Annotated in this window: 51 protein-coding genes and 2 pseudogenes (2 of these 53 cut by a window edge); 22 read left to right on the top strand and 31 right to left on the bottom strand. The window is 68.7% G+C overall.

Annotation, left to right across the window (positions count from 1 at the left end):
- Nucleotides 1–363, bottom strand: the beginning of a protein-coding gene (locus ABFO07_RS18630; RefSeq protein ID WP_059562509.1) for a rod shape-determining protein. 672 nt of this gene lie to the left of the window's left edge; the window shows 363 of its 1,035 coding nt (coding positions 1–363); it begins with the start codon at nt 361–363; its stop codon lies off the left edge, out of view.
- Nucleotides 364–609: 246 nt separating this feature from the next.
- On the opposite strand from ABFO07_RS18630, the gene ABFO07_RS18625 reads away from it, so the two are divergent.
- The gene (locus ABFO07_RS18625) at nt 610–3,000 is read left to right on the top strand and encodes a patatin-like phospholipase family protein (protein ID WP_059562506.1); all 2,391 of its coding nucleotides are present in this window, start codon (nt 610–612) and stop codon (nt 2,998–3,000) included.
- A gap of 21 nt (nt 3,001–3,021) precedes the next feature.
- On the opposite strand, the gene ABFO07_RS18620 is transcribed toward ABFO07_RS18625, so the two are convergent.
- Nucleotides 3,022–4,152, bottom strand: a complete 1,131-nt coding sequence (locus ABFO07_RS18620) for an ATP-binding protein (RefSeq protein WP_059884727.1) — start codon at nt 4,150–4,152, stop codon at nt 3,022–3,024.
- Between the two features lie 57 nt (nt 4,153–4,209).
- Nucleotides 4,210–4,920: a response regulator gene (locus ABFO07_RS18615; RefSeq protein WP_059562499.1), complete on the bottom strand. Its 711-nt coding sequence runs from the start codon at nt 4,918–4,920 to the stop codon at nt 4,210–4,212.
- A gap of 248 nt (nt 4,921–5,168) precedes the next feature.
- Between ABFO07_RS18615 and ABFO07_RS18610 the strand changes: the two genes are divergently transcribed.
- Entirely contained in the window at nt 5,169–6,083 is a 915-nt protein-coding gene (locus tag ABFO07_RS18610; protein WP_059562496.1) for a glutaminase, read from the top strand.
- Nucleotides 6,084–6,256: 173 nt separating this feature from the next.
- Here ABFO07_RS18610 and ABFO07_RS18605 read toward each other — a convergent pair whose 3' ends face one another.
- Together ABFO07_RS18605 and ABFO07_RS18600 are read right to left on the bottom strand one after the other, a co-directional pair.
- Entirely contained in the window at nt 6,257–6,412 is a 156-nt protein-coding gene (locus ABFO07_RS18605; protein WP_069236638.1) for a DUF3309 family protein, read from the bottom strand.
- 180 nt (nt 6,413–6,592) lie between these two features.
- The gene (locus ABFO07_RS18600) at nt 6,593–7,324 is read right to left on the bottom strand and encodes a ribonuclease T2 (protein WP_059562493.1); all 732 of its coding nucleotides are present in this window, start codon (nt 7,322–7,324) and stop codon (nt 6,593–6,595) included.
- Nucleotides 7,325–7,554: 230 nt separating this feature from the next.
- Between ABFO07_RS18600 and ABFO07_RS18595 the strand changes: the two genes are divergently transcribed.
- The 6 genes and pseudogenes from ABFO07_RS18595 (at nt 7,555) to ABFO07_RS18565 (ending at nt 14,641) form a co-directional block, all read left to right on the top strand.
- Entirely contained in the window at nt 7,555–8,196 is a 642-nt protein-coding gene (locus tag ABFO07_RS18595; protein ID WP_060351798.1) for a hypothetical protein, read from the top strand.
- A gap of 36 nt (nt 8,197–8,232) precedes the next feature.
- Nucleotides 8,233–8,790: a helix-turn-helix domain-containing protein gene (locus ABFO07_RS18590; RefSeq protein ID WP_347469390.1), complete on the top strand. Its 558-nt coding sequence runs from the start codon at nt 8,233–8,235 to the stop codon at nt 8,788–8,790.
- Between the two features lie 91 nt (nt 8,791–8,881).
- A complete protein-coding gene (locus tag ABFO07_RS18585; protein WP_124484325.1) occupies nt 8,882–9,487 on the top strand; it encodes an HD domain-containing protein in 606 nt (201 codons plus the stop codon).
- Between the two features lie 299 nt (nt 9,488–9,786).
- Nucleotides 9,787–10,980 (top strand): macrolide transporter subunit MacA, encoded by a 1,194-nt coding sequence (macA, locus tag ABFO07_RS18580; protein WP_060271025.1) that lies wholly within the window; start codon nt 9,787–9,789, stop codon nt 10,978–10,980.
- 2 nt (nt 10,981–10,982) lie between these two features.
- Nucleotides 10,983–13,210, top strand: a pseudogene (locus tag ABFO07_RS34745) (ABC transporter permease); the annotation flags it as partial.
- Nucleotides 13,211–13,222: 12 nt separating this feature from the next.
- Nucleotides 13,223–14,641, top strand: a complete 1,419-nt coding sequence (locus ABFO07_RS18565; RefSeq protein WP_347469389.1) for an efflux transporter outer membrane subunit — start codon at nt 13,223–13,225, stop codon at nt 14,639–14,641.
- Nucleotides 14,642–14,924: 283 nt separating this feature from the next.
- Here ABFO07_RS18565 and ABFO07_RS18560 read toward each other — a convergent pair whose 3' ends face one another.
- Nucleotides 14,925–16,463 carry an MFS transporter gene (locus ABFO07_RS18560; RefSeq protein ID WP_059801790.1) on the bottom strand — a complete coding sequence of 513 codons (1,539 nt, stop codon included), beginning with the start codon at nt 16,461–16,463 and terminating at the stop codon, nt 14,925–14,927.
- Between the two features lie 191 nt (nt 16,464–16,654).
- Between ABFO07_RS18560 and ABFO07_RS18555 the strand changes: the two genes are divergently transcribed.
- Nucleotides 16,655–17,575 carry a LysR family transcriptional regulator gene (locus ABFO07_RS18555; protein WP_347469388.1) on the top strand — a complete coding sequence of 307 codons (921 nt, stop codon included), beginning with the start codon at nt 16,655–16,657 and terminating at the stop codon, nt 17,573–17,575.
- 43 nt (nt 17,576–17,618) lie between these two features.
- On the opposite strand, the gene ABFO07_RS18550 is transcribed toward ABFO07_RS18555, so the two are convergent.
- The 6 genes from ABFO07_RS18550 to ABFO07_RS18525 all read right to left on the bottom strand — a co-directional run bounded on the left by ABFO07_RS18550 (nt 17,619) and on the right by ABFO07_RS18525 (nt 24,991).
- On the bottom strand, nt 17,619–18,758 hold the full coding sequence (locus tag ABFO07_RS18550) for an enoyl-CoA hydratase/isomerase family protein (RefSeq protein WP_059907557.1): 1,140 nt from the start codon (nt 18,756–18,758) through the stop codon (nt 17,619–17,621).
- The gene (locus tag ABFO07_RS18545) at nt 18,755–19,546 is read right to left on the bottom strand and encodes an enoyl-CoA hydratase (protein WP_347469387.1); all 792 of its coding nucleotides are present in this window, start codon (nt 19,544–19,546) and stop codon (nt 18,755–18,757) included. Before ABFO07_RS18545 ends, ABFO07_RS18550 begins: the two co-directional genes overlap by 4 nt.
- Nucleotides 19,543–20,445: a 3-hydroxyisobutyrate dehydrogenase gene (gene mmsB / locus ABFO07_RS18540; RefSeq protein ID WP_347469386.1), complete on the bottom strand. Its 903-nt coding sequence runs from the start codon at nt 20,443–20,445 to the stop codon at nt 19,543–19,545. The genes ABFO07_RS18545 and mmsB overlap by 4 nt, the downstream gene beginning before the upstream one ends.
- A 19-nt stretch (nt 20,446–20,464) precedes the next feature.
- Nucleotides 20,465–21,994, bottom strand: coding sequence for a CoA-acylating methylmalonate-semialdehyde dehydrogenase (locus ABFO07_RS18535; RefSeq protein ID WP_059801792.1), 1,530 nt, complete (start codon nt 21,992–21,994; stop codon nt 20,465–20,467).
- Between the two features lie 85 nt (nt 21,995–22,079).
- Nucleotides 22,080–23,786 (bottom strand): AMP-binding protein, encoded by a 1,707-nt coding sequence (locus tag ABFO07_RS18530; protein ID WP_059801646.1) that lies wholly within the window; start codon nt 23,784–23,786, stop codon nt 22,080–22,082.
- A gap of 65 nt (nt 23,787–23,851) precedes the next feature.
- Nucleotides 23,852–24,991: an acyl-CoA dehydrogenase family protein gene (locus ABFO07_RS18525; protein WP_059884712.1), complete on the bottom strand. Its 1,140-nt coding sequence runs from the start codon at nt 24,989–24,991 to the stop codon at nt 23,852–23,854.
- A 139-nt stretch (nt 24,992–25,130) separates the two neighbouring features.
- Here ABFO07_RS18525 and ABFO07_RS18520 point away from each other — a divergent pair, with 139 nt between their 5' ends.
- From ABFO07_RS18520 to ABFO07_RS18510, 3 genes are all read left to right on the top strand, one after another.
- A complete protein-coding gene (locus ABFO07_RS18520; RefSeq protein WP_059907556.1) occupies nt 25,131–26,165 on the top strand; it encodes an AraC family transcriptional regulator in 1,035 nt (344 codons plus the stop codon).
- Nucleotides 26,166–26,294: 129 nt separating this feature from the next.
- Entirely contained in the window at nt 26,295–27,938 is a 1,644-nt protein-coding gene (locus tag ABFO07_RS18515) for an NfeD family protein (protein WP_322234261.1), read from the top strand.
- Nucleotides 27,935–28,708 carry a slipin family protein gene (locus ABFO07_RS18510; protein WP_059562449.1) on the top strand — a complete coding sequence of 258 codons (774 nt, stop codon included), beginning with the start codon at nt 27,935–27,937 and terminating at the stop codon, nt 28,706–28,708. The genes ABFO07_RS18515 and ABFO07_RS18510 overlap by 4 nt, the downstream gene beginning before the upstream one ends.
- A 10-nt stretch (nt 28,709–28,718) precedes the next feature.
- On the opposite strand, the gene ABFO07_RS18505 is transcribed toward ABFO07_RS18510, so the two are convergent.
- The gene (locus ABFO07_RS18505; protein ID WP_059958937.1) at nt 28,719–29,996 is read right to left on the bottom strand and encodes an HAD family hydrolase; all 1,278 of its coding nucleotides are present in this window, start codon (nt 29,994–29,996) and stop codon (nt 28,719–28,721) included.
- A 538-nt stretch (nt 29,997–30,534) separates the two neighbouring features.
- Here ABFO07_RS18505 and ABFO07_RS18500 point away from each other — a divergent pair.
- The 4 genes from ABFO07_RS18500 to ABFO07_RS18485 all read left to right on the top strand — a co-directional run bounded on the left by ABFO07_RS18500 (nt 30,535) and on the right by ABFO07_RS18485 (nt 34,600).
- Nucleotides 30,535–31,440: a M24 family metallopeptidase gene (locus tag ABFO07_RS18500; protein WP_060014014.1), complete on the top strand. Its 906-nt coding sequence runs from the start codon at nt 30,535–30,537 to the stop codon at nt 31,438–31,440.
- A gap of 49 nt (nt 31,441–31,489) precedes the next feature.
- Nucleotides 31,490–33,277: an SDR family oxidoreductase gene (locus tag ABFO07_RS18495; protein ID WP_060014012.1), complete on the top strand. Its 1,788-nt coding sequence runs from the start codon at nt 31,490–31,492 to the stop codon at nt 33,275–33,277.
- A 42-nt stretch (nt 33,278–33,319) separates the two neighbouring features.
- Nucleotides 33,320–34,225, top strand: a complete 906-nt coding sequence (locus ABFO07_RS18490) for a metal-dependent hydrolase (protein WP_059801653.1) — start codon at nt 33,320–33,322, stop codon at nt 34,223–34,225.
- A gap of 87 nt (nt 34,226–34,312) precedes the next feature.
- Nucleotides 34,313–34,600, top strand: coding sequence for a hypothetical protein (locus tag ABFO07_RS18485; protein ID WP_059907552.1), 288 nt, complete (start codon nt 34,313–34,315; stop codon nt 34,598–34,600).
- A 42-nt stretch (nt 34,601–34,642) separates the two neighbouring features.
- Here ABFO07_RS18485 and ABFO07_RS18480 read toward each other — a convergent pair whose 3' ends face one another.
- Together ABFO07_RS18480 and ABFO07_RS18475 are read right to left on the bottom strand one after the other, a co-directional pair.
- Entirely contained in the window at nt 34,643–34,816 is a 174-nt protein-coding gene (locus ABFO07_RS18480; RefSeq protein ID WP_155634347.1) for a hypothetical protein, read from the bottom strand.
- 122 nt (nt 34,817–34,938) lie between these two features.
- Nucleotides 34,939–35,217 carry a hypothetical protein gene (locus tag ABFO07_RS18475; RefSeq protein WP_059562423.1) on the bottom strand — a complete coding sequence of 93 codons (279 nt, stop codon included), beginning with the start codon at nt 35,215–35,217 and terminating at the stop codon, nt 34,939–34,941.
- Nucleotides 35,218–35,902: 685 nt separating this feature from the next.
- Between ABFO07_RS18475 and ABFO07_RS18470 the strand changes: the two genes are divergently transcribed.
- Nucleotides 35,903–37,204 (top strand): NCS2 family permease, encoded by a 1,302-nt coding sequence (locus ABFO07_RS18470; RefSeq protein WP_059562421.1) that lies wholly within the window; start codon nt 35,903–35,905, stop codon nt 37,202–37,204.
- A 250-nt stretch (nt 37,205–37,454) separates the two neighbouring features.
- On the opposite strand, the gene ABFO07_RS18465 is transcribed toward ABFO07_RS18470, so the two are convergent.
- Together ABFO07_RS18465 and ABFO07_RS18460 are read right to left on the bottom strand one after the other, a co-directional pair.
- The gene (locus ABFO07_RS18465; protein WP_059562417.1) at nt 37,455–37,742 is read right to left on the bottom strand and encodes a DUF1488 domain-containing protein; all 288 of its coding nucleotides are present in this window, start codon (nt 37,740–37,742) and stop codon (nt 37,455–37,457) included.
- 239 nt (nt 37,743–37,981) lie between these two features.
- Nucleotides 37,982–38,258 (bottom strand): annotated as a pseudogene (locus tag ABFO07_RS18460) (DUF2964 domain-containing protein).
- Between the two features lie 157 nt (nt 38,259–38,415).
- Here ABFO07_RS18460 and ABFO07_RS18455 point away from each other — a divergent pair.
- The 3 genes from ABFO07_RS18455 (at nt 38,416) to ABFO07_RS18445 (ending at nt 41,257) form a co-directional block, all read left to right on the top strand.
- A complete protein-coding gene (locus ABFO07_RS18455) occupies nt 38,416–40,326 on the top strand; it encodes a sigma-54-dependent Fis family transcriptional regulator (RefSeq protein WP_059801659.1) in 1,911 nt (636 codons plus the stop codon).
- A gap of 80 nt (nt 40,327–40,406) precedes the next feature.
- Nucleotides 40,407–40,706, top strand: coding sequence for a 2Fe-2S iron-sulfur cluster-binding protein (locus ABFO07_RS18450; RefSeq protein ID WP_059801661.1), 300 nt, complete (start codon nt 40,407–40,409; stop codon nt 40,704–40,706).
- A gap of 56 nt (nt 40,707–40,762) precedes the next feature.
- Complete coding sequence (locus ABFO07_RS18445; protein WP_059801663.1) at nt 40,763–41,257, top strand: SRPBCC family protein; 495 nt, start codon at nt 40,763–40,765, stop codon at nt 41,255–41,257.
- 9 nt (nt 41,258–41,266) lie between these two features.
- On the opposite strand, the gene ABFO07_RS18440 is transcribed toward ABFO07_RS18445, so the two are convergent.
- The 7 genes from ABFO07_RS18440 to ABFO07_RS18410 all read right to left on the bottom strand — a co-directional run bounded on the left by ABFO07_RS18440 (nt 41,267) and on the right by ABFO07_RS18410 (nt 48,208).
- Nucleotides 41,267–42,061: an HAD-IIB family hydrolase gene (locus tag ABFO07_RS18440; protein ID WP_059992731.1), complete on the bottom strand. Its 795-nt coding sequence runs from the start codon at nt 42,059–42,061 to the stop codon at nt 41,267–41,269.
- A gap of 414 nt (nt 42,062–42,475) precedes the next feature.
- Entirely contained in the window at nt 42,476–43,177 is a 702-nt protein-coding gene (locus ABFO07_RS18435; RefSeq protein ID WP_059562405.1) for an ABC transporter ATP-binding protein, read from the bottom strand.
- Nucleotides 43,177–43,950: a high-affinity branched-chain amino acid ABC transporter ATP-binding protein LivG gene (livG, locus tag ABFO07_RS18430; protein ID WP_347469385.1), complete on the bottom strand. Its 774-nt coding sequence runs from the start codon at nt 43,948–43,950 to the stop codon at nt 43,177–43,179. Before livG ends, ABFO07_RS18435 begins: the two co-directional genes overlap by 1 nt.
- On the bottom strand, nt 43,947–45,218 hold the full coding sequence (locus ABFO07_RS18425) for a high-affinity branched-chain amino acid ABC transporter permease LivM (protein WP_059892296.1): 1,272 nt from the start codon (nt 45,216–45,218) through the stop codon (nt 43,947–43,949). The genes livG and ABFO07_RS18425 overlap by 4 nt, the downstream gene beginning before the upstream one ends.
- Nucleotides 45,219–45,229: 11 nt before the next feature.
- The gene (gene livH, locus ABFO07_RS18420) at nt 45,230–46,156 is read right to left on the bottom strand and encodes a high-affinity branched-chain amino acid ABC transporter permease LivH (protein WP_017328684.1); all 927 of its coding nucleotides are present in this window, start codon (nt 46,154–46,156) and stop codon (nt 45,230–45,232) included.
- Nucleotides 46,157–46,327: 171 nt separating this feature from the next.
- A complete protein-coding gene (locus ABFO07_RS18415) occupies nt 46,328–47,449 on the bottom strand; it encodes a branched-chain amino acid ABC transporter substrate-binding protein (RefSeq protein ID WP_347469384.1) in 1,122 nt (373 codons plus the stop codon).
- A gap of 606 nt (nt 47,450–48,055) precedes the next feature.
- Complete coding sequence (locus ABFO07_RS18410; RefSeq protein ID WP_155628641.1) at nt 48,056–48,208, bottom strand: hypothetical protein; 153 nt, start codon at nt 48,206–48,208, stop codon at nt 48,056–48,058.
- A 55-nt stretch (nt 48,209–48,263) separates the two neighbouring features.
- On the opposite strand from ABFO07_RS18410, the gene ABFO07_RS18405 reads away from it, so the two are divergent.
- Entirely contained in the window at nt 48,264–48,836 is a 573-nt protein-coding gene (locus ABFO07_RS18405) for a hypothetical protein (protein ID WP_347469383.1), read from the top strand.
- Nucleotides 48,837–49,019: 183 nt separating this feature from the next.
- Here the strand turns inward: ABFO07_RS18405 and ABFO07_RS18400 are convergent, their stop codons facing one another.
- From ABFO07_RS18400 to ABFO07_RS18385, 4 genes are all read right to left on the bottom strand, one after another.
- Nucleotides 49,020–49,529 carry an OmpA family protein gene (locus ABFO07_RS18400; RefSeq protein WP_059801797.1) on the bottom strand — a complete coding sequence of 170 codons (510 nt, stop codon included), beginning with the start codon at nt 49,527–49,529 and terminating at the stop codon, nt 49,020–49,022.
- Between the two features lie 90 nt (nt 49,530–49,619).
- Nucleotides 49,620–50,888 (bottom strand): diguanylate cyclase domain-containing protein, encoded by a 1,269-nt coding sequence (locus ABFO07_RS18395; protein ID WP_059884694.1) that lies wholly within the window; start codon nt 50,886–50,888, stop codon nt 49,620–49,622.
- Complete coding sequence (locus ABFO07_RS18390) at nt 50,885–51,583, bottom strand: YfiR family protein (protein ID WP_060014000.1); 699 nt, start codon at nt 51,581–51,583, stop codon at nt 50,885–50,887. The genes ABFO07_RS18395 and ABFO07_RS18390 overlap by 4 nt, the downstream gene beginning before the upstream one ends.
- 304 nt (nt 51,584–51,887) lie before the next feature.
- A complete protein-coding gene (locus ABFO07_RS18385) occupies nt 51,888–52,109 on the bottom strand; it encodes a hypothetical protein (protein ID WP_347469382.1) in 222 nt (73 codons plus the stop codon).
- 185 nt (nt 52,110–52,294) lie between these two features.
- On the opposite strand from ABFO07_RS18385, the gene ampC reads away from it, so the two are divergent.
- Entirely contained in the window at nt 52,295–53,470 is a 1,176-nt protein-coding gene (gene ampC, locus ABFO07_RS18380; protein ID WP_347469662.1) for a class C beta-lactamase, read from the top strand.
- 54 nt (nt 53,471–53,524) lie between these two features.
- Here ampC and ABFO07_RS18375 read toward each other — a convergent pair whose 3' ends face one another.
- The 3 genes from ABFO07_RS18375 to ABFO07_RS18365 form a co-directional block, all read right to left on the bottom strand.
- Complete coding sequence (locus tag ABFO07_RS18375; RefSeq protein WP_059801675.1) at nt 53,525–54,286, bottom strand: FadR/GntR family transcriptional regulator; 762 nt, start codon at nt 54,284–54,286, stop codon at nt 53,525–53,527.
- A gap of 133 nt (nt 54,287–54,419) precedes the next feature.
- Entirely contained in the window at nt 54,420–55,292 is an 873-nt protein-coding gene (locus tag ABFO07_RS18370) for an amidohydrolase family protein (protein WP_059801677.1), read from the bottom strand.
- A 22-nt stretch (nt 55,293–55,314) separates the two neighbouring features.
- Nucleotides 55,315–55,868, bottom strand: the 3' portion of a protein-coding gene (locus ABFO07_RS18365) for an ABC transporter substrate-binding protein (RefSeq protein ID WP_059801679.1). It continues 376 nt past the right edge of the window; only the last 554 of its 930 coding nucleotides appear in the window; the start codon falls outside the window, past its right edge; the stop codon is at nt 55,315–55,317.

Raw genomic sequence — 55,868 nt, 5'->3', positions numbered from 1 at the left:
CGTCGCGCCGGACGGCACGCACAACGTGACCTCGACGCGCCGGCCGAAGCGCGAGCGCGTGCGCGACATGTCGATGAAGTGACGGATCATCTGCTCGGCCGCGTGCGCGTCGGCGATCACGCCGTGCTGCAGCGGCCGCACCGCTTCGAGATGCACCGGCTCGCGGCCGAGCAGCGCCTTCGCGCGCTCGCCGACCGCCTCCAGCATCGGCCGGGCAACCGCGCCGTCCGGCTTGCGGAAACAGATGACCGACGGCTGGTTCAGCACCACGCCCCGCTCGTGCGTGTAGATCCGCGTGGTCGCGGTACCCGTATCGATCGCAACGGGTTGCGCAAACAGCTTTCCGAACAGCGGTGTCGGCATGATCAGGCCCTTTACAGACGGGTGAAACGTTTTCGGCGACGCACGGCGTGTGCCCGCCCATCTCCGGCTTAGCGGCAAATTGTGCCGATACTTTAATCAAATCTCGTGATTTTTTCGCGACTAAATGACCGGTGTCCGCCCCGCCGGCGCATCCGTGCCTCGCTCCGTACCCCTAAAACACGTTAATCTCTCGGTTTTGCCTGCTCCCGCCAGGCACCCGCTGCCCGATCACGCCAGGTAAACACGATGTCAGCGCCTGATTCCTACCGCTGGCGGGGGCTGTACCGCCTCTGTCCGATATTCGTTGCCGTCTGGTGCTGCGCCGCCGCCGCGCAATCCGGCCCCACCGCCGACGCGGCCGCCGCCACCGGCGCCGCCGTTCCGCCCCCGAATGTTTCGCATGCCTGCACACCCGACGGCGGCCCCGCCGGCCGGCCGTCGGTCGGCCTCGTGCTGTCCGGCGGCGGCGCGCGCGGCTATGCGCATCTCGGCGTGCTGAAGGTGCTGGAGGAGAACCGCATTCCCGTGGACTGCATCGCGGCCACCAGCATGGGCGCCGTGGTCGGCGGCCTGTACGCGAGCGGCATGGCCGCCGCCGACATGCAGAAGCGCCTGTCGGAAGTGAACCTCGCCGACATCGCGTTCGACGTGACGGAGCGCGCGGACCTGCCGCAAAGCCGCCGCGAGGACGAGCGCCTGTACGTGAACGGCCTGGCGATCGGCTTCGGCGCGAAGGGCGTGAAGGCGCCCGCCGGGCTCGTGCAGGGCAACCGCCTGCAGGCGCTGCTCGCCGACTGGACGGCAGCGGTGCCGACCAACCAGCAGTTCGACCGGCTGCCGATCCCGTACCGTGCGATCGCAACGGACCTGCAGACCGGGCAGATGGTCGTGCTCGACCATGGCTCGCTGCCGCTCGCGATTCGCGCGAGCATGGCGATGCCGGGCCTGTTCGCGCCCGCCGAGATCAACGACCGCGCGCTGGTGGACGGCGGCCTCGTCAGCAACCTGCCCGTCGACACCGCGCGGCAGATGGGCGCGGACGTCGTGATCGCGGTCGACATCGGCTCGCAGCTGCGCCCGCTCGACGCGCTCGCGTCGCCCGCCGACGTGATGCAGCAGATGGTCGGCATCCTGATCCGCCAGAACGTGTCGTCGCAGCGCGAGCACATGACCGCGCGCGACGTGCTGCTCACGCCCGCGCTCGGCTCGCTCGCATTCACCGATTTCCAGAACGCGAGCCAGGCGATCGCCGCCGGCGAGGCCGCCGCGATCGCGGCGCTGCCGAAGCTGAAGCGCTACGCGCTGACGCCGGAGCAGTACGCCGAATATCACGCGGCGCACGCGCAGCCGCTGCCGCCGCCGGTGCGCATCACCCGTATCGAGATCCGGACCAGCGGCGGCGTGCCGAAGCGGGTCGTCAGCAATGCGCTGCACGTGAAGCCGGGCGACATCTACGATCCGAAGGCGGTCAGCCAGGACCTGCTGTCGCTCACGACGAGCGGCAACTTCGAGAGCGTCACGCAGCAGGTCGTCAGCGAGGGCGACGAGAACCGGCTCGTGATCGACGCGCGCGAGAAATACTGGGGGCCGAACTTCCTGCTGTTCGGCCTCGGCATGTCGAGCAGCTCGACCGACGAAGGCGGCTTCCGGCTGCACGCCGGCTACCGCCGCCCGTGGCTCACCGAATCCGGCCTCGAATTCCGCGCGGACGCGACGGTCGGCAGCGACCTCGATGCCGTGCACGTCGAGCTGCGCCAGCCGCTGTCGGTGAAGTACGGCGACTACATCGCGCCATACGCCGAGTACCAGCGCCGCTATGCGAGCCTGTACGACGAAACCGGCGACGTGAAGGTGACGCGGTACCTGGTCCAGACGTCGCGCGCCGGCATCGATTTCGGCGTGCCGATCGGCCGCCTCGGCGACTTCCGGATCGGCGTCGCGTACACGCACACCCACGGCTCGCCGACCTACAACGTGCCGCTGCAGTTCGACGACGACGTGAGCACCGAGTCGATCCTGCTGTTCCCCAGCTATTCGGCGGACGCCCTGTCGGCCCGCGCGCGGCTCGTGATCGACCAGCTCGACGATCCGCGATTCCCGCGCAAGGGCTATTACACGGAGTTCCGCGTCGAGCGCTCGCTGATCTCGCGCAACGGCGCGTCGACGGCCACATTCGACTCCAGGATCAACAACGCGCCGTACACCGAGCTGTACGGCAAGGCGATGGTCGCGCAGTCGTTCGGCCGGCACAGCATCAGCGCGACGATCGAGGGCGGCAAGAGTATCGGCGGCACGAACCTCGTCAACGCATTCAATTTCACGCTCGGCGGGTTCCAGCATCTGTCCGCCTATGCGGCCGACCAGTTGAACGGCGATTCGCTCGCCTACGGGCAGGTGACCTACATGAACCAGCTCGCGACGTTCAACACGTCGCTGGTCAAGGCGCTCTATGTCGGCGCGAGCGCGGAAGTCGGCAACGTGTGGCTGGGCGGCTCGCGGATCGGCGGTGGCTCGATGAAGCAGAGCTATACGTTCTTCACCAGCATGACGACCGCGGCCGGCCCCGTGTACATCGGCGTCGCGCTCGCGCCGGGCGGCCGGCGCAACTTCTACGTCCAGCTCGGCCGCACCTACTGACGACGCAGCCGGCGCCGCCGCTCAGGTCGGCCAGCTGATCTCGAAGCGCGCGCCGCCGAGCTCGGTCGGATCGACGATCGCGATCCGGCCGTTGTGCGCGTGCAGCACCTGCCGCGTGATCGCGAGGCCCAGGCCGTAGCCGCCGGTGCGGCGGTCGAGCCGCACGAACGCGTCGAAGATCCGCTCGCGCTCGTCCACCGGCACGCCGGGGCCGTCGTCCTCGACGTAGATGCGGATGTTGCCGTGCACGACCGCGATGCCGACCGCGATGCGCGACTGCGCATACTTGCTCGCATTGCGCAGCAGGTTGCGCATCGCGTACGCCATCAGCCGCCGGTCCATCGCCACGCGCAGGTCGGCCGCGATCGCGATGCGCGTCTCGATCGCCTTCTCCGGATACAGCAGCGCCGCATCGTTGACCTGATGCTCGAACCACGCGGCGAGCGCCGTCGGCTCGAGGCTCGACTGCAGCGAGCTGTATTCGAGCCGCGCGTACGTGAGGCTCATGTCGATCAGTTCGTCGAGCTCGGTGACGTCCTGCGCGATGCTGTCGAGCGCGCCCTGGTACTCGGCGGCGGAGCCGGGCTCGCGCAGCATCTCGAGCGCGAAGCGCACGCGCGCGAGCGGCGTGCGCAATTCGTGCGAGATGCCGTTGGTGAGATCGCGCTGCGCGGCGATCAGCCGCTCCATGCGGATCGCGAGCGCGTTCAGCGTGCGTGCGAGCGGGCCGATGATCACGCTGTGCGATTCGCGCGCGCGCGTGTTGAAGCGCCCGCCGGTGAAGTCGATCGCGCGCTCGCGCACCATCACGAGATCCGACCATACCGGCCGCATCCAGCGGTAGGCGGCGAGCGCCGGCAAGGCCAGGATGAACGCGAGCACGATCCAGATGTCGCCCGGCAGCGCATCGAACGCATGCCACACCACCTGCGGCGACAGCGCGACGCCGAGCGCCAGCGCCGGCACGAGCGCCGTCAGCAGCACGAGCCCGAGCAGGTGCATGTAGGTGCGCACGTAGAGGCGCGACCAGCTCGGGATGCGATCGGCGCGCGTGTCCGTCCACGCGCGGCGGAAATGCAGCCAGCGCCACTTCACGTAGCGCAGCGGCGACAGCGGGGGCGCGTCAGCGCGCGCGCGGAATCGGTGGATCATCGCGGCTCCCGGCGGCCGGGCCGGCCGTGCGCGGGGGTCGCGCGACCTTGCGCGGCGTCATTCCCACGCATGCTTGCTGAACTGATAACCCTTGCTGCGGATCGTCTTGATCCGCTGCGGGTTGCTCGCGTCGTCGCGCAGCTTGCGGCGCAGCTTCGAGATGCGCCCGTCGATCGTGCGGTCGAGCCCGTCGAATTCGACGCCGCGCAATTGCAGCATCAGGTCGTCGCGGCTGACGACTTCGCCCGCGTGGCAGACGAGCGCCCACAGCAGGTCGAACTCGGCCGACGTCAGGTCCGGCACGCTGCCGTCCGGCAGCATGACGGTGCGGTCGGTGCGGTCGATCGAGAACTTGCCGAACGTGTGGCGCTCCGGCTGCGCGGCCGTGCTTTCGATACCGCGCGCCGGCGCGCGGCGCAGTTGCGCCTTGATCCGCGCGAGCAGGATGCGCGGCTCGACCGGCTTGTGCACGTAGTCGTCCGCGCCGAATTCGAGGCCGAGCAGTTCGTCGAACGGCTCGTCGCGCGCGGTCACCATGATGATCACGCCGTCGTACTGCTTGCGTGCCTCGCGGCAGATCTCGAAACCGTCCTTGCCCGGCAGGTTCACGTCGAGAATGACGAGGTCCGGGCGCAGGGACAGGATCGCCGGCACGGCGGCGTCGCCGTGCAGCACCGTCTCGACTTCATAGTCGTTCTTGCGCAGATAGCCGGCGATCAGCGTGGATAAGCGGGTGTCGTCCTCGACGAGCAGGATCCGGAAAGACATGGGTCGGCAGTTGAATCACAGGGGGAAACAGCGGCGGCCGCGCCGGCGGATGCCGGGCGTTTCGCGCCGCGAAACGTACCGCATGATACTGCGCCTGCCGTTTGCTTTCTTGCTTGTCTTGAAAATCGGGGCGCGAATGCCGCCGTGCGGCGCATGCCGCGCGTGCGGAAAGCTTGACGAATCCGCGCCGAAACGGTTCCATACGGGCTCGCCGCAATCCGGGCGCCGCGCCGCCCTCGTCTGACTTCATGAATTACCAACCGATCCTCGAACGCATCCACACCGAACTCGCCCCCTGGATCGGCCAGGGCCGCGTGGCCGACTACATCCCCGAGCTCGCGAAAGTGCCCGCCGACAAGTTCGGGATGGCGATCGTCACGCTCGACGGCAACGTTTACACGGTCGGCGATGCACGCGAACGCTTCTCGATCCAGAGCATTTCGAAGCTGTTCGCATGTACGCTCGCCTTCCAGTTGCTTGGCGACGCCCTGTGGGAGCGAGTCGGCCGCGAGCCGTCCGGCACCGCATTCAATTCGCTCGTCCAGCTTGAAAGCGAACGCGGCAAGCCGCGCAATCCGTTTATCAATGCTGGCGCACTGGTCGTCACTGACGTGCTGTCCCGCCGCTTCGTGCGCGCTGAGACTGCGCTCGTCGAATTCGTGCGACGGCTGATCGGCACCAACGATATCGACTACGATTCGCGCGTCGCGCTGTCGGAACTGCAGCACGCGGAACGTAACCGCGCGATGGCGCACTTCATGGCGAGCTTCGGCAACATGCAGATGCCGCCGGACGTCGTCGTCGACGCGTACTGCCGCCAATGCGCGATCACGATGAACTGCGTCGAGCTCGCACGCGCCGCGCTGTTCCTCGCGAACGGCGGCGTCGCGCCGGTCACGGGTGAGCGGATCGTCGATTCGAGTTCCGCGAAACGGCTGTCGGCGCTGATGCTGACCTGCGGCACCTACGATGCAGCGGGCGACTTCGTGTACCGGGTCGGGCTGCCCGCGAAAAGCGGGGTCGGCGGCGGCATCGTCGCGGTGCTGCCGGGAGAGATGGCCGTGTGCGTGTGGGCGCCGGGGCTCGACGCGAACGGGAACTCGCTCGCCGGCACATTGGCGCTGGAGTGGCTGACGACTTATTCGGGGCGGTCGATTTTTTGACGTGCCGAGGTCGATCCGGCGGCATGAGGGCCGGTCGACCCGCTCGGCTACGGTCGTTCAAGCACCTTTACCTTTATGCAAAGAATCCACGCGCAACCCCGGCGGGCCGGGTCCGTCCCGCGCACGAGCGTGCCGCCCGGCTTCGGCGGCCGCTGATTCATGATCGGCCGTGGTCATATATGACCCAGCAGGACGAGCACGACGACCACGACGACGACGAGCCCGATGGCGCCTGACGGCCCATAGCCCCAGCTTCGGCTATAGGGCCATGAAGGGATCGCGCCGAGGAGCAGGAGAATCAGTAAAACGATAAGAATCGTACCTAACATGGCAGCGCCTCCTGGAACGAATTCAACGCTGTGGCAAATACCACCGTTCCTGGTGCCGCAATTTCCGTTCCGTTACGGACGAGCGGTGCCACTTGCGCGTCGGCAATCGCTCGGAAGGTCGATTTTTTGAGCAGCTCGGGGGCGCGACCCAATCGCGCGGGATGTACGCCCCCTCCCGCGTTACCGCGCGATGAACACGCCCGTCGTCGGGCACGTGCCCTGCGTATTGCCGTCGGTCACGAGCGACGCGGCACTCGGGAACTGCGCGGCCGCGTTCGTCTTCACCGCGATCCACGCCTCGGTGAAGTAGCTGACGCCGTTCGCCTTCGTGCATTTCAGCGACACCGCGCCGCGCGTGTTGCTGCCGAATGCGCCTTCGAACGCGGACAGCAGCTGGTTGCGGGTCACCGTCCGGCCCGCGTTCGCCTGCAGGAACGCGTTGAACGACGTGTTCCCGAGTCGGCTGATCATGCCGCTCGCCTGGTTCCAGTACGCATCCGGCGACGCCGCGTTCGCGCAGGTGCCGTGCTTGAACCACTCATGCTTGTCGAGACACGACGCGACGCCCGGCATGTAGGTCGACAGCGTATTGCGCGTCGCGCTGCTGATCGGGTACGCATCCATGCTGCACCACGCGTGGCTGTTGTCGAGATCGATGTCGCGCTGCGGCACGCCGCAGAAGAACGGCTGGTTGCCGTCGTAGTTGTTCGGCCACAGGCCGTGCAGCGACAGGCTGGTCGCCGCGTAGGTGCCCGCGAGGTTGTCGCACTCCGGCGTCGAGTGGGTCGCGCAGAAGCCCGGCTCCCATGAGGAAGCCAGCAGCAGGTAGTCGTAGCTGGTCTGGGCGGCGGCGTGCAGCGAGGCGGCGGTGACGGCGAGCGCGAGCGCGGCGCGGAGAAGCGTCTTGAGCATGTCTTTCCCTCGGATAAGGCGCGGTCGCGGGATGCGCCGCGAGATCGTCTGCGTCTGCCCGCGATTGTCGCCGCGGCACCGTGGCACGAATATGAACGCAACGCGACGCGCGACGCAACAATCTGGTCGATTGCCGAATGCGCCGTTCGACAAAGCCGGGCCGATCCGCCAGAATCGTCGCCTCCGAGGGCGCAAGCCCGCCCAGGCCGCACCAGACGAAACCCCGACCGATGACGACAACGATCACGCGCCGGCGACTGCTCGGCGCCGGCGCGCTGGCGGGCCGCCTCGCGCTGTCCGGCTGCTTCACGCCGAAGCTCTTCGACGACAAGCAATACACCGAAGGCGTCTCCCGCTTCATGATCACCGAGGACGGCAGGAAGCTCGTGGTGCTCGGCGAGCGGTACCACTCCATCTTCGACATGCCGGACAAGCTTCGGCCGGTACTGATGTCCCATTACCGGAAATCGCTGCGCTCGTCGCTCTACGGCTTTCATGTCGACGGCGACGCGGTGACGGGCGCCTATCACACGACCCTGCCGAAGGACGCATCCGCCGACGACCGCCAGGCCGCCATCGCCGACAGGTTCAAGGAACGGACGGACAGCCTGTCGCTCGGCGGGCAGATCGGCGGCAAGCGCTATTCGGCCGACGGCTTCGAACAGAAACCGGACGCGGCCGCGCAGCCGTTCAACCGGCATTACACCGTCACCCTCCGCGAATCGCTGTCGCCGGTCGACAAGGGCATCCGGTTGCTGGCGACGCCCGTCACCGTCGCGGCCGACGGCGTGCTCGTGCTGGGCGGCATCCTGCTCGTGCCGGTGGTGGCCATTGCGATCCAGGCGAACGGCGGCCTGCGGATCATCCAGTAGAGACGCCCGCACGGCCGCCGCAACCGGAGCACCGACATGTCAGACTCGCCGCTTCAAACGCCGCCGCTCGGCCCGCTGCTCAAACGCTGGCGGCTCCTGCACCGCGTGAAACAGCACCACGCCGCCGAGCTGTTCGGCGTCGCGCAATCGACGATCTCCCGCTGGGAGGCCGGCGTGCAGCAGATGTCGCCGGACGAGCGCGCGCTCGCCGAGCGGCTGCTCGCGGCCCGCCTCGATTCCGCGGGCGACCGCGCGCTCGCGCGGCTCGTCGATGCGCATCCGGGGCAGGTCCACCTCGTGTGCGATCTCACGCATCGCCTGCTCGCGAGTTCGCGCCTGCGCGCCGCCGAATTCGGCATGCCGCTGTCGGCACTGCTCGGCACGTCGCTGTGGCGTTATGCGACGCCGGAAATCGCGCGCGTCGAAGCGTCGCTCGACGCGCTCGGCTGGCGCGACCGCGCGGGCCCGCCGAGCGTCGAGTTCGGCAGCGGCGCGAACGCGTCGCGCGTCGTGCCGATCCGCCGCGGCACCTGCCGCTGGACGCGGATGACCCTGTCCGACGGCTCCGCCGCGCGGCTCGTCGAGACGCTGTGACGCCCCGCGCATATTTCATGCGTGGACGGCGGGCCGCTGCGCGGCGTACGCTTGGCGGCTTCCTGCAAGGAGCCTGACGATGAGCGTCTCGATCAACCCCGACACGATCCGCGCGCGGCTCGATTTCCTGCGCGAAGCGGAACGCCTGAAGGACGTGCTGCGCAGCGGCCGCACGTCGCAGGGCCGCCCGGAAAGCACCGCCGAGCATAGCTGGCGGCTGTGCCTGATGGCGCTCGCGTTCGCGGACGCGCTGCCCGGCACCGACCCGCTGAAGGTGCTGAGGATGTGCGTCGTGCACGATCTGGGCGAAGCGCTGCACGGCGACATTCCCGCGATCGAGCAGGCCGCGCATCCGGACCGGCACGCGCACGAGCGCCGCGACCTGCTGGCGCTGACCGCCGGCCTCGACGCCGCGCTGCGCGACGAGATCGTGGCGCTGTGGGACGAATACGAGCAGGCCGCGTCGCCGGAAGCGCAGGCGGTGAAGGCGCTCGACAAGCTGGAAACGATCCTTCAGCACAACCAGGGCGACAATCCGCCCGATTTCGACTACGCGTTCAATCTCGGCTACGGGCGGCGCTATACGAGTGCGGGCCCGCTGTTCAGCACGATCCGCGCGATCGTCGATGCGGACACGCAAAGCCGGATCGACGGCGACGCGCCGCATGTGCCCGCCCCGGCGGCACCCCAACCCTGACGACGAAAAAGGACGCGACGCCCCCGCGTTCGTTCGTCACACGTGCCGGTTTTCACGGTTCGACACCCTGCCGGCCGCCCGACGCGCCACGTTGCACATCTGCGCACAATTGGTGACATAAATCGGCTCGATATCGTCCGATGAATTCGCTTACCATGAGCGGCCGCGACGAAACCTGACAGTTGCCTTGCCGCGCTTGCAGCCAGCGCGTGACGCCCGTCACCTCCGTCGCGGCCATTCGAACGACTGATCGACCACTCGCTTAGCCGACGCGCGACCCATCGTCGCCGTGCACTCTCATGAAACAGAACCGCCGCCGCTGGCGCATCGCGCTCGCAAGTCTCGCCGCCGTCGCGCTCGTCGCCGGCCTCGCCCTGCACTTCCTCGCGCCGGACAAGCACCCGGAATACCTGAGCGCGCCGGTCACGCGCGGCGACCTCGAAAACACCGTGCTGGCAACCGGCGCGCTGCAGGCGTTCCGGCAGGTCGACGTGGGCGCGCAGGTGTCGGGGCAGCTCAAGACGCTGAAGGTGAAGCTCGGCGACAAGGTCACGAAGGGGCAATGGCTCGCGGAAATCGACCCGGTGATCTCGCGCAACGCGCTGCGCCAGGCGCGCACCAGCGAGGAGAGCCTGCTCGCGCAGCAGCGCGCGACCGCCGCGCAGCTGAAGCAGACCGAACTCGCGTTCCGGCGCCAGCAGGCGATGCTGCCCGACGACGCCACCTCCCGCGAAGCGTTCGAAAGCGCGCGCGCGGCGCTCGACGTGCAGCGCGCGACCCTCGCGTCGCTCGACGCGCAGATCCGCGCGGCCCGCATCCAGATCGAGACGGCGGAGGCCAATCTCGGCTACACGCGCATCGTCGCGCCGATCGACGGCCAGGTGGTCGCGATCGTCACGCAGGAAGGCCAGACCGTGATCGCGCAGCAGCAGGCCCCGGTGATCCTGAAGCTGGCCGACCTCGACACGATGACGGTGAAGGCGCAGGTGTCCGAGGCGGACGTGATCCGCGTGCATCCCGAGCAGAACGCGTACTTCACGATCCTCGGCGATCCCGACAAGCGCCATTACGGCAAGCTGCGCGCGATCGAGCCCGCGCCGCAGAATTTCCTCGAATCGCAGAGCACCCTCGGCGGCATGTCGAGCGGCGGCGCCAAATCGAACGCCGCCGTGTTCTACAACGCGCTGTTCGAGGTGCCGAACCCCGGCCACCGGCTGCGCATCTCGATGACCGCGCAGGTCAACATCCTGCTCGGCAGCGCGCGCAACGCGCTCAGCATTCCGGCCGCCGCGCTCGGCGCGAAGGACAAGGACGGCCGCTACGCGGTGCGCGTGCTGCGCGCCGACGGCACGCTCGACACGCGCGCGGTGCGCACCGGCATCAACACCAACGTCAAGGTCGAGGTGCTCGCGGGCCTGAAGGAAGGCGAGCGCGTCGTGATCGGCGACCCCGCCGACGCCGCCGCGGGCGGCGCGTCCGCGCCGGGAGCGTGACGATGGCCCGGCCGCTGCTGCAGCTGACGAACGTCACGCGGCGCTTCGCCACCGGCGACAAGGACGTCGTGGTGCTGAAGAACGTCAGCCTGTCGATCGATGCCGGCGAGATCGTCGCGATCGTCGGCGCGTCGGGGTCCGGCAAGTCGACGCTGATGAACATCCTCGGCTGCCTCGACCACCCGAGCGAAGGCCGCTACACGGTCGGCGGGCGCGAAACCGGGACGCTCGACGGCGACGAGCTCGCGCGCCTGCGCCGCGAGCATTTCGGCTTCATCTTCCAGCGCTATCACCTGCTGCCGCACCTGAGCGCGGTGGGCAACCTCGAGATGCCGGCCGTCTACGCCGGCAGCCCGCACGCCGAGCGGCGCGCGCGCGCGTCCAGCCTGCTCGCGCGCCTCGGGCTCGCGGATCGCGAGGACCATCGGCCGAGCCAGCTGTCGGGCGGCCAGCAGCAGCGCGTGAGCATCGCGCGCGCGCTGATGAACGGCGGCGAAGTGATCCTCGCCGACGAGCCGACCGGCGCGCTCGACTCGAAAAGCGGTCGCGACGTGATGCGGATCCTGCTCGAGCTGAATGCGCTCGGCCACACGGTGATCCTCGTCACGCACGACGAGCACGTCGCTCGCCACGCGCGGCGCATCGTCGAGATCAGCGACGGCGAGATCGTCGCCGACCGGCCGAACCTGCATCCTGTGATCGACGCGATGGATGCGGGTGCGGGTGCGGGTGCGGGTGCGGGTGCGGGTGCGGGTGCGGGTGCGAGTGCGAGTGCGAGTGCGATGCGGATGCGGATGCGGATGCGGATGCGGATGCGGATGCGGATGCGGATGCGGATGCGGATGCGGATGCGGATGCGAGTGTGAGTTCGGATGCCGAAGCAGAAGCCGACGCCGGCGATGTCGCGACATCGGTCCGGCCCGCACACGACGCCGCACACGCACACGCACACGCGCCCGCACCCGCTCGCACGCACGGCGACGACGCGCTGTCGGTCGTCGCGCCGCCGCGCGCGCGGCGCCTGTCGGCCGGCACCGGCCGCTTCGCCGAAGCATTCCGGATGGCGTGGATCGCGCTCGTATCGCACCGGCTGCGCACGCTGCTGACGATGCTCGGCATCATCATCGGCATCATGTCGGTGGTATCGATCGTCGCGATCGGCGAAGGCGCCAAGCGCTACATGCTCGACGAAATCGGCAGCATCGGCACCAACACGATCAACCTCTACCCGGGCCTCGACTGGGGCGACAGCCGCGCGGACGCGATCCAGACGCTCGTGCCGGCCGACGTCGCCGCGCTCGCCGAGCAGCCGTACGTCGACAGCGTGACGCCCGAGACGTCGCGCTCGCAGCTGCTGCGCTACCGCAACGTCGACGTCAACGCGCTCATCAGCGGCGTCGGCGATCGCTTCTTCCAGGTGCGCGGCATGCGGATGGCGCAGGGCGTCGCGTTCGGCGCGGACGAAGTGCGCCGCCAGGCGCAGGTCGCGGTGATCGACCAGAACGCGCGGCGCAAGCTGTTCGGCGCGAACCGCAACCCGCTCGGCGAAGTGATCCTGATCGGCAACCTGCCGTGCGTCGTGATCGGCGTCACGGCCGACAAGAAGAGCGCGTTCGGCGACGTGAAAAGCCTCAATGCGTGGGTGCCGTACACCACCGCGAGCGGCCGCCTGTTCGGCCAGCAGTATCTCGACAGCATCACGGTGCGCGTGCGCGACGGCCAGCCGAGCCAGGCCGCCGAGCAGAGCGTGACGAAGCTGATCACCCAGCGGCACGGCCGCAAGGATTTCTTTACGTACAACATGGACAGTGTCGTCAAGACGGTCGCGAAGACCGGGCAGTCGCTCACGCTGCTGCTGTCGCTGATCGCAGTGATCTCGCTCGTGGTCGGCGGCATCGGCGTAATGAACATCATGCTCGTGTCGGTCACCGAGCGCACCCGCGAGATCGGCATCCGGATGGCCGTCGGCGCGCGCCAGGCCGACATCCTGCAGCAGTTCCTCGTCGAGGCCGTGCTGGTGTGCCTGCTGGGCGGCGCGATCGGCATCGTGCTGTCGTTCGGCGTGAGCATCCTGTTCTCGCTGTTCGTCGAACAATGGAAGATGGTGTTCTCCGCCGGCGCAATCGTGACGGCGTTCCTGTGCTCGACGCTGACGGGCGTCGTATTCGGCTACATGCCGGCACGCAACGCATCGCGGCTCGATCCGATCGATGCGCTCGCGCGAGACTGACGGAGCCCGCCCATGACGACACCCGCCTCCCTGCCTGGCCGCGCCGCCGCGCTCGCCGCCGCGCTCGCGCTGGCGGCCGGCTGCACGGCGACGCGCAACGGGCCGCTGCCCGCCGTCGCGATGCCCGCGAACTGGGCCTCGCCCGTGGCGCCCGCCGCACCCGCACCTGCCGCACCCGCCGCACCCGCCGCGCCCGCTGCCTCGCCCATGGCGGCCGACTGGTGGCGCAGCTTCGGCGATCCGGTGCTCGACGGCCTGATCGACGACGCGCTGCGCACCAACGGCGACCTCGCGATCGCGGCGATCCGCGTGTACCGCGCACGGCTGCAGGCCGGCCTCGTCGACACGAACCTCACGCCGACCGTGACGCTCGGCGCGTCGGGTTCGGTCACACGCACGCTCGACACGCACCAGACGTCCCGCGCGAGCGGCGTCACCGGCACGCTGAGCTACGAGCTCGACCTGTGGGGCCGGCTCGCGGCGCAGCGCGACGCCGCGCGTTGGGAAGCCGACGCGACCGAGGCCGACCGCGAAGCGGCGCGGCTGTCGCTGATCGGGACGACGGCCTCGCTGTACTGGCGGCTCGGCTACCTGAACCGGCTGATCGCGCTCGGCGACGCGAACATCGCGTATGCGCAGCGCACGCTCGCGCTCGTGCAATCGCGCCATGCGGCGGGCGCGGTGTCGGGGCTCGACGTCGCGCAGGCCGAACAGAACCTGTCCGCGCAGCGCGCCGCGCAGACGCAGTTGATCCAGCAGCGCACCGAAAGCCGCCACGCGCTCGCGATCCTGTTCGACCGGCCGCCGCAGCAGCTTGCCGCCGAGCCGCAGGCGCTGCCCGGCGGGCCGCTGCCCGAGGTCGCGGCCGGCCTGCCCGCGAACCTGCTCGGCCGCCGCCCGGACCTGCGCGCCGCGGAATTCCGCCTGCGCGAATCGCTCGCGAACGTCGACGCGACCCGCACGAGCTTCTACCCGGCCTTCACGCTGACCGGCAACGTCGGCACGTCGAGCACGAGCCTCGAACGCGTGCTGACGAACCCGGTCGGCACGCTCGGGCTCGGGCTCGCGCTGCCGTTCATCCAGTGGAACACGATGCAGCTGCAGATCAAGGTGTCGAAGACGCAATACGAGGAAGCGGTGGTCACGTTCCGCCAGCGCCTGTACGGCGCGCTCGCCGAGGTCGAGAACGCGCTCGCCGCGCGCGTGCAGCTCGAACGCGAAGCCGAGCAGCGTGCGCTGTCGCTCGCGCAGGCGCAGCGCGCGGAAACGCTTGCCGGCACGCAGTTCCGCGCCGGCGCGACCGGCGTGCAGCCGTGGCTCGACCAGCAGCAGCGGCTGCGGGACGCCGAGAGCACGGAGGCGCAGAACCGCCTGAACCGGCTCAACAACCAGATGACGCTGTACCGCGCGCTCGGCGGCGGCATGCGCTGAACGGCGCGCGGCGCGGCGGCGGCCACACGAACGCGCGGCCCCGCCGGCTGTACGTCATTCCGCCAGCGCCGCCCCGCGCCGCGCGGGCGCGAACGCCAGCGCGCTTGCCGTCGCCAGCACGGCGCGCGGCGGCGGCGGCCACGCAAACGCGCGGGCCCGCCGGCTGTACGTCATTCCGCCAGCGCCGCCCCGCGCCGCACGGGCGCGAATGCCAGCGCGCTTGCCGTCGCCAGCACCGCGCGCGGCGGCGGCCACGCAAACGCGCGGGCCCGCCGGCTGTACGTCATTCCGCCAGCGCCGTCCCGCGCCGCGCGGGCGCGAATGCCAATGCGCTCGCCGTCGCCAGCACCGCCACGCCCAGCGCGCCATACGTCATCACCCAGCCGAACCCATGCACGAGCGCCGCGTGCAGCGCCGCGCCCGTCGGGTCGGCGCGCGCGAGTTCCGGCGCGAACGTGCGCAGCCCGTCGGTGCGGCCGGCCGCGATTTCCTGCGCGAGCGCGCGCAGCGCCGCGTCACCGATACCGCCCGCCGCGCCCGCCTTCAGGCTCGACACGATCCCCGCGACCAGCACGAAGCCCATCACCGCGATGTTCAGTGCGAGCGAGATCATCCGCGCACTCATGTCGATGCCCGACGCCATCCCCGCGCGCGCGCTCGGCACCGCGCCCGTCGTCGTGTTGGTCACCGGCGTGTTGGTCAGGCCGAGCCCGATGCCCGCGATCACGCAGCCGGGCAGCATCGTCAGCCAGCTCGCCGGCGCGGCCGCGCTGCCGATCCGCATCAGCGCGAAGCCGGCCGCGATCGTGAAGAGCCCGGCCGGAATCACGACGCCCGGCCCGACGCGCAGCGCGAGACGCTCGCCGAACGGCGGCGCGATCAACGTCGGCAGCGTGTATGCGAGCAGCGCGAGGCCGGCCGTCACGCTGTCGTAGCCGAGCGCGACCTGGAAGTAGATCGGCAGATAAATCATGAACGGCCAGAAGCTGAAGTTCATCCCCATCGAGCCGAAGATCGCGCCGGTGAACGCGCGGATCCGGAATACCGAGAAATCGAACATCGGGCGCGCGCTGCTGCGCTCGGCCACGACGAATCCGGCCAGCGCCAGCACGGTCGCGCCGAGCACGCCGAGCCCCGCCGCGCTCGTCAGGCCGAGCGCGTCGCCCTGCGTGATATAGAACGCGAGGCCAAACACCGCGAGCGACAGCGTGACGATGCCCGCGACGTCGAGCGTGCCCGCGTGCGGATCCCGCGACTCCCGCACCGCGCCGGCGATCAGCGCGAGCGCGACGGCCGCGAGCGGCGCATGCACGAGAAACACCCACGGCCAGCTCGCGAGCGCGACGATCGCACCGCCGACGATCGGCCCGAAGCCGAGCCCGATGCCGAACACGATCCCCCAGATGCCGAACGCGCGGCCGCGCTCGCGCCCCTCGCGGAACTGGTGCGACAGCACCGCGATCTGGCAGATCAGCATCGCGCCGCCGCTCGCGCCCTGCAGCAGCCGGCCCGCGACGAGCACCGGCACGTTCGGTGCGAGCCCGCACAGCAGCGACGTCGCGCCGAACAGCACGGTGCCCGCGACGTAGACGCGCTTGCGGCCGAAGCGGTCCGCGAGGGTGCCGGCCGCCATCAGCACCGTCGTGCAGGCGATCGTGTACGCGTTCATGATCCATTGCATGCCGTTGAAGTCGCCGTGCAGCACGTGTTCGAGCGTCGGCAGGATCACCGGCACGCTCGAAATCTCGAGACCGAACATCAACGAAGTGAGACAGACGGCCGCGAGCGCGACCGCATTGCGGCGGGAAGCAGAAAACGTCATCGATTTCGCGGCGTCGCCCGGCAGCCGGGCGACCCGCACCTCCAGAGTCGAACAGGGCGTTCGCTGCGCACGGGCCGCGGCGTCGCACGCGATGAACGGGAGTCGGTACTATAGTGAGAATCTTGCTCCCCATTGAGTCATCTGCTTCGCATGACTGGGGACTCTCAGGAACCAATAGGCACTCACCAACGATGACCGACAAACTCGACGGCGTGACGACCTTCGTGCAGGTGGTGGAATCCGGCAGCTTCGCGCTCGCGGCGGAGCGTCTCGACATGACGCGCTCGGCGGTCGGCAAGGCGATCGCGCGGCTCGAGAAGCGGCTCGGCGCGCGGCTCCTGCAGCGCACGACGCGCAGCCAGAGCCTGACCGACGACGGCCAGGCGTACTACGACCGCTGCGTGCGCGCGCTCGCGGAGCTGGAGGCGGCGGAGGCCGATCTCGACTGCGGCCGCCACGAGGCGCGCGGCAAGCTGCGGCTGAGCGTGCCGCTCGCGTTCGGGCATCACTGCGTGACGCCCATCGTGCTCGACCTCGCGCGCACCTATCCGCACCTGCGGATCGACGTGTCGATCACCGACCGCTTCGTCGATCTCGTCGAGGAAGGCATCGACCTCGCGGTGCGGATCGGCACGCTCGCGGACAGCACGAGCCTCGCGGTGCGACGGCTCGGCACGCAATACGGCAGCCTCGGCGCGGCGCCGTCGTATCTCGCGCGCCACGGGATGCCGAAGTCGCTCGACGACCTGAAGCATCACCGGACGATCGCCTATTCACGTTCGGGGGTGCCGCAGCCGTGGGAATTGCGCGCGCCGGACGGCTCGACGGTACGCGTCGACATGCAGCACCAGCTCAGTTTCGACGACGTGCAGGCGATCGCGGCGGCCGGCGCGTCGGGGTTCGGAGTCGCGTGGCTGCCGAGCTGGCTGCTCGACCATTACGTGAAGCGCGGCGAGATGGTGGTCGTGCTCGACCGCTGCTTCGTCTGCGAAGGCGACATCCATGCGATCTGGCCGAAAACCCGCTACCTGCCGCGCAAGACGCGCTGCGTGATCGACGCGCTCGTGCAGGCGATTCCGCCGATGATCGCGCGCGAGGACGAAACGAAATGATGCAATGAGATGGACCCGACGCGCCGCACGGCGCGTCCGGTCGTTACGCGCCGCCGAGATCGACGAGCGGATGCGCGAACAGCTTCCACGGCGACGTGAGGAAGTGCCGCACGCGCTCGGCGCGCAGCTCGACGAGCGACGCGGGCGCCCAGCGCGGCTTGCGATCCTTGTCGATCAGGTGCGCGCGCACGCCTTCGCGGAAGTCGCCCTCCTCGATCGACCGTGCGACGATCCCGAGCTCCATCCGGAACGATTCGGCCAGCGTCATCTGCCGGCCGCGCAGCAGCGCCTCGCGCGTCACCGCGAGCATCGTCGGCGAATGGCCGAGCAGCGCGTCGAGCGTCGCCTGCAGCCACTGGCGATGCTCGCGCGTCAGCTCGTCGCGCACGAGTTCCTGCCGCAGCGTCGCGACGATCCGCTCGACCGTGGAACGCTTGTCGAAATGGCGGACGATCCACGGCAGCTGGCTCGCCAGCGTCGCGTGCGGCACGATGTTGCACGGCGGCTCGAACACCCTGCGCAGCGCGGCGAGCACGTTGCCGTCCCATTTCACGTTGCCGATGCGCGTCTCGAACGTGTCGAGCCATGCCGACGGCACGCACAGATCCGCGAGCTTCGCGGTCAGCGCGTCAGCGCCCGACAGCATCGCGCCGGTCAGCCCGACGTACAGCGACAGCTCGACCGGCATGCGTGCGAGGAAATGCGTCGCACCGACGTCCGGCACGAGGCCGATGCGCGTCTCCGGCATCGCGATCTTGCTGCGCTCGGTTGCCACGCGCAGCGCGGCGCCCTGCGCGAGCCCCATCCCGCCGCCCATCGTGATGCCGTCCATCAGCGCGACGACCGGCTTCGGGAACGTATGGATCGCGTAGTCGAGCCGGTATTCGTCGACGAAGAACGGCAGCCATGCATCGCGCCGCGCCGCCATCTGGTGCAGCGCGCGCACGTCGCCGCCCGCGCAGAAGCCCTTCTCGCCCGCGCCGCGCAGCACCACGGCGACGATCTGGTCGTCGTCGCGGCAGCGCGCGAGCAGCGCCGCCAGCTCGCGCACCATCTCGTGCGACAGCGCATTCAGCGCGGCCGGCCGGTTCAGCGTGATCAGCGCCACGCGGTTCAGCACGCGGAACAGCACGTCCGGCGCCGCTTGCGCGAGCGCGTCGTGCGTCGTGATCGGGGTGCTCATCGGCCTTGCTCTCCGTCGGGTTGCCAGTTCGGCGCACGCTTGCCGAGAAACGCGGCCACGCCTTCGCGCGGATCGTTCGTGTCGAACAGGTCGACGAAGCGCTCGCGCTCCACCGCGAGCGCCGCGCTGCGCGGCACGCCGCGGCGCGCGAGGCCGATCAGTTCCTTGCTGTAGGTCACCGCGTGCGGGCTCTGCCGCGCGACGTTGCGCGCGAGCGCGAGCGCCGCGTCGCGGGCCGCGCCGCTGTCGACCACGTCCTCGACGAGGCCGATCCGCAGCGCGGTGGCCGCATCGACGCGCACGCCGGCGAGGATGATCTTCTTCGCCCAGCCTTCGCCGACGAGCCAGGGCAGCGTCTGCGTGCCGAGCCCGCACGGCAGCAGCCCGACCGACGGCTCGGGCAGCGCCATCTGCGCATGCGTCTCCGCGATCCGCAGGTCGCATGCGAGCGCGCATTCGAGCCCGCCGCCCATCGCATAGCCGTTGATCGCCGCGATCGTCACGAAGCGCGCTTCGGCGAGCGTCTCGAACGCGGTGCCGAAGCGGATCGCCATCGCGCGCGCGACCGCCGGATCGCCGTCGGCGAACGTGTTCAGGTCGGCGCCCGCGCTGAAGAACTTCGGGCCGTCGCCGGTGATCACGAGCGCGCGCACGCACGGGTTCGCGTTGAGCTCGGCGACGATCTGCTGCATCTGCAGCAGCCCGTCGGCGGTGAAGGCGTTCGCGGGCGGACGCTTGAGCGTCGCCAACGCGATCGCGCCGTCGTCGACGTAGTCCAGTTCGATCATTGCGCGTCCTTCTTCGGGGCCGGTTGATAGAGGCGGATCACCGCCGAGAAATCGAGCTGCCCGTCGCCGCGGCTGCTCATCGCCTGATAGAGCTGCTGCGCGAGCGCGCCGAGATAGACGGGCTGGCGCGCATGCTTCGCCGCGTCGTTCGCGAGGCCGAGATCCTTCAGCATCAGGTCGGTGCCGAAGCCGCCCGTGTAGCCGCGCGACGACGGCGCGGTGTCGATCACGCCCGGATACGGGTTGTACGTGTCCGAGCTCCAGCAGCGGCCCGTCGACGTGTTGACGATGCCCGCGAGCACCTTCGGGTCGATGCCGAGCGCGACGCCGAGCGACATCGCTTCCGACACGGCCGCCATCGAGATGCCGAGCACGAGGTTGTTGCAGACCTTCGCAACCTGCCCCATCCCGGTCGCGCCGCAATGGACGATGTTCTTGCCCATTCCCGCGAGCACCGGCTTCACGCGCTCGAAATCCGCGTCGCTGCCGCCGACCATGAAGGTCAGCGTGCCGGCCGCCGCGCCGCCCGTGCCGCCCGACACCGGCGCATCGACGAACGCGCCGCCGTGCTCGCGCACCAGCGCGCCGAACGCCTGCGCGCTCGCCGGGTCGATGGTGCTCGAATCGATCACCGTCGCGCCCGCGCCGAGCCCGGCCAGCACGCCGTTCTCGCCGGTCAGCACCGAGCGCACGTGCGGCGCTGCCGGCAGCATCGTGATCACGAACGCCGCGCCGGCCGCCGCGTCGCGCGGCGAGCCGGCCACCTGCGCGCCCGCGTCCTGCAGCGCGCGCAGCGCATCGGCGCTCAGGTCGAACGCATGGACTTCGTGGCCGGCCTTCAGCAGGTTCAGCGCCATCGGCGCGCCCATGTGGCCGAGGCCGATAAAACCGATCTTCATTGCAGCCTCCCTTGAACTGTCAGTGCAGACGGATCGTCGTGTTCACCGGGCCCGCCGTCGCGTCGTCGTCGAACCAGCGCGCGGTGACGGTTTTCGTCTGCGTGTAGAACTGCACGACCTGCTTGCCGTACGGGCCGAGATCGCCGAGCTTCGAGCCGCGCGAACCGGTGAAGCTGAAGAACGGCACCGGCACCGGAATCGGGATGTTGATGCCCACCTGGCCGACGTCGATCTCGCTCTGGAACTTGCGCGCGGCCGCGCCGCTCTGCGTGAACAGCCCCACGCCGTTGCCGAACGGGTTCGCGTTGACGAGCGCGATCGCGTCGTCGAGCGAGTCGGCTTCCAGCACGACGAGCACCGGGCCGAAGATCTCGTGCGTATAGATCGACATGTCCGTCTTCACGCCGGAGAAGATCGTCGGGCCGACGAAGTTGCCGCTCTCGTAGCCGGGCACCTTCACGTCGCGGCCGTCGAGTTCGAGCTTCGCGCCTTCCTTCACGCCCGCTTCGATCAGCGACAGGATGCGCGCCTTCGCGCCCCGCGACACGACCGGGCCGACGTCGGTGCCGGCCTCGGCGCCCGCGTTGACCTTCAGCAGCTTGGCCTTCGCGACGAGATCGGGCAGCCAGTCGCGCGCCTCGCCGACCAGCACCGCGACCGACGTCGCCATGCAGCGCTGCCCGGCCGCGCCGAAGCCCGCGCCGACCAGCGCGTTGAGGGTCTGCTCGCGATTCGCGTCGGGCAGCACCACCGCGTGGTTCTTCGCGCCCATCATCGACTGCACGCGCTTGCCGTGCTCGCTGCCGAGCTTGTAGACGTGCGTGCCGACCGCGGTCGAGCCGACGAACGAGATCGCCTTCACGAGCGGATGCGTGCAGATCGCGTCGACCACTTCCTTGCCGCCGTGCACGACGTTCAGTACGCCCTTCGGCACGCCGGCCTCGACCGCGAGCTCGACGAGCTGCATCGTCGACAGCGGGTCCTGTTCGGACGGCTTCAGCACGAACGTGTTGCCGCACACGATCGCCATCGGGAACATCCACAGCGGAATCATCGCGGGGAAGTTGAACGGCGTGATGCCCGCGCATACGCCGAGCGGCTGGCGCAGCGTGTAGGTGTCGACGCCGCCCGCGACGTTCTCCGCGAACTCGCCGAGCTGCAGCGTGCCGACCGAGCATGCATGCTCGACGACTTCCAGCCCGCGGAAGATGTCGCCTTCGGCGTCGGGCAGCGTCTTGCCCTGCTCGGCCGTCAGCGTCTTCGCGATCCGCTGCAGGTTCGTGCGCACCAGGTCCTGGAACTTCAGCATGATGCGCATGCGCGCGGAAATCGGCGTGTTCTTCCACGTCGCGAACGCCGCCTGCGCGGCCTGCACGGCCGCGTCGACTTCGGCGACCGTCGCGAACGGCACGCGCGCGAGCACCTGCTGCGTCGCCGGGTTGACGATGTCCCGCCACTCGTTCGTGGCGGATTCGACGAATGCGCCGTCGATCAGCAGCTTGACCGTCGGTGCGTGTTGCCCCGCCTGGGGCGTCGGATTCGCGTTCATCAGTTGATTCTCCTTGGGAGAGCCGCCGCGCGACATCGCGCGCAGGCGGCCGGTTCGGTTCGATCGCGGGCGGCACGCGCCGCGATCATTTCAGCTCAGCCGCAAAATCCTCTTCCCAGTATTCGCCGGGCATGCGCGCGCTCGCGTCGTCGCCGCGCTCGATCTCGCGGCGGCGCAGCTCGACGCGGCGGATCTTCCCGGAGATCGTCTTCGGCAGGTCCGCGAACTGCAGGCGGCGAATGCGCTTGTACGGCGCGAGCTTCTCGCGCGAGAAGCGGAAGATCTCCAGCGCCAGCGCCGGGCTTTCCTCGTAGCCCTGGCGCAGCGTGATGAAAGTTTTCGGCACCGCGAGCCGCACCGGGTCCGGGCTCGGCACGACCGCCGCCTCGGCGATCGCCGGATGCTCGATCAGCACGCTTTCGAGTTCGAACGGGCTCAGCCGGTAGTCGGACGACTTGAACACGTCGTCCGCGCGGCCGATGTAGACGAAGTAGCCGTCGTCGCGACGCATCGCGATGTCGGACGTGCGGTAGTGGCCGTCGCGCATCGCGTGCGCGGTGGCGTCGGGGTTGTTCGCATAGCCTTTCATCAGGCCGACCGGGCGCTCGGCGCCCGCGCCGACCGGCAGCGCGACCTCGCCTTCGCTCACCGGCGCGCCGTCCGGGTCGAGCAGCGCGATCCGGTAGCCGGGCATCGGGCGGCCCATCGACCCGGCCACCACCGGCTGGCCCGGCGAGTTGCCGATCAGGCAGGTGGTCTCGGTCTGGCCGTAGCCGTCGCGGATCGTGATGCCCCACGCCTTCTTCACGCGCTCGATGATTTCCGGGTTCAGCGGCTCGCCCGCGCCGACGATCTCGCGCAGCTTCACGTCGAACGACGCGAGCGGCTGCTGCACGAGCATCCGCCACACGGTCGGCGGCGCGCACATCGTCGTCACCTGGTGCTTGACGATCGCATCGAGCACGACCTTCGGCTCGAAGCGCGCGTAGTTGAACGCGAACACACACGCCTGCGCGTTCCACGGCGCATAGAAGCAGCTCCACGCATGCTTCGCCCAGCCCGGCGAGCTGATGTTCCAGTGGATGTCGCCCGGCTGCAGGCCGACCCAGTACATCGTCGACAGGCTGCCGACCGGATAGGTGCGGTGCGTATGCTCGACGAGCTTCGGCTTCGACGTCGTGCCCGACGTGAAATACAGCAGCATCGGATCGCTCGCGTGCGTGACGCCGTCCGGCGTGAACGCGGCGGGCGCCGCGTAGCCGTCGTTCATCGCGAGCCAGCCCGCGCGCGGCGCGCCGGCGACGATCTTGTGCTTGAGGCCGAGGCCCGGCTGCTCGAATTTCGCGGCTTCGTTCTCGTCGACGATCGCGTAGGTCGCGCCGCCGATCTGCACGCGGTCGCGCACGTCGTCGGCCGACAGCTGCGTGGTGGCGGGCAGCACGACCGCGCCGAGCTTCATCGCGGCGAGCATCGCGTCCCACAGCTCGACGCGGTTCGGCAGCATCAGCAGGATCCGGTCGCCGCGCACGACGCCGATGCCGCGCAGCCAGTTCGCGACGCGCGACGAGCGCTCCGACATCTGCGCGAACGAATACGGGTCGCCTTGCCCGGTCGCGGCATCGACGATCCACAGCGCGGGCTGGTCGTTGCCGCGCGCCATCGCGTCGAAGTAGTCGAGCGCCCAGTTGAACGTGTCGAGCGCCGGCCACTGGAAATCGCGGTAAGCGGTTTCGTAGTCGGTGCGATGGCGCAGCAGAAAGTCGCGTGCGTCCAGGAATGCCTGTACCGTCATCGTGTCGTCTCCTGTTGATGCCCCGTTGTTTTATGTGCTCGCGGGCATGCGGCCGTTGCGGTGGATCACGCCTGCAACTGCCGCGCGATCACCATCCGTTGCACTTCGCTGGTTCCCTCGTAGATCTGCGTGATGCGCGCGTCGCGATAGTGGCGCTCGACTTCGTAATCGGCGAGATAGCCGTAGCCGCCGTGGATCTGGATCGCGTCCGAGCACACGCGCTCGGCCATCTCCGACGCGAACAGCTTCGCCTGCGACGCTTCCGACAGGCACGGCAGGCCGGCCGTGCGCAGCTTCGCCGCGTGATGCACGAGCAGGCGCGCGGCGTTGATCTGCGTGGCCATGTCGGCGAGCTTCTGCTGGATCGCCTGGTGCTCGGCGAGCGGCTTGCCGAACTGCACGCGCTCGCCCGCATAGCGGCGCGCCTTGTCGAACGCGGCGCGCGCGATGCCGAGTGCCTGCGCGGCGATGCCGATGCGGCCGCCCTCGAGGTTCGACAGCGCGATCTTCAGCCCTTCGCCGCGCGCGCCGAGCAGGTTCTCCTCGGGGATCGCGCAGTTCTCGAACGTGATCGGGCAGGTGTCGGACGCCTTGATGCCCATCTTCTTCTCGGGCTTGCCGACGATGAAGCCCGGCGTGTCGGTCGGCACCAGGAACGCGGAAATGCCGCGCTTGCCGGCCTCCGGATCGGTGATGGCAAAAACGATCGCGATGCCGGCGCGCTGGCCGTTGGTCACGAACTGCTTCGCGCCGTTCAGCACCCACTTGCCGTCGCGCAGCTCGGCGCGGGTGCGCAGGTTGTGCGCCTCGGAGCCGGCCTGCGGCTCGGTCAGGCAGAACGCGCCGATCGTGCGGCCGGCGGCCATCTCGGCGAGCCAGCGATCCTTCTGCGCGGCCGTGCCGAAACCGAGGATCGGCCCGCAGCCGACCGAGTTGTGCACGCTCATCATCGTCGCGCACGCGGCATCGCCGGCGGCGATCTCCTCCATCGCGAGCGCATAGGCGACGTAATCGGTGTACGAACCGCCCAGCTCCTGCGGCACGATCATCCCGAGCAGGCCCAGTTCGCCGAGCTGCGCGACCACCTCGTCCGGCAGGTGCGCGTCGCGGTCCCACTGCGCGGCGTGCGGCGCCAGCACCTCGGTGGCAAAAGCGCGCGCGGCGTCGCGGATCATCCGCTGGTCTTCGGTGTAAAGCTCGTCCATGGCGCTGCTGTCTCCCGGCGGCCCGCGTCGCGCGGCCGCGTTCAGTTTTGGATGAATCAAGTGTAGGCAAGCGTGCGCCACTGTTCGATGCTCGCCCCGCTCATTTACACTGAGCGTTTTTGCCACACCCGCGCAGTCGATGAAGCAGGAAGAAAAGGGAACCATCGCGATCAGCCTGGTCGCGTACAGCGTCGCGCTCGCGACGCGGCGCGGCGTCGCGGCCGAGCCGCTGCTCGCGCAGGCCGGCATCGCGCCGGCGCTGCTCGACCAGCCGCGCGCGCGGGTGTCCGCGCAGCAGTACGGCGCGCTGTGGAACGCGATCGCGCGCACGCTCGACGACGAGTTCTTCGGCCAGGACCGCCACCCGATGAGGAGCGGCAGCTTCATCGCGATGAGCCAGGCGGCGCTCACCGCGCGCGACGGCCTGCATGCGATGGCGCGCGCGGTGAACTTCATGCACTGCGTGCTCGACGACCTGCATGCGGAGCTCGACGCGAACCCGCAGCGCGTGCGGCTGCGCTTCGTGCACCGCAACAACGGCGCGACGCCCGCGATGTTCACGTACGCGACCTATTTCATCATCGTCTACGGGCTCACCTGCTGGCTGATCGGCCGCCGCATTCCGCTGCTGCACGCGAGCTTCCGCTGCGACACGCCGCCCGCCGAGCACGAGTACCCGTCGATGTTCTGCGACGACATGCGCTTCAACCAGCCCGATTCGTATGTCGATTTCGATCCCGAATTCGCGGCGCTGCCGGTCGTGCAGACCCCGAAGACGCTGAAGACGTTCCTGCGCAACGCGCCGGCCAGCTTCATCGTCAAGTACCGCAACCCGAACGCGCTCGCGCAGCGCGTGCGCACGGTGCTGCGCGGCATGCCGCCCGCCGCGTGGCCGGGCGCGGGGCAGATGGCCGCGCGCCTGCACGTGGCCGAGGCGACGCTGCGCCGCAAGCTGCACCAGGAAGGCCACGCGTACCAGTCGATCAAGGATGCGCTGCGGCGCGACCTCGCGTTCGAGGCGCTCGCCGATCCGTCGCGCACGATCGCCGACGTCGCCGCGGCGGCCGGCTTCGCCGAGCCGAGCGCGTTCTACCGCGCGTTCCGCAAGTGGAGCGGGCGCAGCCCGGCCGAGTTTCGCGACGAGGCGCTCGGGCGCACGGGCGGCGCGGGCTGAGATCGCACGGCCCGCGCGGCGGCGCGCGTCATCGCGCTTTGCGCGGAAACCGCCTAATCTTTAAACATCGGGCCAGCGCCCTTCCTGCGGGCCGGACGGCGTGCACTCGCGCGCCGCCCGGACGCCCCGATGCGCTTTCACCGTTCCTGGCACCTGCCGACGCACGACGCGTCGGGCCGCCATCTTCCTCACCCGCTGCCGGCGCGGGTCGCGCGCGCCGCGCTGTTCGCGGCGCTGCTCGTCGTCTGCGCGGTGGCCGCGGCGCCGCCTGCCGCCAACGTGCCTGCCGCGCCCCCGCCCGTCATCGTGATTCCGATCAACGGCGCGATCGGGCCGGCCAGCGCCGACTTCATCGTCCGCTCGCTCGGCCGCGCGGCGCGCGAACACGCGCCGCTCGCGATCCTGCAGCTCGACACGCCCGGCGGCCTCGACACGTCGATGCGGCAGATCATCAAGGCGATCCTCGGCTCGCCGGTGCCGGTGGCCGCGTTCGTCGCGCCGAGCGGCGCGCGCGCGGCAAGCGCGGGCACCTACATCGTGTATGCCAGCCACGTCGCGGCGATGGCGCCGGGCACCAACCTCGGCGCGGCGTCGCCGGTCCAGTTCGGCATCGGCGGCGGCCCGCCCGGGGGCAACCCGCCGTCGCCGACCGGCGTGTCGCCCAAGTCGCCTGCATCGGGCGCGTCGGCCGCATCGGCCGCGCTGCCGTCCGACACGCAATCGACCGAGATCCGCAAGGCGATGCAGGACGCCGCCGCGTACATCCGCGGCCTCGCGCAACTGCGCGGCCGCAACGCGGAATGGGGTGAGCGCGCGGTGCGCGAGGCGGTCAGCCTGTCGGCGACCGAGGCGCGCACGCAGCACGTGGTCGACCTGATCGCGCAGGATCCGGCCGACCTCGCGCGCCAGCTCGACGGCCGCACCGTGACGACCTCCGCCGGCGCGCAGCGGCTCGCGACCGCGCACGCGCCGCTCGTCGTCGTCGAGCCCGACTGGCGCAGCCGCTTCCTGTCGATCATCGCGGATCCGAACGTCGCGCTGATCCTGCTGACGATCGGCATCTACGGCGTGTTCTTCGAATTCGCGAACCCCGGCTTCGTGCTGCCGGGGCTCGCGGGCACGATCTGCCTGCTGATCGGGCTGTTCGCGATGCAGCTGCTGCCGATCAACTACGCGGGCCTCGGCCTCGTGCTGCTCGGCCTCGCGTGCCTCGTCGCCGAGGCGTTCCTGCCGACCTTCGGCGTGCTCGGCTTCGGCGGGATCGCGTCGTTCACGATCGGCGCGCTGATGCTGATCGATACCGACGTGCCCGGCTACGGCATCCCGTGGCAGCTGATCGCGGGCCTCGCGCTCGGCGGCGGGCTGCTCGTCGCGGGCGTGTCGAGCCTCGCGCTGCGCGCGCGGCGCCGGCCGGTCGTCTCGGGCGCGGAAGCGATGGTCGGCAGCATCGGCGAGGTGCTCGACGACGGCCTCGTGCCCGACCAGCCGCATACGGGGGCCGGGCCTGCGCCGTCTGCCGCCGGCTGGGCGCTGGTGCACGGCGAGCGCTGGCGGGTCGCGAGCAATGCGCCGCTCGCGGCGGGCTGCCGCGTGCGTGTGACGGGCCGCCAGGGGTTGATGCTCACGGTCGCGCCGCTGTATGACCGGCCGGAAGCCGCGCTGCGTGGGAGCGGCGCAGGCGCTGAAGCGCCAACGGCGGCCGACTCCCGTGTGGGTGGGAGCGCCGTAGGCGCTGAAGCGCCAACGGCGGTCGACAAAGGAGAAAAACCATGATCGGCTACACCTTCGGCTTCAGCAGCCTGCTGATCGTCTTCGCGGTGCTGCTCGTCGCGTCGTCGATCCGCATCTTCCGCGAGTACGAGCGCGGCGTCGTGTTCATGCTCGGCCGCTTCTGGAAAGTCAAGGGGCCGGGGCTCGTGCTGATCATCCCGGTGGTCCAGCAGGTGGTGCGCATCGACCTGCGCACGGTCGTGTTCGACGTGCCCGCGCAGGACGTGATCACGCGCGACAACGTGTCGGTGAAGGTGAACGCGGTGGTGTATTTCCGCGTGGTCGATCCGGAGAAGGCGGTGATCCAGGTCGCGCGCTTCTTCGACGCGACGAGCCAGCTCGCGCAAACCACGCTGCGCTCGGTGCTCGGCAAGCACGAGCTCGACGCGCTGCTCGCCGAACGCGAGCAGCTGAACGCCGATATCCAGAAGACCCTCGACGCGCAAACCGACGCGTGGGGCATCAAGGTGTCGACGGTGGAAATAAAGCACGTCGACCTGAACGAGACGATGGTGCGCGCGATCGCGCGGCAGGCGGAAGCCGAGCGCGAACGGCGCGCGAAGGTGATCCACGCGGAAGGCGAGCTGCAGGCGTCCGAGAAGCTGCTGCAGGCCGCGCAGCGGCTCGCGCAGCAGCCGCAGGCAATGCAGCTGCGCTACCTCCAGACGCTGACCACGATCGCCGCCGACAAGAACTCGACGATCGTGTTCCCGCTGCCGGTCGACCTGCTGAACGCCGTGCTCGACCGGTTCGCGCCGCCGCGCGAACGCTGACGGCCGCGCGTCACGCCAGCAGCCTGCGCTCCGTCTTGCCGTACTTGATCGACTTCTCGTCCGGGATCATCAGGCCCGTGTGCTCGTCGCGGCCCTGCAGGATGAAGCGCGCGTCCGGGCTGCCGATCTGCGCGGCGGCGAGCTTGCTGTCCGCGCCGATCTCGCCTTTCTTCATCCGGTTGACGATCACGCCCACCGCAGTGTCCTTGAAGTCACGCAGCATCCACGCGTCGCCGTCGCTGTCGCCGGCCACCAGCACCGGGCCGTACCCCTTGCTCGCCTGCAGCACGTTGCGAATGCCGACCGTCTTGCCCGGCCCGTAGTTGAAGTGCCAGCCGTCCGGGTAATGGCTCACGTACTTGCCGTCCTTCTTGTCGAGGCGCAGGCCGATCACGTTCTCCGGCGGCACGCCGTAGCCGTAGTTCGGGTGGCCGGCGAACACGCGCACCACGTCGTCGATCGATGCGGTGCTCACGTACACGTCGATGCCGTTCGCGCGCAGCGTGTGCATCAGCCCGCGGATTTCCTCGTGGATGCGGATGCCGTGGAAATGCGTGGCGGCGACCACGCCGGCCTTGCCCGGCAGCGTCTTCGGGCTTTCGTACTTCACCTTGCGCAGCGCGTCGCCGATGGCGCGGTCGTTCGACGCCTGCGCCATCGCCTGCAGCTCGGCGGTCGTCATGTTCCGGTAGAAATAGATGATCCACTTGTAGCCGATCTCGAGCGGATGCGTGTCGCAGATCGCGTCGTACATGTAGTACAGCTTCGCGCGGAAATCCTTGAACTGATCGGTCTCGCGGATCTCGTCGAGGCTCTTGCCGCCGCCGAATCCCTGGTAGTTCGCGTAGAGCCAGCGATAGTCGGCCTCGACGTCGGCGGCGAGATCCTCCATCGTCACCGGCTTGCCGTCCACCGTCGTGTAGTCCTTCGCGAACGCGCCCTTCGGCACGTCCTGCCACATCACGTCGACGAATTCGTCCGGCGTCAGCTTGTATTGCAGATGGTCGATCTGGTACATCAGCAACGCCTCTTCGCAGTCGTTCATGATGCACGTGTTGTCCCAGTCGAACACCGCGTACGGGCGCCGCTTCGCGTCGTAGCCCGCGCGCCCGGAGCCATGCCGGTCGAGCACCGCCTGCAGGCGCGCGGCGTTGAACGGCGACCAGCGGCCCGGGTCCAGCGCGTCCGGCGCGGACGCGTTCTTCGCGTCGGCGGTGCCGGCCTTGAGCATCAGCGACGTCGCGGCGCTCGCCGCGGCAAGGGTATTCAGGAAGGTGCGGCGCTGCATGGACTCTCTCCGTGGAAACGACGATTCGGGTTCGGTCGCCAACCTGCTCGACGCGCGGCGCGCATCGCGGCGTACCTGCGGCTCATCCGTCCGGCCGGGCCGGGGCGGCGACGGATTGGGGACGCATGATCTGGCGAAAATATTGCGGCAAATTGTCCGTGTCGCCGCGCGATGCGACATCGAGTTGATCCGCAGCGACATGCCGGGGCCGCCCGGGAAGCGCGATTTGCGTGGAGGGATTCCACTAGATGCGCCCCGCGCCGGCCGAACCGGCCTCGCCGCCTTCCACGCCGGGCCCGCTCGCGAAAACCCCGCAACGGCAGCCCCCGCCCGACCTAGGAAAAGCCCTCACCCCGAAACACTGGCATGTTCGGCCGAATTCGCTATGATCGTTACATCATTCAATGGCACATTAAAAGCTGACTGAATAACCTGCGGCGGCGACGCGCGGCGGGCGTGTTCCGGATCAGCGCCTCGCTTTGCATGGGACCCGAGTCGGCGCCGAAGCGCCGACGCCGGTCGACACTGGAGACACCTCATGCCCGACCATCCGCTGCCGGAAGTCCACCTGGAAGAACTGGCGCAATTCCGCGCCGTCCAGCAACTCGCGTACCGCTGCGTCGAGACCGTCGGCGGCCTGCTGTATCCGGGCATCACCGAGAAGGAAGCCGCGCGCCTGCTCGCCGAATGGCTGCAGGACCACGGCGTGCGCGACTGGCTGCACAAGCCGTTCGCGTGGTTCGGCAACCGCACCGCGTTCGACGGCTTCTCGGGCCTCACGCACCTGGGCGGCTTCAATCTCGCGTTCTTCCCGAGCAACCGCCAGCTCGAGCCCGACATGCCGGTGATCCTCGACGTCGCGCCGGTGCTCGACGGCATCGTCGCCGACGTCGGCTACGCGCACTGCCTCGGCACGAACCCGATCCTCGAGCAGCTGCAGGACGACCTGATGGATCACCGCGAGCTGATCGTGCGGCTCGTGAAGGCGCGCCGCACGATGGCCGAGGTCGCGCAGGAAGTCGACGCGCTGTGCCGCCAACAGGGCGTCGAGCCGCGCCACAAGGCGTATCCGTTCAAGGTGCTCGCGCATCGCGTCGCGAAGATCCACAAGCTGTCGAAGCCGCGCTTCGTCGCGCGCTTCGGCCTGAACGCCACCCGCAACCTGCTGCTCGACCAGGGCCGCGCCGCGAAGCAGCAGGGCTGGTCGCCGCTGTGGTCGATCGACCGCCGCTCCGAGCACGCGCCGGTGCCGGGCCTGTGGGCGGTGGAGCCGCACCTCGGTTTCGCCGGCGTCGGCGCGAAGTTCGAGGAGCTGCTCGTGATCACCGACGACGACGCGTACTGGCTCGATGACGACCTGCCGCACGTGCGCCGCCAGGCAGCGCGCACGCCCGCGCTCGTACCGGCCGCGCCGGCCGTCGCCGCCGCCCCGGCCGCAGCCTGACGCGGCGCGCGGCTCCCCCCCTTTCCGAACGAACGTGTACGGACCCACGATGCAGCCACTTTCCGATGAAGCGCCGCTGGCCCTGTTCGATTCCGTGTTCACCGAAACCGCGGTCGCGTCCGGCGACCTGACGCTCGCGGTCCGAACCTGGGGCGACCCGTCCCGCACGCCGGTCGTGCTGGTGCACGGCTATCCGGACACCAGCAGCGTCTGGCAGGACGTCGCGCCGCGGCTCGCGCGCCAGCACTACGTGATCGCGTACGACGTGCGCGGCGCGGGGCTGTCGAGCGCGCCCGCGCGCACCGCCGACTACCGGCTCGCGAAGCTGACCGACGATTTCATCGCGGTGATCGACGCGCTCTGCCCCGGCCGCCCGGTCCACCTGATCGCGCACGACTGGGGCTCGATCCAGGGCTGGGAATTCGTCACCGAGCCGAGGCTCGCGGGGCGCATCGCGTCGTACACGTCGTGCTCCGGCCCGTGCCTCGACCACGTCGGCCACTGGCTGCGCGAGCGCCTGCTGCGGCCGACGCCCGCGTCGCTCGGCAAGCTCGCCGGCCAGCTCGTGCGGTCGTGGTACGTGTACCTGTTCCATCTGCCGTTGATCCCCGAACTCGGCTGGCGGCTGTGGCTCGGCCGCGCGTGGCCGCGCCTGCTGCGCCGGATCGAGAAGACGCCGGTTGCGCCGCGCGCGACGCAGGCCGACGACGGCGCGCGCGGCGTGCGCCTGTATCGCGCGAACTTCATCCGCTGCCTGTTCACGCCGCGCGAGCGCTACGCGCATGCGCCGGTGCAGACGATCGTGCCGCTCGGCGACAAGTACGTGAGCCCGGCACTGTCCGAGGACCTGTCGCGCTGGGTGCCGCAGTACTACCGGCGCGAAGTGGCCGCCGGCCACTGGCTGCCGCTCGCCGATCCGGCGCGCTTCGCGGGCCTCGCGCAGCAGCTGATCGACGCGGTCGAATCCGGCGACGAGCCGCCCGCGCTCGCGAACGCGCGGCGCCGCGCGACGAGCGGCCGCTTCAGCGGCAAAGTCGCGGTCGTCACCGGCGCGGGCAGCGGGATCGGCCGCTGCGCGGCGCTGGCGTTCGCCCGCGAAGGCGCGACGGTGGTCGCGGTCGACATCGACCTCGCGAGCGCCGAGCGCACCGCGCTGCTGCTCCGGCTGATCGGCGCGGCGGCGCATGCGCGGCGCGTCGACGTCGGGGCCGCGGACGAAATGGCAGCGCTCGCCGGCTGGGTCGGCAGCGAACTCGGCGGCGCGGACGTCGTGATCAACAACGCGGGCATCGGCATGGCGGGCGGCATCCTCGACACGAGCGCCGCGCACTGGGAGCGGATCCTGCACGTGAACCTGTGGGGCGTGATCCACGGCTCACGCCTGTTCGCGCAGCAGATGGCCGCGCGCGGCACGGGCGGCCACATCGTCAACACCGCGTCGGCGGCCGCATTCGGGCCGTCGCGCGACCTGCCCGCGTACGCCACGACCAAGGCCGCGGTGCTGATGCTGAGCGAATGCATGCGCGCGGAGCTGGCCGAACAAGGCATCGGCGTGACGGCCGTGTGCCCCGGCTTCGCCGAAACGGGAATCATGGCGTCGACGCAATACGCGGGCGCCAATGCGCAGGACGAAGCGCGCCTGCGCAAGCGCGCGACGAAGCTCTACCAGATGCGCGGGATGAAACCCGACACCGTCGCGCAGGCGATGGTCGACGCCGTGCTGCGCAACCGGCCGGTCGTCGCGGTCGGCACGGAGGCCCACGCGCTGCGCTTCGTCGGCCGCTTCATGCCGTGGCTCGGCCGGATCATCGCCCGCGTCAGCATGGCATCGCATTGACGGCGCAACGACACAGCAACAACGCCGCACAGGGAGACACGCATGAACGCACCCGCCGACTACCACCCGATCAAGGCCCGCCACGTGAAGTTCGACTTCAGCGCGACGCCGATCACCTGGGTGCCGGACGACCCCGGCAGCACGCACATCATCAACACGCTGAACCTGCTGTTTCCGGAAGGCGAGCTGTGGTTCTGCCGCGTATACAACAAGGCGCTGCCGCACATCGCCGATGCCCGGCTGCGCGACGAGGCCGAGGGTTTCCTGCGCCAGGAGGCCGTGCATTCGCGTTCGCACGGCGGCGTGCTCAAGCACTACTACGACCGGCACGGCATCGACACGAAGCCGTTCACGCAGCGGCTCAACCGGCTGTTCACGCGCGTGCTCGGCGAAGCGCCGCTCGGGCTGAAGATCGGCCATACGCGGTTCTGGCTGCGCCAGCAGCTCGCGGTGATCGCGTCGCTCGAGCATTTCTTCGGCTATCTCGGCAACTGGGTGCTCAACGCGCACGGGCTCGACGAAGGCCGCGCCGATCCGACGATGGTCGACCTGCTGCGCTGGCACGGCGCCGAGGAAGTCGAGCACCGCACCGTCGCGTTCGACATCTATCGCCACCTCGGCGGCTCGTACCCGGAGCGCTGCGTGCACATGGCGTTCGTGATCGTGCTGCTGCTCTACTACATCACGAAGGGCGCGAAGTTCATGTACCGGCGCGACCCGGGCGCGGGCCGCTATCCGGGCTTCGTGCGCGCGTGGGCGCAAGGCGCGCGGCGCGGGCACCTGCCGTCGTTCTGGAAGGTGATCGGCGCGGCGCTGCGCTATTTCAAGCCCGGCTATACGCCGCACCACGAAGGCTCGACCGAGCAGGCGCTCGCGTACCTCGCGCGCTCGCCGGCCGCGCAGGCCGCCGCGCACGGCGGCAACTGGGGGACGACGAAGGCGTCGTGACACCGTGACGCCGCCCCGCCGCCGCCGCGCGCGCACGGCCCGGCGAAATGCGTACAATCGCGGCTTCATTTCCCCGGAGGTGCCGCGATGGCCATGAAAAAAACCGATCTCGAGAAGAACAAGGCGCTCAAGCTGACGCACGCGATGAAGCAGTCGAGCTCCGCGCGCTTCGGCAAGGGTGCCGAAGACACGGCGAAGCTCGACCGCCGCGCACAGCGCAAGCTCGACCAGGAACAGGGGCTCGTGCCGTTCGCGTGCAAGCTCAACGCGGAACTCGTCGAGCAGCTCAAGGCGCGCGCGGCGACCCATCCGAACGGCATGACGGGCCTGCTGAGCGAACTGCTGGTGAACGGGCTCGCGCAGCACGACGCGTGAACCATCGCGCCCCAAACACCGGTGAACGCCCATACGGGTCGATCACCGGAGGCGCTTGCGCTTCAGCATCGAGCGCCGTACTGCATGACACGAGGCCTCACCGGAAACGGATGAGGCTTTTTTGTTTTGGCGCGCGTCATCCCGGCCGGCTCGACGGATCGAGATGACGATGGCGATGCCGGGGATGCCGGGGATGAAGGAAGCGTCGCCGCGCACGCGATGCGCGTGCCGGCGACGTCAGGAAAGCACCCACCTGCGATGCGTCGCATCGCGGGTGTGCACCGAATGACGCGGCACGCCGCTGCGTGCCGCGAGCGATCGCGCGCCGCGCGCGGACATCAGGTGCTGGCGGCGAGACGCGGGCCCGTGCCGCGAGGAGTGGACTCGACGTCCGGCTTTTGCGACGCCTGCGCGCTCACCCAAGGTTCGATGCCCTGCTTCTGCACTTCCTCGAGAAAGGACACGCGTGTCCGCCAGTAGTCCGCCTGCAGTTTGACATCGATCACGCGCTGCTCGGCGGCAAACAGCTCCATGCGCGCAGTGACGAGCATCGACGCGGCGGTTTTCTCCGGCGTGGGGGCGTGGCGCATTGCCCAACGGCTGATCCAGTTCAGCATACTGACCTCCGTGATAACGGACGAACCCGCATCGGGCAATCGCATTCGGCCGCGCGCTGCCCGCACGCGCATCGGCCGCCGCCGCACGTCACTGCCGGGCGCTGCGCGGGCCGCCTGCTCCCCCGCATCGGCGGCGATCGGCCCGGTGTGCGTGCACGGTTTCTCTATCCTAGAAACAGTTGCCGATTAACGCGATACGGTCTTGCACTCTTTTACACAGAAACCACAGTCCGCAGCGCAGCACGCGATGACTGTTGCGCACGGGACGGCTTCGGCGCAGGATTGTTCGATTCCCGCGCGGCAATGGACTGAAGAATAAGAATCACCGCGCGCCCCTTGCATCCAGCATGCGGATGCACCGTTTCAGCCGCGTGTCTGCTCCGCCCCCGCACGCGGCGGCGCATCCCGCCCGCCCGTTTTCCGCCGCGCTCCCCCCGTTTCGCCGCCGCTTGCCGCCCGAACCGGTAAAATGCGCGCCGCCGTCGCACGGCCATGCCGCCGGCACGCGTGCCGCGGCCGATCGTGCCCCACGACTATATCGTCCGACCTATCCCGGCTATTACAATCCGCCGATAGTCGCGCAATAGTGGCTGGTTACAGTACGCCGGCCCTACGCGGCTGGCCGCACCGCTAAAACAAATCAACGCAACAAGCAACACGACAACCCGACCGGAGAAACGCCTACATGGAATCCATCAAGCGGTATTTCGGCTTCGATGAAGCCGGCACCGACTTCCGCACCGAAATACTCGCGGGCGTCACCACGTTCCTGACGATGGCCTACATCATCTTCGTGAACCCCGCGATCCTCGGCGACGCCGGCATGCCGAAGGAATCCGTGTTCGTGGCCACCTGCCTCGTCGCGGCGCTCGCGTCGATCATCATGGGGCTGTACGCGAACTACCCGATCGCGTGCGCGCCCGGCATGGGCCTCAACGCGTACTTCGCGTACACGGTGGTCAAGGGGATGGGCTTCACGTGGCAGGCCGCGCTCGGCGCGGTGTTCATCTCCGGCTGCCTGTTCCTGCTCGTCACGCTGTTCCGCGTGCGCGAGGCGATCGTCAACGGCATTCCGAAATCGCTGCGCATCTCGATCACCGCGGGCATCGGCCTGTTTCTCGGCATCATCTCGCTGAAGACCTCCGGCGTGATCGTCGGCAGCCCGGCCACGCTCGTCACGCTCGGCGACCTGCACAAGCCCACCACGATCCTGTCGATCATCGGCTTCTTCACGATCGTCACGCTCGACCACCTGCGCGTGCGCGGCGCGATCCTGATCGGCATCCTCGGCGTGACGATCCTGTCGTTCTTCTTCGGCGGCAACGAATTCCACGGCGTGTTTTCCGCGCCGCCGTCGATCGACGCGACGCTGTTCAAGCTCGACATCGGCGCGGCGCTGTCGACCGGCGTGATCAACGTGATCCTGGTGTTCTTCCTCGTCGAGCTGTTCGACGCGACCGGCACGCTGATGGGCGTCGCGAACCGCGCGGGCCTGCTCGTCGAAGGCAAGATGGGCCGCCTGAACAAGGCGCTGCTCGCCGACAGCACGGCGATCGTCGCCGGCTCGGTGCTCGGCACGTCGTCGACCACCGCGTATATCGAAAGCGCGTCCGGCGTGCAGGCCGGCGGCCGCACCGGCGTGACCGCGATCACCGTCGCGGTGCTGTTCCTCGCGTGCCTGTTCATCGCGCCGCTCGCGGGCGTCGTGCCCGGCTACGCGACCGCGCCCGCGCTGCTGTACGTGTCGTGCCTGATGCTGCGCGACATGGTCGACGTGCCGTGGGACGACGCGACCGAAGCCGTGCCGGCCGCGCTCACCGCGCTGCTGATGCCGTTCACGTATTCGATCGCGAACGGCGTCGCGTTCGGCTTCATCGCGTACGGCGGCCTCAAGCTGCTGACCGGCCAGGTGAAGCAGGTCAAGCCGATCGTGTGGATCATCGCGGCCGTGTTCCTGTTCCGCTTCTTCTACCTCGGCAGCGAATGAGCGCGACCTGACGCGCCGCAAAAAAACGACGACGCCACCTTCGGGTGGCGTCGTCGTTTTTGCGCGCGGCGCGCATGTGAACATGCCGCGCGGCATCGGCCGAACGGCACGGATTCGTCAGCAAGAGGGGTTCGCCGGCATGCGCGGCAGCGGACAGGAAACCGCCGCGCGCGTCGCTCGACGCGCGCAGAATCGATGCCGTCCGGGCGCCCGACTGATCGGCGCCGAACGCGCTGCGCCGGCTCGACCGTCAGCGCCAGTTCGCCTCGTAGAAGCGCACGTAGCCGCTGCGCAACGTCACGCATTGCGCCCGCGTTTCCGACAGCAGGCGCCGGGCAGCCGCCTCGATCCGCTCCCGGTGCATGTCGAACGCGCCGACCATATCCTCGAAGCGCGGTGAAGCCGCCCCGAAGTGGTCTTCGAGCGCCTCCGCGGTGATGTGGCACTGGACTCGCTCGCCATTGACCAGCGCCGGAAATGCGAGCATCAGTTCGCGCCCCGAATACTCGGGCGCCTCATTCGGGAAATGAATCTGCATGAGCGCCTCAACCGTCCGGTAGAAAATGAATGACCGCGTACGTCGTCCGCTACCGGCCGGACGAAGTGTTCGCGGGCTGGCCGGCCACTGCATGACGCGCGGGGCATGGCGCGGACAATGCTGACCGGTTGCATTCACTTTAGACGGTTTCGCGCAGGAGGCAAATATTGCGACGCGCGGCGTTCCGACGCGGGTTTCGTCAGTTCAATCGGGGAGCCGGCGCAGGCGCCGGCGCGGCGTCAGTGCGGGTCTTTCGGCCACACGTTGAGCGTGATCGCGGCGGTCGTGACGCCCAGCGCGATCGCCGCCGCGCCGTATCGCAACGCGTCCTCGATATCGAAGAGCAGGCCGTGGATCGCGACGGCAATGCCGCCGAGCATGATGAACGTGGCGATGGCCGCCAGTACGATCCTCAGTTCCGTCCGAACCATGATGGTTCTCCCCGCACGGAGGCATGTCGCGGCGCATGCGTGCTGCAATGCGGAACCAGGCGCGAGCGTGCTCCGTTTCCATCATTGCAGCCGCCCGCCCAAAAGCAAGCAGAATTTGCCCGTGGTCGCGCATCCGGCGCGGCGCTTGTATGATGAAGCGTTGCCCGCGCGGCCGGCCTGGTGCTCGCGCGTCGCGAGCGGGGAACGTACCCCGCCGACGGCTTCAGGACTGGAGACACGTCATGCCCCAATCTTCCGTGCTGCCCGCCACCGCGGGCCGCGTCGACCTGCTCGCGCAGGCGCATGCCCGCTCGAGCGCGGTCGGCCTGCGCGCGGACGAACTGCCCGATTTCTCGCCGCTGTCGCGCGTCGCGCTGCGCGAGCTGATCGACGTCAATCATTCGCTGTTCGCGCACGCCCGCCCGGTGATGGAGAACCTGCACGCGCAGATCGCCGACACGCAGAGCCTCGTGCTGCTGACCGATCCGCACGGCGTGATCCTGCACAGCATCGGCGATGCGGACTTCATCGAGAAGGCCAACCGCGTCGCGCTGTGCCCGGGCGTGTCATGGGCCGAGGGCGCGCGCGGCACCAACGCGATCGGCACCGCGCTCGCGTCGGGCCAGGCGCTGGCCGTGCACGGCTCGGAGCACTTCCTGCGCGCGAACCGCATCCTCACCTGCTCGTGCGCGCCGATCGTCGATCCGTTCGGCCGCACGCTCGGCGCGCTCGACGTGAGCGGCGACCCGCGCGGCGTCAGCTCGCACACGCTCGCGCTCGTGCGGATGTCCGCGCAGCTGATCGAAAACCACCTGTTCGCGAACCAGTGCGCGGAGGCGCTGCGCGTGCGCTTCCACGCGCACGAGGAGTGCGTCGATTCGCTGTTCGCCGGGCTCGTCGCGTTCGGGCCCGACGGCGGGCTGATCGCCGCGAACCGCAGCGCGCTGTTCCAGCTCGGCGCGCCGTTCGACGCGCTGCAGCATCAAGGCTGCGACGCGCTGTTCGGGATGTCGTTCGGCCTGCTCGCGCAGCAGGCCGCGCGCGCGGCCGGCGCGATGGTGCGGCTGACGCTCGCGAGCGGCGTGCGCGTGCTCGCCCGCTGCGAATTCGCGGATGCGCAGAAGACGACGGCCGCCGTCACGCCGGCCGCCGTGCAGATCGCGCGCGCCCCGGCCGCCGATCCCGGCGCGATCACGTTCGCGACGCTCGACACCGGCGACGCGCGGATGGCCGCGGTGCTGGAACGGGTCGCGAAGATCCGCGGGCGCGACCTGCCGCTGCTGATCCTCGGCCAGACCGGCACCGGCAAGGAATGGCTGGCCCGCGCGCTGCACGACGCGTCGCCGCGCGCGGACGGCCCGTTCGTCGCGGTGAACTGCGCGGCGCTGCCCGATTCGCTGATCGAGGCCGAGCTGTTCGGCTACGAGGACGGCGCCTTCACCGGCGCCCGCAAGCGCGGCAGCCCCGGCAAGATCGCGCAGGCCGACGGCGGCACGCTGTTCCTCGACGAGATCGGCGACATGCCGCTCGCGCAGCAGGTGCGGCTGATGCGCGTGCTGCAGGAACGCGCGGTGATGCCGCTCGGCGGTGCGCGCGCGGTGCCGGTCGATTTGCGGGTGGTGTGCGCGACGCACCGCGACCTGCGCGCGATGATCGCGGAGGGCACGTTCCGCGAGGATCTGTTCTACCGGATCAACGGCCTCGCGGTGACGCTGCCGCCGCTCGCGACGCGCACCGACCTGCCGGCGCTCGTCGAACGGATTCTCGACCGGCTCGCGCACGGCGAACCGATGCCGCGCCGCATCGCGCCCGACGTGCTCGCGGCGTTCGCGCGCCATCGCTGGCCCGGCAACCTGCGGCAGATGACCAACGTGCTGCGCACTGCGGGCATGCTCGCCGAGGACGAAGCGGAAATCGCGCTCGCGCACCTGCCGGACGATTTCTGGCTCGATTGCGACGCGGCGCCGCCCACATCGGCCGCGCCGGAAGCGCCGGCAAGCCGGGCGGCGGCGCCCGAGGCGACGACGCTGCAGGATCACCAGGCGGCCGTGATCGACGCGGTGCTCGCGCGGCACGGCGGCAACGTGTCGGCAACCGCGCGCGAGCTCGGGCTCGCGCGCAATACCGTGTACCGGCATCTGCGCAGGCACTGACGGCGCGGGCCGCCGGCCGCCGGGCTGTGCTTCGGGTATGCTTGGCGGCTTGCCGTGGCGCCCCGCCGCCTTGTACCGACATGACCGATTCCACACACCCGCCTCTCGTGCGCATCGAACCGCTCGGCGTGAGCTTCGACGCGCCCGACTCGCTGACGCTGCTCGAAGCCGCCGCGTTCGCCGACGTGTCGCTGCCGCGCTCGTGCCGCAACGGCACGTGCCGCACGTGCCTGTGCCGGATCGTCAGCGGCAGCGTACGCTATACGATCGAATGGCCGGGGCTGAGCCGCGAGGAAAAGGCCGAAGGCTATACGCTGCCGTGCGTCGCGATCGCGACCTCGGACGTCGTGCTCGACGTGCCGGATGCGGTGATGCGGTGATGCGCTGACGCGCACGCAGGACAGCGGCGACGTTTCATGAACCCAAGGAGAGCGTCATGACACAGCAGACCGATCGCATCGAAAAGCAGACCCTGTTGGCCGCATCGCCGGATCGCGTGTGGGAGGCCGTCAGCAATGCCGGCGAATTCGGCATCTGGTTCGGCGTGACCTTCGACGGGCCGTTCGTCGCCGGCCAGCGGCTGTTCGGCCGGATCACGCCGACGCGCGTCGACGCGGACGTCGCGAAAGCGCAGGAGCCGTACGCCGGCACGGTATTCGAAATCGTCGTCGACCGCGTCGAGCCGAAGCGCCTGTTCTCGTTCCGCTGGCATCCGTTCGCGATCAATCCGTCCGTCGACTATTCGAGCGAGCCGATGACGCTGATCGAATTCGTGCTCGCGGAACAACCGGACGGCACGCTGCTGACGCTCACCGAATCCGGTTTCGACCAGCTGTTCGCGGAGCGGCGCGCGAAGGCGTACGAGATGAACGACCACGGCTGGACCCTGCAGATGATGCTGATCGGCAAATACCTGGCAAAGCACGCGTAGCCCGCGCCGTCACGCCCCCGCCTGGCGCCGCGCGGCCAGCACCGCGTCCGCGATTTCGACGAACCCGGCGCCGCCGGGCCCGCGGGTGATCCAGCGCGGCGCCACCGGAATCTGGTCGAGATACGCGGTGACGGTGCTGACGCCGACCGTATGCGCGAAGAATTCGAACATCGGCGCATCGTTGGTGGAATCGCCGCTGTAAAGGATCGCGTGCCGTTCCTGTTCGATATCGACGCCGTAGTGCTGCGCGAGCACGCGGCGCGCCATCGCGAGCTTGTCGTATCCGCCCAGCCAGCCGAGCACCCACAGGTTGTTCACGGTGACGTCCGCGCCGGCCTGCCGGAGCGCCTGCGCGACGCGATCGTCGAACGCGGCGTCGCCGGAACGGGCGAACGCCACGCTCGTCATCCGGAACGGCTGATCGTCGGCGAGCCGTGCATCCGGCAGCAACTGCATCACCATCTGCGCGATCGGCGCGACACAGGCGGCGATCTCGTGCGCCGGGGTGTCCGCGTGCCAGAAGTGCCGGACGACGCCGTGCCCCGTGTCGTCGCGCCGGAAAAACACGCCGCCGTTCTCGCCGATCACGCCGTCGACCGGCCACATCCTCGCCATCTGGTCGCACCAGCCCGCGGGCGCCGCCGTCACCGGGATCACGCGAATGCCCGCCGCCTGCAGCCGCTCGAGCGCCGCGTAGGTCGCGGCGGACAGCCGGCCGCGATACGTGAGGGTCTCGTCCATGTCGGTCAGCACGAAGCGGACCGCGCTGAATTCGGTATCGGGGGCGTCGGACAAGGCGCGCATCGTGACCTCGTGTGCGATGAAGGGAATCGGCATTATGCCCGCATCGATTGTGGAACCGGCGTCATCACCGACGTGAATATTCACCCGGGATGACGCGCGCGACATGGCCTGCGCTGTGAGGCTTTCCGTCCTCACGAAACTATCGGCCGTGCCCTCGATCGATCCAATGCCGCGCGCTGCGGGCGACCTTCTCGCGGATGAATTCGACATTCACCGCCGCGTCGATCTGGCGCAGCAAGTGGTCCTTCGGCACGCGTTCCTCGAGTGTCACCCTCTCGAGTTCGTGCCGGGCGAGCGTCGGGGTCTTTAGCATGACGCCCATTAAACAACAAAGCCCAGGGAATGGCCCTGGGCTTTGTCGGCAATCTGAGACCGGGCATCGCCCGGTCTTTTCATCTTCGTCGATGACGCGAATCAACCGCCCAGATACGCCTGCTTGATCCGGTCGTTCGCGAGCAGGTTCGCGCCGGTGTCCGCCAGCACCACCCGCCCCGTCTCCAGCACATACCCGCGATCGGCGACCTGCAGCGCCTTGTTCGCGTTCTGCTCGACGAGGAACACCGTCACGCCCTCGTCGCGGATCGTGCGGATGATGTCGAAGATCTGCGCGATCACGAGCGGCGCGAGGCCGAGCGTCGGCTCGTCGAGCAGCAGCAGGCGCGGCTTGCTCATCAGCGCGCGGCCGATCGCGAGCATCTGCTGCTCGCCGCCCGACATCGTGCCCGCGCGCTGCGCCGAACGCTCCTTCAGGCGCGGAAACAGCTTGAACACGTGCTCGATGCCGTCGTCGATCTCATGGCGGCTCGCGAAGAACCCGCCCATCTTCAGGTTCTCGAGCACCGTCAGGCTCGGGAACACGCGCCGCCCTTCCGGCGAGATCGCCATCCCCTGCCGCATGATCTGGTGCGTCGACATCCCGGTGATGTCGTTGCCCTCGAACAGCACGCGGCCCGACGACGCGCGCGGCGTGCCGCACACGGTCATCATCAGCGTCGTCTTGCCGGCGCCGTTGCTGCCGATCAGCGTGACGATCTCGCCCTTGTTCACTTCGATCGACACGCCCGCGAGCGCCTCGACCGCGCCGTAGTGCGTATGGACCTGTTCCAGCTTCAGCATCACTCTTCCCCCAGATAGGCCTTGATCACGCGCGGATCGTTGCGAACCGCCTCCGGCGTGCCGATCACGATCGGCCGGCCGTGCTCCATCACGAGGATGCGGTCCGACACGCCCATCACGAGGCTCATGTCGTGCTCGATCAGCAGCACCGACACGCCGAACTCGCGGCGCAGCCGGTCGATCAGCTGCTGCAGCTCGATCTTCTCCTGCGGGTTGAGGCCGGCCGCCGGCTCGTCGAGCATCAGGAGGCGCGGCTCGGTGATCATGCAGCGCGCGATCTCGAGGCGGCGCTGGTGGCCGTACGACAGCGTGCCCGCCGGCCGGTTGGCGACCGTCGTCAGGTTCATCCGCTCGAGCCACACCGCCGCGCGTTCGAGCGCATCCTTCTCCGCGCGCCGGTAGGCCGGCGTCGCGAACAGGCCGTGAAACAGCCCGGATTTCACCTTGCGGTGCTGCGCGACCAGCAGGTTCTCGACCACCGTCAACGACTTGAACAGGCGGATGTTCTGGAACGTGCGCACGAGGCCCTTCACCGCGATCTGGTGGCTCGCGAGCCCCGCGATGCGGTGCCCGTCGAGCACCACTTCGCCCGCGGTCGGCTTGTAGAAGCCGCCGACGCAGTTGAACACCGTGGTCTTGCCCGCGCCGTTCGGCCCGATGATCGCGAACACCTCGTCGCGGCGCACGTCGAAATCGATGCCGTCGACGGCGAGCAGCCCGCCGAAGCGCATCTGCAGCCCGGCGACCTTCAACAGTTCTGCATTCGCGCTCATTGCGGCAGCTCCACGTGGGGACGGCTCGCGGGCAACAGGCCCTGCGGACGCCACATCATCATCAACACCATCACCAGGCCGAAGATCAGCATCCGGTACTCGGCGAAACCGCGCGCGACTTCGGGCAGGATCGTCAGCAGGATCGCCGCGAGGATCACGCCGAGCTGCGAGCCCATCCCGCCGAGCACGACGATCGCGAGGATCAGCGCCGACTCGATGAAGGTGAACGACTCCGGGTTCACGAGGCCCTGGCGCGCCGCGAAGAACGCGCCGCCGATGCCCGCGAACGCCGCGCCGAGCGTGAACGCCGACAGCTTGATGCGGGTCGGGTTCAGGCCCAGCGAACGGCACGCGATCTCGTCGTCGCGCAGCGCTTCCCATGCGCGGCCCATCGGCATGCGGATCAGGCGGCTCGTCACGAACAGCGTGAAGCCGACCAGCAGCAGCGCGAGCAGGTACAGGAAGATCACCATGTGCTCGCCGCTGTATTCGAGGCCGATCAGCTCGTGGAACGTCTTCGCGCCTTCGACGCTCGCCGAGCGCGCCATCTCGAAGCCGAACACGGACGGCTTCGGAATGCCCGAGATGCCGTCCGGGCCGCCGGTGAGGCTCGTCAGGTTGTTCGCGAGCAGGCGGATGATTTCGCCGAAGCCGAGCGTGACGATCGCGAGATAGTCGCCGCGCAGCCGCAGCACCGGGAAGCCGAGCAGGAAGCCGAACGTCGCGGACGCGATCGCCGCGAGCGGCAGGCATTCCCAGAACGTGAGCCCGAAGTACTGGTTGAGCATCGCGTACGTATAGCCGCCGACCGCGTAGAAGCCGACGTAGCCGAGGTCGAGCAGGCCCGCGAAGCCGACCACGATGTTCAGCCCGAGGCCGAGGATCACGTAGATCAGCGCGAGCGTCGCGACGTCGACGGCGCCGCGCGAGCCGAAGAACGGCCACACGAGGCCGACCGCGAGCAGCGCCCAGACGATCGCGCGCTGCTGCTTCGCGCCCATCTCGGGCAGCGCCGGCAGCGCGACCGCGGCTTTCGCGCGCGTGAGCCACGGCTTGAACAGCTGGAACAGGAACACGGCCGCGACCGCGATCCACACCGGGCGCCAGTGCGGCTCGAGCACGACCTGGTAGCCTTCGAGCTTCAGCTGCAGCCCGAGCACGGGCACCGTGAGGATCGCCGTTAGCAGCGCGGCAGCCACGGCATTCTTCAGCGTATCGCCGAGCGACGCGCCGGCGGCCGGCCGGCGAACGGAAATGACTTGACTCATCTGCGTCTCCCTCAAACCTTTTCGATGTCCGACTTGCCGAGCAGGCCGGTCGGGCGGAAGAGCAGGATCAGCACGAGCAGGCCGAATGCGACGACGTCCTTGTACTCGGCCGGCATGTAGCCCGCTGCGAAGGTTTCGGCCAGGCCGAGCAGCACGCCGCCGAGCATCGCGCCCGGAATGCTGCCGATCCCGCCGAGCACCGCGGCGGTAAACGCCTTGATGCCAGCGACAAAGCCGATGTACGGGTTCAGCTTGCCGATCGTCAGGCCGATCAGCACGCCGCCGACGGCCGCGAGCATCGCGCCGAGCACGAACGTGAACGAGATCACGCGGTTCGTGTCGATGCCGAGCAGGTTCGCCATCTTCATGTCTTCGGCGCACGCGCGGCACGCGCGGCCCATTCGCGAATGCGAGATGAACAGCGTGAGCGCGATCATCAGCGCGATCGTCACGCAGACGATCAGCAGGCGCGCATACGGCACCGTCACGTCGAAGTCGCCGCCGAGGTGGATCTCGAACGCGCCGGAGATCAGCACCGGCACGGATACGTCGCGCGCGCCCTGGCCGATCTGCACGTAGTTCTGCAGGAAGATCGACATGCCGATCGCGGAGATCAGCGGCACGAGGCGCGGGCCGCCGCGCAGCGGCCGGTACGCGACGCGTTCGACCGCGAAGCCGTACAAGCCGGTGACGAGCACCGACACGATCAGCGCCGCGCCGAGCACGAGCGGCAGCGGATAGCCGGCGGAGATACCGATGGCAGTGAGGGTCACGAGGCCCACGTATGCGCCGATCATGTAGATCTCGCCGTGGGCGAAGTTGATCATGCCGATGATGCCGTAGACCATCGAATAGCCGATGGCGATCAACGCATAGATCGCGCCCAGCGTCAGGCCGTTGACCAGCTGCTGGGCGAATTGCGGAAAGAAATCAGTCATGTGCGGGAAGCTCCCGGTAGCGCCGCGCCGCGCGCCGCCGCCGGATCGCGGCAGGGCTGCGGGCAAAGCGCACGGTATCGTCACGAGCCGCCCGATGGCCGCATGCGCAGCCAATACGCACCCGCCCCGCTCGGGTTTCGAGCGGGGCGGGTGCGTGGGCGGGTACTCCGTTTAGTTGGCGGCGACCGTCTTGGTCGCGTCCTTGTGCCACGTGTAGACGACGAACTTGAACGCCTTCAGGTCGCCCTGCGCGTCGTACGCGACCTTGCCGATCGGCGTGTCGAACGTCGTCTTGTGGATGTACGCGGCCACCTTCGTCGGGTCGGTCGTCTTCGCGCCCGCGATTGCGTCGGCGATGATCTTCACCGCCGCGTAGGCCGGCATCTGGAACGGGCCGTTCGCATCGCGCTTCTTGTCCGCGAACGCCTTCACGAGCGACGCGTTGGCCGGATCGGCCGTGAAATCGGCCGGCAGCGTGACGAGCATGCCTTCCGACGACGGGCCGGCGATGGCCGTCACGTCCTTGTTGCCGACGCCCTCAGGCCCCATGAAGGTCGCCTTCACGCCCTGCTCGCGCGCCTGGCGCATCAGCAGGCCCATTTCCGGGTGGTAGCCGCCGAAGTAGACGAAGTCGACGCCTTGCGACTTCAGCTTCGTGATGACCGCCGAGTAGTCCGAATCGCCGGCGTTGACGCCTTCGAACAGCACGACCGGGATCTTCGCGGCCTCGAGGTCCTTCTTCACCGACGAGGCGATGCCTTGGCCGTACGACTGCTTGTCGTGCAGCACCGCGACCTTCTTCGGCTTCAGGCTCGAGATGATGTATTTCGCGGCGGCCGGGCCCTGCTGATCGTCACGGCCGATCGTGCGGAAGATGAAGTGGCGCTTCTTGCCTTCGGTCAGCTGCGGCGCGGTGGCCGACGGCGTGACCATCACGATGCCTTCGTTCTCGTAGATGTCGGAGGCGGGAATCGTCGAGCCCGAGCACACGTGGCCGATCACGTACTTGATCTTCTGGCTGACGATCTTGTTCGCGACCGCGACGGCCTGCTTCGGCTCGCACGCGTCGTCCATCAGTACGACTTCGAGCTTGTTGCCGCCCGCACCACCCGCCGCATTGACCTGTTCGATCGCGGTCAGCGCGCCGGCCTTCACCATGTCGCCGTACTGGGCGACCGAGCCGCTCATCGGCCCGGCGATGGCGATCTTCACGGTTTCCGCTTGCGCGGCGGCGGCGCCGGCGGCGAACAGCACGGCGGCGAGGGAAATGGACGTAAGACGGGACAGCGTCATCAGGAGCTCCTCGATGTTGTTAGTCATACGGGCAAAGGCGGCATGACTTGCGCAATCGAACAGCACCCGGGGCGAGGACATGGGACACGCCCGAGACGCGGAGACGGACCTGCGGCGGAATGAGACTTGTGCGGGGCCCGGCTCTTACCATCCCCGGAGGGGATGAGTGGTTCGGAAAGACAACGTGATGCGTCTTGCATTGCGCAAGCGTTTCGCCTGCCCCGCTTGCCGAACCGCACGCCGGAGGGATGGTCCGACAGCCGTTGGCAAGGCAGTCGAAATTATATGGGCGTTTTTCAATCATCTGTCAAAAATGCCGGCTGACCAAGGGAAAACACGTAGGATTGCCCTGGGTGCGGTGGCGATGGCGGCGCAACCCGATTTAAAAGGGCATGGTTGACGGAAGCGCAATCCGGTTGCGATCGCAGCTCGGCGTCGCGCGCTTTGCCTTGTCAGGCAAGGCATTCTGGAATCCGTCCTATCCGGTGGCGAAGCAGCGCGATGCAAAGCGCCGGATCGGCCCGGCGACAGGCACGGGCAGCATGTGGACCAGGCACCATTGCAGTGCGTCGCGCAGGGATCGAGACCCATTCAATTCGCCGACGATTATTGGCTGTGCGAAAGCATGTCGTTATTTTTATGAAATAATGCGAAGCCGTTTCCGCAGTCCAGCCAGCCCTCCGCCGCGATGCGCGCCTGCCGCCAGCCAGCGATCTGCCCGTTTGTTTCAACGCCTGTCGCTTGCCTTGCATCGTCCATGAATCACGCCTTTCGCTTCATTCCCGCCGCCGCGCTCGCCGGTGTACTTTTCGTCATGACTGCCCGTGCATGGAGCCAGGACATCCCCAACCCGGACGCTGCCGGCACGAACGTGTTCCGTGCCGAGCGGCGCGCGACGAACGGCGTGCGCGTCCCGCGCGACGCGCACGCCGGACGCTACGCCGCACCCGCGACGCACGGCCCGTTCGAGACGAACGACACCCGCGAGCTTCGAATGTCCGGCGGCCGCCTCGTGCCGCGTGCGCGGGACAAGCGCGCCGGCGATTCGCACTGGCCCGCGAACCGCGTTACGCCCGGTGCGGACGGTCTCGGCCGTCGCGTGCCCGAGCATGAACGGCGGGCGCTCAACTGGGACGCGTATCTGAAGGACAACGGCACGCCGTACGGGGGCGGCTTGTCCGCGACGCGGACGTACTCTCCGTCGAACCCGCGCGTACCGGTGCGTCCGTATGGCCGCCCGCACGGACTGCCCGGCGTGCCGAATCCGTACGATCCGTCGGTGCCGCAGCCCGAGACGCGCACGTTCTACGACAACGGCACCGGCACGCGTTGCACGGCGACGGGTGGTGCCGGGGTGTCGCGATCGTCGTGCGATCTCGGATGGTGACGACGCGCTAAAGATCCGTCGGCACCCACCGTTAACGACAAGACGCCGTTCACGGCCAACCGACGGTATCGGAACACCTCCACGCCCATACTGACCGGAATAGGCCGGCTCGCCTGTTGGTAGACGACCATGCGATCGCTGCACACAAATGCACGAATTGCGCCACTGCGAACGGCCATCCCCTCACCTCGGCGAAACCACAATCGCCGCCCTTCGATTCTGTGCCCGGCCCGCCGGCGTCCGGTTATCCCCCACCGGTTCGCGCTTTCCTCTCCCCTCGATCGCAATGCGCTTCGCATCCAGCCCGACGTCGACGAGCTCGATCGCCACGACTTCCGCGCGCCGCCTGGACAACTCCAGGTCATACGCATCCGCCCCCTCGTCATCCGAGTACCCATAGACGCGCACCCCATTGATCCCCGCCGACGTGAGCGTGCGCCCGATCCGCTCGACGATCCGGCGAACGTCGGGCTTGAGGTTGTACCGGTCGAAATCGAACAGGATCGGCCCGGCCGAGCCGAACTCGAAACCCTGCTCGGTCTCCTGGAACCCGGCCGACTTGAGCGCCGTGACCTGCGTCTGCGTCAGCCCGCGATGAAGCGGCGGCGTCTTGCAGCCGCCGAGCAGCATGCACAGCAGCAGCACGCCGCCGATGCCCATCCGCCCAATGCTCACAGGAAACGGGTTTTCCATCATCGCCTCCCCTCAAAACGCGCCCGCCGCGCACGCATGGTTTCAAACCGCCACGACCACCTCGCCCCCCACTGCGCGAGGCGATCAACCTCAAGCCGGCCCGGCGACCCCCTCAGCCAACTGCCACGACCCCGGCCGCGTGCGCTTGGCCCGGTACATCGCGGCATCCGCCGCGCGCAGCAAGCCGCTCGCGTCCGATGCGTGATCGGGATACAGCGCAACGCCGACACTCATCATGGTCGGCACCGCGCGGCCATCGGCCAATACGATCGACGGCACCATGCCGGACACGATCGCATCGGCAATCCGCCCGACGCTGTCCGCTTCGCGTACGGGCGCCAGCATCACGGCAAATTCGTCCCCGCCCAGGCGGGCGACCAGATCGGCCTCGCGCAACTGCGCGCGCAGCCGGGCCGCGATGCCGATCAGCACCTTGTCGCCGGCTTCGTGGCCGAAGCAGTCGTTGATCTCCTTGAAGCGGTCGCAGTCGAGATACAGGACGGCAAGCCGCTGGCTCGTTACCCTGGCCTCGCGGAGGGCGAGCGCGAGGCGCGACTCGAACTGCTCGCGGTTGGGCAGGCCCGTGAGGGCATCGTGCGTGGCCTTGTGTTCGAGCGACGCGTTTTCGTCGCGCAGCGTGTTCTGCCAGTCTTCCAGCTCGTCGAGCAGCGCATTGAAGTCGTCGCCGAGTTCGTTCAGTTCGGCGATCGCCGCGGGCTTGACGCGCTGCTCGAACGCGCGCTCGCGCCGCACGGCGTGAGCGACGCCGGCCAGCGCGCGCAACGGCGAAACGATGCTGCGCAGCAGGCGCTTTGAACTGACATATGCGCCGAACACGCTGACGGCCAGGCAGCCGAGGATGCCGCCCACGCCGCCCAGCAGGAAACCGAAGAACTGGTGCCCCCGCCCGCGCACGACGACGTAACCGACGACGATGCCGTCGTGCACGACCGGAATCGTCACCGGCCCGGGCAGCGCAAAATCGGCGACGCCTCGCTCGAGCCGGGCGATTTCGCTGCCTGCGGGCAACTGCCACGTCGCGAACGGCTGGCCCTTGCCATCCGTGACCACCACCTGCGCGACGTCTTCGTCGCCGGCGATCAGCGCGATCGCCTCGGCCGCCGCGACGCGGTCGCCGAACACGAGCGCCGCCTCCACCGTATAGCCGAGCGAGCGGGCCAGCAGGTTCAGGTTGTTGCCGGCATACGCGCGCAATGCGATCACGGCGACCACGATCAACGACACGGCGGCCATCGCGACGGCGACGAACGCCAGCCGCAGGTGCGCGCGGCGCAGCACGCTCTGCAGCGTCGGGCGCAACATGCGCGAAGAGGAAGCGGCGGGCGCGGACCGTGTCATGGCGTCACCGGCCGCCGCGCAAGATTGAGCACATTCGGGTGAACACGCACGCCGCTGCGCGCCACGGCGTCGAGATTGACGTCGAAGGTGACGCGTTCGCCGTCGACATTGAGGCAGAACATGCTGCCCGCGGTGCAGGCTGGATCGTGTTCCGAAATCGTCAGGACCGGATGGCCGGCCACCGCGGCGCTCACCCGCGCACGCTCGTCGCCGCTCATGATGCCGAGATAGACGACGTCGCAGGCCATGCCGAGCGACGCATCGTCGAAGCGGACGCGCTCCACGTCGAGCTGCGTCGAGCCGGCCTGCAGCGTGTCGATCAGGCCGTGCGCGTAGTCGGGCCGGCCCGTCACGCACAGATGCAGGGCGACGGGCGTCGTCGGCCAGCGCGTGAAGCTGATGATGCCCAGCACGACCTGACGGACGGCGGCGTCGAGTGGCGACATGACGGGATCGGCTCGGCTCGCGGCGGTGACGATGCGCACGATGTCGGCCGGATCGTCGGCACTGGCGGGAGCTCCGACGAGTACGGCGGGCGCCGCGCCCAGCACGCATGCCACCGCGAGCAACGCATGGCGCAGCGACGCGGCCCGGCCGGGCCGGACGCACGTCGTCCGCGCGGCGCTCGCCGCCGCGCCCGTTGGCGTCGTTGCAGTCGCAAGACTGGCAGCCGCCGCGCACACTGTCGCAACCATGATGGAAACTTCCGCTGGCGGCGCTCGCGGCGCCGCTTCTTGCCCCCCCCCGACCTGCGCGTGCAGACACCGTTGCACGCGCACGATTGCTTCATATTAGGTAGAAAGTCGCGCGCACGACCAGTGGGAAACACCCGGCGGAAACGTCGGAAAATACGCTGAATGGTCGCGCCGCGCGATTTGTACAGGCGAATGCCGAACCCGACGTCGATCCAGTCCCGACGTCGGCGAATTGTTCAGCGGATTGGACGCTCGCTCACGAGAAATCTCATACGATCTCTCGTGCCAGGCCGTCGCCGACAAATCAGAACCGCCAATCCAGCGTCACGATCGACGATTTTTGTACGGAGTGCTGGTCATTGCCATACGGCATCGCCTCGCGGTCGATACGCATAAATTGGATTGCTCCTTTATCCGCGACATCCACGCGAGCTCGGACGCACGAGTCATTATCGAAACGCTTGTCCGGCTTGGACAACGTCCAGGCAAGCGCACTGCCACCGGACACGTCGAAACGAAAGCCCATTTTGCATCGGCAAGAACGATGATGCGCTCGGCTATCCGACCGTCGCGCGCCTGCTCACAGCGCACACGCAAGAAATTCTTTTGTCTCCGACAAAATATCCTCGCTTGTCGTCGCGAATGCGCCCCGTGACAATCGCCCGTCCATCAATTTCCAACTCGGGCATCAATCCGAAGGACGCGAAAAATATGAATCTCGGGATCAAATGCGCGCTGGCGGCCGCGCTAATTTCCACCTGCGCGGTGGCGACCATCGGTTACGCGGCCAATGATCGGAGCGACGCCGTCAAGAGCGCAACGGACAACGTCGTCTTGCCCATCATGACGAAATACGGCATCCCGGGGATGGCAGTCGGCATCGTTGCAGACGGACAGTCCTATGTCTTCAACTACGGCGTCGCATCCCGGCAAGACCAGCGGCCCGTCACGCGCGATACGCTGTTCGAGATCGGGTCCGTCAGCAAGACGCTCACGGCAACCCTGGCATCCTGGGCGCAAGCCGCCGGCCAGCTTTCGCTGTCGGACAAGACGGAAAAGTACCTGCCGAACCTTCAAGGCAGCCCGTTCGGCAACGTCACCCTGCTCGAACTCGGCACACACACCCCCGGCGGCATGCCGCTGCAGGTTCCGGACGACGTCCGCAACGAAGCGCAGCTGATGCGGTATCTCGAGGCCTGGCAGCCCGCCTACTCGCCGGGCACCTATCGCACGTATTCCAATGTGAGCATCGGCATGCTTGGCCTGATTACGGCGACAAGCATGGGGCAAAAGGACTTCGCCGTGCCGCTGTCGCGTCATCTGCTGTCGCCGCTGGGAATGAAAAACACCTACATCGACGTGCCAAAGGCCCGCATGGCCGACTACGCGCAAGGCTATGCGAAGGACGGTGCGCCAGTCACGACGACCCCTGACGTCTTGTCGTCGAAAACGTACGGCGTCAAGACGACCGCCGCCGACCTGCTGCGTTTCGTGCAGGCCAACATGGGCGACGTGAAGCTGGACAAACCGCTTCAGCAGGCCATTACCGATACGCACACCGCCTACTTCAAAGCAGGCCCGATGACGCAGGACCTGATCTGGGAACAGTATCCGTACCCGGTTGCGTTGAAAACGCTCATCGCAGGCAATTCACCGTCGATCACGTTCGATGCCACGCCGGTCGACGCGATCAAGCCGCCTCAAGCGCCTCAGCCGCAAGTCTGGATCAACAAGACCGGCTCGACCGGCGGGTTTGGCGCCTACGTAGCGTTCGTTCCCGCCCGGCATATGGGCATCGTCATCCTCGCCAACCGGCACTACCCGAACGAGGAGCGGATCGCGGCCGCGTACCGGATACTGACGTCGCTTGGTCTTGACGCTCGATAAGCGCAACAAGGGGCATCGCCATATCGACAAGATCCACGATGCCGAGCGCTCGGCTCAATCACACGCCCGGCCGAAGATCCTGATCACCGAATCCAGATGCTCGGCCATCGCGCGCCGCGCGGCCTCCGGGTCGCGCGCGCGGATCGCGTCGAGAATCGCGCGATGCTCGAGTTCCGACCGGTGCGGCATGTCGCTCGGCGTGTACAGCGATTGCAGCCGCTGGAACATCGGGTCGTACTTGTGCGCGAGCAATTGCTTGATCATCAGCGCATAGGCCGGGTTGTCGCTCGCCTCGGCAATGCGGATGTGGAACAGGCGGTCGCCGGGATGCGTGCGCGAGCCGCTGCGGTTGTCTTCCTGGTTGCGCAGGAACGCGGCGTGGATGCCTTCGATCTGCGCATCCGAGCCATGCGTCGCGGCAAGCGCCGCCGCTTCCGGCTCGATCAGCCGGCGTGCCTGCAGCAGCGCGAACGGCGGAATCTCGGTGTCGAGGTCGAGTTCGATGCCGAGCTCGGGATCGATTTCGACCACCGCGAGCGCCCCACCCGGCTTCGCCTGCCGTTCGAGCGCGGGCGCAGCCGCCTCGGGATGCCGGACCTTCACGCCGTCGCCGACGCGCACGCTGACGAGCCCGCTCACCTCCAGCGCGATCAGCGCCTCGCGCACCGACGTGCGCGACACGCCGAACTGTTCGGCGAGTTCGCGCTCGGGCGGCAGGTAGCTGCCCGGCGGAAAATCGCCGGACGCGATCATCGCGCTCAAGCGGTCGGCGATCTGCTGGTAAAGGCGGCGGTTCTGGATCGGCTGGATGGACATACGTCGATGCACTGCGTGTCAGGTAGTCGGTTTCGGTCGGAACGGCCTGCGCATGCCACATACCGTTCGCGCTATTTTATCCGGCGGCGTCATTGCAGCGACTTGGCAACGATGCGGCATCGATTCGTCGACATCACGCCGCCACGCCATAACAGCGCGCCGCGGTGCCGCCCCACACGGCCTCGCGCTCGGCCGCCGACAGGCGCGTCGCGGCCCAGCGCTCGACCAGCCCCGCAACCTCGCGATACGACGCGGCCAGCAAACACACCGGCCAGTCCGAGCCGAACATCAGCCGCTGCGGCCCGAAGCATGCCAGCGCCGTATCCAGCGCCCGCTCGATCTGCGCGAGATCCCGCGCGCACAGCCCGCGCCGCCAGTCCGCTTCCGTGACGAGCCCGGACAGCTTGCACGCGACGTGCGGCAACGCGCCGAGCGCCTGCAATGCGTCGCGCCAGCGCGCGTACACGGTGTCGTCGCGATCGAACTCGGCGAGCGCGGGCTTGCCGAGATGGTCGAGCACGAGCCAGTGCGCGTCATGGCGCGCGCAGAATGCACGCACGTCCGGCAATTGCCGCTGGAACACGAGCACGTCGTACACGTAGCCATGCGCCTGCAGCCAGGCGACGCCGCGATTGAAATCCGGGTGCGCGACGAACGATGCGACGTCGCCTTCATCCTGAACCTGATGCCGAAAGCCGCGCAGTTTCGGGCTGCCCCATTCGGCGATGCGCTGCGCGAGCTGCGGCGAACGCAGATCCTCCCAGCCGACCACGGCGGCGATGCGCGCGTCGTCGCGCGCCAGGTCGAGCAGGAACGCCGTCTCGTCACGCCCGGCGCGCGCCTGCACCGCGATCGATGCATCCAGCGCGTGCGCCTGCAGCAGCGGCCGCAGTTCGTGCGGCAGGCGATCGCGCGCGAGCACGTCCATGCCCGCGCCGATCCACGGGTAGTCGTCCGCGCGATAGCGCCAGAAGTGCTGGTGGGAATCGATGCGCATGGCGTTCATGGGTTCCTCGCGTTCGCGGCGCTCAATCGTAAAGCGCCGCCGCCACCTTCGGATCGTCGATGTTGGTCTTGTCGTACCAGTAGAAACCGGTATCGATGATCTTCGGCAGCGTCTCGCCCTTGGTCGCCTTCACGGCCGCCTCGACCGTGCGGTAGCCGATGCCGACCGGGTTCTGCGTGATCGCGCCGGCCATCAGCCCGCTGCGGATCGCGTCCTTCTGCTGCTTGCCGGAGTCGTAGCCGACGATCACGACCTTGCGCTTCATTTCCCGCACGCCGTTGACGACGCCGATCGCCGAGCCTTCGTTGGTGCCGAAGAGCCCCTTCAGCTTCGGGTAGCCCTGCAAAATCGACTTCGTGACCTCGGTCGACTTGAGCTGGTCGCCTTCGCCGTATTGCACGGTCACGACCTTGATCTTCGGATACGCGGTTTTCATCCGCTCGAGAAAGCCGTCGCGGCGGTCGATGCCGGTGCGGCTCGTCTGGTCGTGCGCGACCACCGCCACCTCGCCTTCCTTGCCGATCAGCTCGGCCAGCTTGTCCGCGGCGAGCGACGCGGCGGCCTTGTTGTTGGTGG

This window comes from Burkholderia stagnalis, from assembly GCF_039848545.1.
GTDB lineage: Bacteria > Pseudomonadota > Gammaproteobacteria > Burkholderiales > Burkholderiaceae > Burkholderia > Burkholderia stagnalis.
This window is presented reverse-complemented; position numbering and strand designations above follow the sequence as displayed.

Excerpts from the sequence above, each read along its gene's own strand:
- ABFO07_RS18625 (WP_059562506.1), top strand. The coding sequence starts at position 610 with ATGTCAGCGCCTGATTCCTACCGCTGGCGGGGGCTGTACCGCCTCTGT.
- ABFO07_RS18620 (WP_059884727.1), bottom strand. The coding sequence starts at position 4,152 with ATGATCCACCGATTCCGCGCGCGCGCTGACGCGCCCCCGCTGTCGCCG.
- ABFO07_RS18615 (WP_059562499.1), bottom strand. The coding sequence starts at position 4,920 with ATGTCTTTCCGGATCCTGCTCGTCGAGGACGACACCCGCTTATCCACG.
- ABFO07_RS18610 (WP_059562496.1), top strand. The coding sequence starts at position 5,169 with ATGAATTACCAACCGATCCTCGAACGCATCCACACCGAACTCGCCCCC.
- ABFO07_RS18605 (WP_069236638.1), bottom strand. The coding sequence starts at position 6,412 with ATGTTAGGTACGATTCTTATCGTTTTACTGATTCTCCTGCTCCTCGGC.
- ABFO07_RS18600 (WP_059562493.1), bottom strand. The coding sequence starts at position 7,324 with ATGCTCAAGACGCTTCTCCGCGCCGCGCTCGCGCTCGCCGTCACCGCC.
- ABFO07_RS18595 (WP_060351798.1), top strand. The coding sequence starts at position 7,555 with ATGACGACAACGATCACGCGCCGGCGACTGCTCGGCGCCGGCGCGCTG.
- ABFO07_RS18590 (WP_347469390.1), top strand. The coding sequence starts at position 8,233 with ATGTCAGACTCGCCGCTTCAAACGCCGCCGCTCGGCCCGCTGCTCAAA.
- macA (WP_060271025.1), top strand. The coding sequence starts at position 9,787 with ATGAAACAGAACCGCCGCCGCTGGCGCATCGCGCTCGCAAGTCTCGCC.
- ABFO07_RS18565 (WP_347469389.1), top strand. The coding sequence starts at position 13,223 with ATGACGACACCCGCCTCCCTGCCTGGCCGCGCCGCCGCGCTCGCCGCC.
- ABFO07_RS18560 (WP_059801790.1), bottom strand. The coding sequence starts at position 16,463 with ATGACGTTTTCTGCTTCCCGCCGCAATGCGGTCGCGCTCGCGGCCGTC.
- ABFO07_RS18555 (WP_347469388.1), top strand. The coding sequence starts at position 16,655 with ATGACCGACAAACTCGACGGCGTGACGACCTTCGTGCAGGTGGTGGAA.
- ABFO07_RS18550 (WP_059907557.1), bottom strand. The coding sequence starts at position 18,758 with ATGAGCACCCCGATCACGACGCACGACGCGCTCGCGCAAGCGGCGCCG.
- ABFO07_RS18545 (WP_347469387.1), bottom strand. The coding sequence starts at position 19,546 with ATGATCGAACTGGACTACGTCGACGACGGCGCGATCGCGTTGGCGACG.
- mmsB (WP_347469386.1), bottom strand. The coding sequence starts at position 20,445 with ATGAAGATCGGTTTTATCGGCCTCGGCCACATGGGCGCGCCGATGGCG.
- ABFO07_RS18535 (WP_059801792.1), bottom strand. The coding sequence starts at position 21,994 with ATGAACGCGAATCCGACGCCCCAGGCGGGGCAACACGCACCGACGGTC.
- ABFO07_RS18530 (WP_059801646.1), bottom strand. The coding sequence starts at position 23,786 with ATGACGGTACAGGCATTCCTGGACGCACGCGACTTTCTGCTGCGCCAT.
- ABFO07_RS18525 (WP_059884712.1), bottom strand. The coding sequence starts at position 24,991 with ATGGACGAGCTTTACACCGAAGACCAGCGGATGATCCGCGACGCCGCG.
- ABFO07_RS18520 (WP_059907556.1), top strand. The coding sequence starts at position 25,131 with ATGAAGCAGGAAGAAAAGGGAACCATCGCGATCAGCCTGGTCGCGTAC.
- ABFO07_RS18515 (WP_322234261.1), top strand. The coding sequence starts at position 26,295 with ATGCGCTTTCACCGTTCCTGGCACCTGCCGACGCACGACGCGTCGGGC.
- ABFO07_RS18510 (WP_059562449.1), top strand. The coding sequence starts at position 27,935 with ATGATCGGCTACACCTTCGGCTTCAGCAGCCTGCTGATCGTCTTCGCG.
- ABFO07_RS18505 (WP_059958937.1), bottom strand. The coding sequence starts at position 29,996 with ATGCAGCGCCGCACCTTCCTGAATACCCTTGCCGCGGCGAGCGCCGCG.
- ABFO07_RS18500 (WP_060014014.1), top strand. The coding sequence starts at position 30,535 with ATGCCCGACCATCCGCTGCCGGAAGTCCACCTGGAAGAACTGGCGCAA.
- ABFO07_RS18495 (WP_060014012.1), top strand. The coding sequence starts at position 31,490 with ATGCAGCCACTTTCCGATGAAGCGCCGCTGGCCCTGTTCGATTCCGTG.
- ABFO07_RS18490 (WP_059801653.1), top strand. The coding sequence starts at position 33,320 with ATGAACGCACCCGCCGACTACCACCCGATCAAGGCCCGCCACGTGAAG.
- ABFO07_RS18485 (WP_059907552.1), top strand. The coding sequence starts at position 34,313 with ATGGCCATGAAAAAAACCGATCTCGAGAAGAACAAGGCGCTCAAGCTG.
- ABFO07_RS18475 (WP_059562423.1), bottom strand. The coding sequence starts at position 35,217 with ATGCTGAACTGGATCAGCCGTTGGGCAATGCGCCACGCCCCCACGCCG.
- ABFO07_RS18470 (WP_059562421.1), top strand. The coding sequence starts at position 35,903 with ATGGAATCCATCAAGCGGTATTTCGGCTTCGATGAAGCCGGCACCGAC.
- ABFO07_RS18465 (WP_059562417.1), bottom strand. The coding sequence starts at position 37,742 with ATGCAGATTCATTTCCCGAATGAGGCGCCCGAGTATTCGGGGCGCGAA.
- ABFO07_RS18455 (WP_059801659.1), top strand. The coding sequence starts at position 38,416 with ATGCCCCAATCTTCCGTGCTGCCCGCCACCGCGGGCCGCGTCGACCTG.
- ABFO07_RS18450 (WP_059801661.1), top strand. The coding sequence starts at position 40,407 with ATGACCGATTCCACACACCCGCCTCTCGTGCGCATCGAACCGCTCGGC.
- ABFO07_RS18445 (WP_059801663.1), top strand. The coding sequence starts at position 40,763 with ATGACACAGCAGACCGATCGCATCGAAAAGCAGACCCTGTTGGCCGCA.
- ABFO07_RS18440 (WP_059992731.1), bottom strand. The coding sequence starts at position 42,061 with ATGCGCGCCTTGTCCGACGCCCCCGATACCGAATTCAGCGCGGTCCGC.
- ABFO07_RS18435 (WP_059562405.1), bottom strand. The coding sequence starts at position 43,177 with ATGCTGAAGCTGGAACAGGTCCATACGCACTACGGCGCGGTCGAGGCG.
- livG (WP_347469385.1), bottom strand. The coding sequence starts at position 43,950 with ATGAGCGCGAATGCAGAACTGTTGAAGGTCGCCGGGCTGCAGATGCGC.
- ABFO07_RS18425 (WP_059892296.1), bottom strand. The coding sequence starts at position 45,218 with ATGAGTCAAGTCATTTCCGTTCGCCGGCCGGCCGCCGGCGCGTCGCTC.
- livH (WP_017328684.1), bottom strand. The coding sequence starts at position 46,156 with ATGACTGATTTCTTTCCGCAATTCGCCCAGCAGCTGGTCAACGGCCTG.
- ABFO07_RS18415 (WP_347469384.1), bottom strand. The coding sequence starts at position 47,449 with ATGACGCTGTCCCGTCTTACGTCCATTTCCCTCGCCGCCGTGCTGTTC.
- ABFO07_RS18410 (WP_155628641.1), bottom strand. The coding sequence starts at position 48,208 with ATGGACGATGCAAGGCAAGCGACAGGCGTTGAAACAAACGGGCAGATC.
- ABFO07_RS18405 (WP_347469383.1), top strand. The coding sequence starts at position 48,264 with ATGACTGCCCGTGCATGGAGCCAGGACATCCCCAACCCGGACGCTGCC.
- ABFO07_RS18400 (WP_059801797.1), bottom strand. The coding sequence starts at position 49,529 with ATGGAAAACCCGTTTCCTGTGAGCATTGGGCGGATGGGCATCGGCGGC.
- ABFO07_RS18395 (WP_059884694.1), bottom strand. The coding sequence starts at position 50,888 with ATGACACGGTCCGCGCCCGCCGCTTCCTCTTCGCGCATGTTGCGCCCG.
- ABFO07_RS18390 (WP_060014000.1), bottom strand. The coding sequence starts at position 51,583 with ATGGTTGCGACAGTGTGCGCGGCGGCTGCCAGTCTTGCGACTGCAACG.
- ABFO07_RS18385 (WP_347469382.1), bottom strand. The coding sequence starts at position 52,109 with ATGGGCTTTCGTTTCGACGTGTCCGGTGGCAGTGCGCTTGCCTGGACG.
- ampC (WP_347469662.1), top strand. The coding sequence starts at position 52,295 with ATGAATCTCGGGATCAAATGCGCGCTGGCGGCCGCGCTAATTTCCACC.
- ABFO07_RS18375 (WP_059801675.1), bottom strand. The coding sequence starts at position 54,286 with ATGTCCATCCAGCCGATCCAGAACCGCCGCCTTTACCAGCAGATCGCC.
- ABFO07_RS18370 (WP_059801677.1), bottom strand. The coding sequence starts at position 55,292 with ATGAACGCCATGCGCATCGATTCCCACCAGCACTTCTGGCGCTATCGC.